Source organism: Microbacterium psychrotolerans (genome assembly GCF_031085295.1).
GTDB lineage: Bacteria > Actinomycetota > Actinomycetes > Actinomycetales > Microbacteriaceae > Microbacterium > Microbacterium psychrotolerans.
In genome coordinates, this window is the sequence record NZ_JAVFWO010000001.1 from 396,400 (window position 1) to 454,070 (window position 57,671).

The 57,671-nt window shown below is 71.1% G+C and carries 36 protein-coding genes and 1 pseudogene (1 of these 37 running past the window's edge); 17 read left to right on the forward strand and 20 right to left on the reverse strand.

Annotated elements, in window-relative coordinates; all coding sequences use genetic code 11:
* Positions 1-394 precede the first annotated feature (394 nt).
* Positions 395-1,111, forward strand: coding sequence for a CDP-alcohol phosphatidyltransferase family protein (locus Q9R08_RS01685; RefSeq protein WP_308866078.1), 717 nt, complete (start codon positions 395-397; stop codon positions 1,109-1,111).
* A 10-nt stretch (positions 1,112-1,121) separates the two neighbouring features.
* Here Q9R08_RS01685 and Q9R08_RS01690 read toward each other — a convergent pair whose 3' ends face one another.
* Together Q9R08_RS01690 and Q9R08_RS01695 are read right to left on the reverse strand one after the other, a co-directional pair.
* Positions 1,122-2,321: a hypothetical protein gene (locus tag Q9R08_RS01690; RefSeq protein WP_308866079.1), complete on the reverse strand. Its 1,200-nt coding sequence runs from the start codon at positions 2,319-2,321 to the stop codon at positions 1,122-1,124.
* Complete coding sequence (locus Q9R08_RS01695; RefSeq protein ID WP_308866080.1) at positions 2,318-3,460, reverse strand: glycosyltransferase family 4 protein; 1,143 nt, start codon at positions 3,458-3,460, stop codon at positions 2,318-2,320. Before Q9R08_RS01695 ends, Q9R08_RS01690 begins: the two co-directional genes overlap by 4 nt.
* Before the next feature lie 114 nt (positions 3,461-3,574).
* Between Q9R08_RS01695 and Q9R08_RS01700 the strand changes: the two genes are divergently transcribed.
* Positions 3,575-4,129: a DapH/DapD/GlmU-related protein gene (locus Q9R08_RS01700; RefSeq protein WP_308866081.1), complete on the forward strand. Its 555-nt coding sequence runs from the start codon at positions 3,575-3,577 to the stop codon at positions 4,127-4,129.
* A complete protein-coding gene (locus Q9R08_RS01705) occupies positions 4,126-5,229 on the forward strand; it encodes a glycosyltransferase (RefSeq protein ID WP_308866082.1) in 1,104 nt (367 codons plus the stop codon). Before Q9R08_RS01700 ends, Q9R08_RS01705 begins: the two co-directional genes overlap by 4 nt.
* Before the next feature lie 13 nt (positions 5,230-5,242).
* Here Q9R08_RS01705 and Q9R08_RS01710 read toward each other — a convergent pair whose 3' ends face one another.
* The gene (locus tag Q9R08_RS01710) at positions 5,243-6,826 is read right to left on the reverse strand and encodes a hypothetical protein (RefSeq protein ID WP_308866083.1); all 1,584 of its coding nucleotides are present in this window, start codon (positions 6,824-6,826) and stop codon (positions 5,243-5,245) included.
* 118 nt (positions 6,827-6,944) lie between these two features.
* Between Q9R08_RS01710 and Q9R08_RS01715 the strand changes: the two genes are divergently transcribed.
* Positions 6,945-8,558 (forward strand): tyrosine-protein kinase domain-containing protein, encoded by a 1,614-nt coding sequence (locus Q9R08_RS01715; protein ID WP_308866084.1) that lies wholly within the window; start codon positions 6,945-6,947, stop codon positions 8,556-8,558.
* A 4-nt stretch (positions 8,559-8,562) separates the two neighbouring features.
* The gene (locus Q9R08_RS01720) at positions 8,563-9,126 is read left to right on the forward strand and encodes an arsenate reductase/protein-tyrosine-phosphatase family protein (protein ID WP_308866085.1); all 564 of its coding nucleotides are present in this window, start codon (positions 8,563-8,565) and stop codon (positions 9,124-9,126) included.
* Positions 9,127-9,136: 10 nt separating this feature from the next.
* On the opposite strand, the gene Q9R08_RS01725 is transcribed toward Q9R08_RS01720, so the two are convergent.
* Positions 9,137-11,053 carry a glycoside hydrolase family 71 protein gene (locus Q9R08_RS01725; protein ID WP_308866086.1) on the reverse strand — a complete coding sequence of 639 codons (1,917 nt, stop codon included), beginning with the start codon at positions 11,051-11,053 and terminating at the stop codon, positions 9,137-9,139.
* 384 nt (positions 11,054-11,437) lie between these two features.
* On the opposite strand from Q9R08_RS01725, the gene Q9R08_RS01730 reads away from it, so the two are divergent.
* Together Q9R08_RS01730 and Q9R08_RS01735 are read left to right on the forward strand one after the other, a co-directional pair.
* Complete coding sequence (locus Q9R08_RS01730; RefSeq protein ID WP_308866087.1) at positions 11,438-12,145, forward strand: SGNH/GDSL hydrolase family protein; 708 nt, start codon at positions 11,438-11,440, stop codon at positions 12,143-12,145.
* Between the two features lie 129 nt (positions 12,146-12,274).
* A complete protein-coding gene (locus Q9R08_RS01735) occupies positions 12,275-12,748 on the forward strand; it encodes an FAD synthase family protein (protein ID WP_308866088.1) in 474 nt (157 codons plus the stop codon).
* Positions 12,749-12,790: 42 nt separating this feature from the next.
* Here the strand turns inward: Q9R08_RS01735 and Q9R08_RS01740 are convergent, their stop codons facing one another.
* On the reverse strand, positions 12,791-13,948 hold the full coding sequence (locus Q9R08_RS01740; protein ID WP_308866089.1) for a glycosyltransferase: 1,158 nt from the start codon (positions 13,946-13,948) through the stop codon (positions 12,791-12,793).
* 149 nt (positions 13,949-14,097) lie between these two features.
* On the opposite strand from Q9R08_RS01740, the gene Q9R08_RS01745 reads away from it, so the two are divergent.
* From Q9R08_RS01745 to Q9R08_RS01775, 7 genes are all read left to right on the forward strand, one after another.
* Positions 14,098-14,355, forward strand: a complete 258-nt coding sequence (locus tag Q9R08_RS01745; RefSeq protein ID WP_308866090.1) for a glutaredoxin domain-containing protein — start codon at positions 14,098-14,100, stop codon at positions 14,353-14,355.
* Positions 14,356-14,413: 58 nt separating this feature from the next.
* Positions 14,414-15,262 (forward strand): tryptophan 2,3-dioxygenase, encoded by an 849-nt coding sequence (kynA, locus tag Q9R08_RS01750; protein WP_308866091.1) that lies wholly within the window; start codon positions 14,414-14,416, stop codon positions 15,260-15,262.
* Positions 15,262-16,242 (forward strand): amidohydrolase family protein, encoded by a 981-nt coding sequence (locus tag Q9R08_RS01755; protein WP_308866092.1) that lies wholly within the window; start codon positions 15,262-15,264, stop codon positions 16,240-16,242. The genes kynA and Q9R08_RS01755 overlap by 1 nt, the downstream gene beginning before the upstream one ends.
* The gene (locus tag Q9R08_RS01760) at positions 16,229-17,491 is read left to right on the forward strand and encodes a kynureninase (RefSeq protein ID WP_308866093.1); all 1,263 of its coding nucleotides are present in this window, start codon (positions 16,229-16,231) and stop codon (positions 17,489-17,491) included. Before Q9R08_RS01755 ends, Q9R08_RS01760 begins: the two co-directional genes overlap by 14 nt.
* A gap of 220 nt (positions 17,492-17,711) precedes the next feature.
* Positions 17,712-19,208 (forward strand): MFS transporter, encoded by a 1,497-nt coding sequence (locus tag Q9R08_RS01765; RefSeq protein WP_308866095.1) that lies wholly within the window; start codon positions 17,712-17,714, stop codon positions 19,206-19,208.
* 249 nt (positions 19,209-19,457) lie between these two features.
* Positions 19,458-21,353, forward strand: a complete 1,896-nt coding sequence (locus Q9R08_RS01770; RefSeq protein WP_308866096.1) for an aldehyde dehydrogenase family protein — start codon at positions 19,458-19,460, stop codon at positions 21,351-21,353.
* On the forward strand, positions 21,350-23,140 hold the full coding sequence (locus Q9R08_RS01775; protein WP_308866097.1) for a GMC family oxidoreductase: 1,791 nt from the start codon (positions 21,350-21,352) through the stop codon (positions 23,138-23,140). Before Q9R08_RS01770 ends, Q9R08_RS01775 begins: the two co-directional genes overlap by 4 nt.
* Before the next feature lie 112 nt (positions 23,141-23,252).
* Here Q9R08_RS01775 and Q9R08_RS01780 read toward each other — a convergent pair whose 3' ends face one another.
* The 3 genes and pseudogenes from Q9R08_RS01780 to ypfJ form a co-directional block, all read right to left on the reverse strand.
* On the reverse strand, positions 23,253-24,854 hold the full coding sequence (locus tag Q9R08_RS01780; RefSeq protein ID WP_308866098.1) for a DEAD/DEAH box helicase: 1,602 nt from the start codon (positions 24,852-24,854) through the stop codon (positions 23,253-23,255).
* A 582-nt stretch (positions 24,855-25,436) separates the two neighbouring features.
* Positions 25,437-26,411: pseudogene (gene pip / locus Q9R08_RS01785) on the reverse strand (prolyl aminopeptidase); the annotation flags it as partial.
* On the reverse strand, positions 26,408-27,277 hold the full coding sequence (gene ypfJ / locus Q9R08_RS01790) for a KPN_02809 family neutral zinc metallopeptidase (RefSeq protein WP_308866099.1): 870 nt from the start codon (positions 27,275-27,277) through the stop codon (positions 26,408-26,410). The pseudogene pip and the gene ypfJ, both read right to left, overlap by 4 nt.
* Before the next feature lie 92 nt (positions 27,278-27,369).
* On the opposite strand from ypfJ, the gene Q9R08_RS01795 reads away from it, so the two are divergent.
* From Q9R08_RS01795 to Q9R08_RS01805, 3 genes are all read left to right on the forward strand, one after another.
* Entirely contained in the window at positions 27,370-28,392 is a 1,023-nt protein-coding gene (locus Q9R08_RS01795) for a malate dehydrogenase (protein ID WP_308866100.1), read from the forward strand.
* Between the two features lie 36 nt (positions 28,393-28,428).
* Positions 28,429-30,270 (forward strand): cation:proton antiporter, encoded by a 1,842-nt coding sequence (locus Q9R08_RS01800; protein ID WP_308866101.1) that lies wholly within the window; start codon positions 28,429-28,431, stop codon positions 30,268-30,270.
* Between the two features lie 73 nt (positions 30,271-30,343).
* The gene (locus Q9R08_RS01805) at positions 30,344-30,835 is read left to right on the forward strand and encodes a recombinase family protein (RefSeq protein ID WP_308866102.1); all 492 of its coding nucleotides are present in this window, start codon (positions 30,344-30,346) and stop codon (positions 30,833-30,835) included.
* Positions 30,836-30,880: 45 nt separating this feature from the next.
* Here Q9R08_RS01805 and Q9R08_RS01810 read toward each other — a convergent pair whose 3' ends face one another.
* The 12 genes from Q9R08_RS01810 to Q9R08_RS01865 all read right to left on the reverse strand — a co-directional run.
* Entirely contained in the window at positions 30,881-31,642 is a 762-nt protein-coding gene (locus Q9R08_RS01810; RefSeq protein ID WP_418001300.1) for a hypothetical protein, read from the reverse strand.
* Positions 31,630-33,330, reverse strand: a complete 1,701-nt coding sequence (locus Q9R08_RS01815; RefSeq protein WP_308866104.1) for a serine/threonine-protein kinase — start codon at positions 33,328-33,330, stop codon at positions 31,630-31,632. The genes Q9R08_RS01810 and Q9R08_RS01815 overlap by 13 nt, the downstream gene beginning before the upstream one ends.
* Positions 33,327-34,721 carry an FHA domain-containing protein gene (locus Q9R08_RS01820; protein WP_308866105.1) on the reverse strand — a complete coding sequence of 465 codons (1,395 nt, stop codon included), beginning with the start codon at positions 34,719-34,721 and terminating at the stop codon, positions 33,327-33,329. Before Q9R08_RS01820 ends, Q9R08_RS01815 begins: the two co-directional genes overlap by 4 nt.
* Positions 34,721-35,575 carry a PP2C family protein-serine/threonine phosphatase gene (locus Q9R08_RS01825; RefSeq protein WP_308866107.1) on the reverse strand — a complete coding sequence of 285 codons (855 nt, stop codon included), beginning with the start codon at positions 35,573-35,575 and terminating at the stop codon, positions 34,721-34,723. The genes Q9R08_RS01820 and Q9R08_RS01825 overlap by 1 nt, the downstream gene beginning before the upstream one ends.
* The gene (locus Q9R08_RS01830; RefSeq protein WP_308866108.1) at positions 35,575-36,915 is read right to left on the reverse strand and encodes an RDD family protein; all 1,341 of its coding nucleotides are present in this window, start codon (positions 36,913-36,915) and stop codon (positions 35,575-35,577) included. The genes Q9R08_RS01825 and Q9R08_RS01830 overlap by 1 nt, the downstream gene beginning before the upstream one ends.
* Positions 36,912-39,428: a transglutaminaseTgpA domain-containing protein gene (locus Q9R08_RS01835; RefSeq protein ID WP_308866109.1), complete on the reverse strand. Its 2,517-nt coding sequence runs from the start codon at positions 39,426-39,428 to the stop codon at positions 36,912-36,914. Before Q9R08_RS01835 ends, Q9R08_RS01830 begins: the two co-directional genes overlap by 4 nt.
* Positions 39,425-40,687, reverse strand: a complete 1,263-nt coding sequence (locus Q9R08_RS01840; RefSeq protein WP_308866110.1) for a DUF58 domain-containing protein — start codon at positions 40,685-40,687, stop codon at positions 39,425-39,427. The genes Q9R08_RS01835 and Q9R08_RS01840 overlap by 4 nt, the downstream gene beginning before the upstream one ends.
* A complete protein-coding gene (locus Q9R08_RS01845) occupies positions 40,687-41,658 on the reverse strand; it encodes an AAA family ATPase (RefSeq protein WP_308866111.1) in 972 nt (323 codons plus the stop codon). The genes Q9R08_RS01840 and Q9R08_RS01845 overlap by 1 nt, the downstream gene beginning before the upstream one ends.
* 41 nt (positions 41,659-41,699) lie before the next feature.
* The gene (locus Q9R08_RS01850; protein WP_308866112.1) at positions 41,700-47,768 is read right to left on the reverse strand and encodes an Ig-like domain-containing protein; all 6,069 of its coding nucleotides are present in this window, start codon (positions 47,766-47,768) and stop codon (positions 41,700-41,702) included.
* Between the two features lie 301 nt (positions 47,769-48,069).
* On the reverse strand, positions 48,070-54,138 hold the full coding sequence (locus Q9R08_RS01855; RefSeq protein ID WP_308866113.1) for an Ig-like domain-containing protein: 6,069 nt from the start codon (positions 54,136-54,138) through the stop codon (positions 48,070-48,072).
* Between the two features lie 226 nt (positions 54,139-54,364).
* Positions 54,365-56,740, reverse strand: a complete 2,376-nt coding sequence (locus tag Q9R08_RS01860; RefSeq protein ID WP_308866114.1) for an excinuclease ABC subunit UvrA — start codon at positions 56,738-56,740, stop codon at positions 54,365-54,367.
* Positions 56,741-56,953: 213 nt separating this feature from the next.
* On the reverse strand, positions 56,954-57,671 hold the 3' end of the coding sequence (locus Q9R08_RS01865) for an LLM class flavin-dependent oxidoreductase (protein WP_308866115.1). Its footprint extends 1,523 nt past the window's final position; the window shows 718 of its 2,241 coding nt (coding positions 1,524-2,241); its start codon lies beyond the right edge, outside the window; the stop codon is at positions 56,954-56,956.

Consider the following 57,671-nt stretch of genomic DNA (forward strand, 5'->3'; position numbering starts at 1 on the left):
ATCGCCACCTGCCAGACAACGCCGTTGGTCTGCCAGGTCGGCAGCGCATCCGCGCTGAAAGGCAGATCAGGCGAGAGGGCTTTCGCCTCTTCTGCGGGTGGTAAAGCGATCAATCCGATCGCGAGCGCCGCAACAGCGGCGAGGCTCGCGAAAAAGCGAGTACGCACGTCAACCCCGATTCCCAGAATTCGAGACCGGTGCCGCACCTCCCCAGTGGATCACCGGTCCGCCCACAGGCTCCCGTCCGCGGGCACACGTGCTGTCGCTGCGCTTTCGGCATCATCGTCGGGTGCAACTTGCCAGTACGCTTGACCGAGGAGTTTACACGACCAGGCGTCAGACGGCAGGGTGGATTCCGATACTCGTGCCAGAGTGTGCGGGGACAGTGGGGGACATGTCCGGCCTGACCTTTCGCGAAGCCATGGATTCCTTGTCGAGCTCGCAGAAGAGCCGAGTGGGCGTCTCGCTGTATTCGCGTTACATCAACCGTCCCGTAGGACGGGTCCTTGCGGCGGCAGCCGCCTCCACCGGGGTCTCCCCCAACGGCGTGACCGCCGTCTCGGCGCTCTGCACCGTGGTGGGTCTGGTCGTGCTGGTGATCAGCCCCGTCGGCTGGGTCACGGGTCTGGCCGTCGCGATCCTCCTGGTGCTCGGATTCGCCCTGGACTCCGCGGACGGCCAGGTCGCGCGACTGACCGGGCGCGGCAGCCTCGCAGGAGAATGGCTCGACCATGTCGTCGATTCCGGCAAGATGGTCGCCGTCCACGCCGCGGTGCTCGTCGCGGCAGCGACACAGGGGCTCCTGACGGGGGCGTGGCTGCTCATCCCGCTGGCCTACATGCTCGTCGCGGTCGTGCTCTTCTCCGGGATGACGATCTTCGAGCTGCTCCGCCGGACTCGGCCGCACCGGACCGACCCACCCAGGTCACCTTCGGCAGTCCGCGCGGTCGGCCTGCTCCCCGCCGACTACGGGATCCTCGCCCTCGCCTTCCTCCTGTGGGGGGCGTCGCAGGCCTTCTTCGTCGTCTATGCCGCTCTCGGGGGCTTGACCGCTCTCATCACGGTCGCTCTGCTGCTCAAGTGGTTCCGGGTTCTCAAGGGCACGAGCTGACCGACGGCGGCTACGGCGCCTCGCGTGTGTCGCGTCGGTAGTAGAACACCGCCACGGGGAGGAAGAGGAGAGGGGCCGAGATCGCGTTCGCGCCGAATCCGAGCACGAGACTCCACTCCTCCCCTCCGAGCGCGTAGCCGATGACGAACCCTGCTGTCGTGGCCACGGCGATGCCGATGCGGACCAGAGTCACCGCCGATTGGTGATCGAGCACGCGCAGCACGATGCCGTGGATGCCCGCCCATCCCGTCAGGATCGTCGACGCGCCGACCAGGACCAGCCCCAGCAGGAGGTCGGCGCGGTCGACACCCGCAGGAGCCCAGCCGCTGACCCAGACGAGGGCCACGAGGAACGCGACGCCCGCGGTCGCGAGGAGCCCGAGGCGGATGCTGGCGCGCCACCCGCGGGCGATGATCGCCGACGCCTGCCGGTAATCGACATGCGTGGCGCCGTCGGCGACGATGTTCGTCGTCGTCGCCGCGAAGGCCAGGTTCAGCGGTCCGAGCAGGGTCTGCGCGAGCCGGACACCGCCGATGAGATCGTTCGCACCGGAACCGGCGAGGACGAAGAGGGGCACCGAGACGATGAACTGCCCGACGGCGAAGTCGAGCGTCTGCCAGGCGGCGGACGACCTGTAGCGGCGGTACGGGTAGACCCCCACGCGGAGCGGGACCTGCGGGAGCACCACAGCGGCCGCGATCGTGCACGAGAAGCCGATCGCGAGCATGAACGACAGCGGCGTGGCGGCGAGAACCGGCAGCGCCGTCGCCGAGACGAGCGTCACGCGCACGGCGTCTCCGGCTGCGACGGCCCAGCGGCGACTCGAGCCGATGGCGCGATATCGGACCCAGTCGTAGAACACCGGAACGGCGCCGGCGACACCGATGATCGCAGCGTCGCCGGCGGCGACCCCGCCCGAGCTGATCGCGATCGCCCCCACCGCGAGAGCCGACAGCGAGGAGACGACGAGCATGTACCGCGCGGGCACAAGCGAATGCGCGTCGGTTCGCTGGAAGATCAGCGCGGGCTGGTAGAGCGCCGCTCGGGATCCCCCGACCGCGAGCGCACTGGCCAGCGTGATGATCGCGAACGAGGTGAACGCCGCCGGATCCATGCGGATCGCGGCGATCAGCATGGGCAGCGCCCCCGCGGCACTCGAGAGGATCTGTGCGACCGTCAGCGGACGGGGGAGCCGCGGACGGGGGCTCATCCTGCCGCCGCTCGGATCGCGGCTTCGAGATTGGCGCCGACCGCCTCGACACTGAAGCGACCCGGCGGCGCAGCCGCGATCTCCAGCTGCTCCGCGAGGTGCGCGTCGTCCTGCAGGAAGGCCGCAAGGGCCCCTGCCAGCGCTCGAGGCTCGACGGGATCGACGGCGACGGCGGCGGCCCCCGACTCGATGATCTCCTCGGCCGCTCCGTCTCGTGTCGACAGCACGACGGGACGCCGCGCGTTGACGGCCTCGAAGCCCGCGAGCGACCGGTAGTCGCCCTGCGTCGGACAGATCACGACGTGCGCGCGAGCGTAATCGGCAGCCACCTCGTCGTGCGGCCTACGCCCGTGGAAGCGGACCCTCTCGACGAGCCCCAGCTCGACGACCTGCCGTTCGAGCGCCGGGCGCTCAGGTCCGTCCCCGACGACATCCAGTGTCCACTCGCGTACGTGCTCGGGGAGGACGGCGAGCGCGGCGAGGAGGAGGTGCAGCCCCTTCCTGCGCTGAAGGCTGTTCAGGAACAGGAAGCGCACGGGGTCGCCGTCGTCGACGGCCGGCGGGGGGTCCTCCCCCGGCTGTGATGTGAGGTACGGCCCCACACGCAGCCGTTCCGCACGGATGCCGAGACGCTCCCGCGCGTAGCGCGCGGTCCGCTCGTTGCTCACCAGCACGATGTGCGACCGACGTGCGAAGATCCGCTTCACCGTGGTCGCGAGTCGACCCTCCGCGCCGCCGCGGAACGACGGCTCGGACTCGATCAGCTGCACCACCCGGCGCCGCCGGAGGTGCGCTGTGGCGGCCGAGACCAGTGCCGTCGGAGTGAACTCGACGACGATGACGACATCGGTGGGGCGCCGCAGCATCCGCCAGACCGCCCGGGGAGTCGGCACGCGGAGGTTGCCCGTATACGTGAACTCCCCCACCCGGCGGTCGCGTCGGCGCACCCAGAAGCGCAGGTCCGGAGCGAGCGGAAGCTCGGGGTACCGCTCGAGCGGATAGCCCTCTCTCACGAGGACGGCGGCCTCCGGGAACCTCCGGGCGAACTGCCCGAGCACCTCACGGAAGTAGGCCAGATCGTCGCCGAACCCGAAGGCGCCGCTCACCCACACCGCTCGCAGTCGATCGGACCCTGTCACCCCGGCCCTCCCTCGACGGTGTGATGACCGCGACAGCAGGGAGCGGTCCGCGAGGTGCGTGCGAGTGATCATATCGCTGACCCGCGGAAATCACGCGTGGCTAGGATGTCGCCCATGGGGGGACGACGCAGTCTTGCCGGTTTCACAGGCGCCGGCTACGACAAGGGGCGCGGCATCGCCTGGCAGGCGGCATGGCAGCTCGCCTCCAGCCTTCTCGTGATGCCCTGGTTCGTGCCGCCCAAAGTTCGCGTCAGGGTGCTGAGAGCATTCGGCGCCACGATCGGCCAGGGCGTGAACCTCCGCTCCGGCGTCCGCGTCCACTGGCCGTGGAAGCTCGTGATCGGCGACGACTCCTGGATCGGCGAGCGCGTCTGGATCCTCAACCTCGAGCCGGTGACGATCGGCAGTGACGTCTGCGTCTCACAGGGCGTCTTCCTCTGCACCGGGAGTCACGACCGACGCTCCGCGACGTTCGAGTTCGACAACGCGCCGATCACGATCGAGGACGGAGCGTGGATCGCGGCGCGGGCGACCGTCCTGCGCGGCGTGAAAGTCGGCCGTGATGCGGTCGTCGGTGCCACGGCGCTGGTCACATCGGACGTGGAGCCTGAGTCGATCGTCCTCGCCCCGCGCGCATCCGTTCGCGACCCGGCGGAGCCGGCCGCGTGAAGATCCTCGGAGTGGTGACGCTGCTCAGCCCATCGGGCGAGTACGGCGGACCGACTCGGGTCGCGGTCAATCAGCTCCGCGCGCTGCAGGACAGGGGACATCAGGTGGTGCTCGCCGGGACGCACCGCGGGTTCGGGGGCAACGTCCCGACCGAGATCGAAGGCGTACCGGCCAAACTCTTCCCGGCGCGGACACTCTTACCCCGGACCGGGTTCGCCGGGCTCGGCTCCCCCGACCTGTGGAGAGCCGTCCACCGCCACGCCCGGGAGTTCGACGTCGTCCACGTGCACGCCGCGCGCGACCTCGTGACGCTTCCCTCCGCGCTCATCGCGCTCCGCCGGGCGGTGCCGATCGTCGTTCAGACGCACGGCATGATCGACGAGACGAGCCATCCGCTCGCCGTTCCCCTCGACCTGGCGCTGACCCGGCCGGTGCTGCGCCGAGCGCGGATCGTCGCCTACCTGACCGCGCGGGAGCGCGCGTCGCTGGAGGTCGTCTCCCACGGCGAGGCTCGACTCGAAGAGCTGCCCAACGGGGTTCCGCCGGAAGCGGCGGCAACGGCAGCCGGCCCGGCGCGGGTGCTGTACCTTGCTCGCCTCGCGCCCCGCAAGCACCCGGTGGCGTTCGTCGAGGCCGCGGCGCGCGTCGCGTCCGAATTCCCCGACGCAACGTTCGCGCTCGTCGGACCGGATGAAGGCGAGCGCGCGTCGGTGTTGAGGACGATCGCCTCCTCCGGAGCGGCCGATCGCATCGCGTGGGAGGGTCCTGTCGGCATGAGCGGGGCGGCGGAGCGGATGCGGCAGGCCACTCTGTACGTCCTGCCGAGCGTCGACGAGCCCTACCCGATGGCGGTGCTGGAGGCGATGTCGGTCGGGCTGCCCGTCATCGTCACCGACACCTGCGGACTCGCTCCGTTCGTGCGTGAGCACGATGCGGGCATCGTGACGGACCACACCGTCGACCGCCTCGCCGACGCGGTGCGCACCCTGGTCGCGGATCCGGAGCGCGCCGCAGCGATGGGCATGCGAGGTCGGGATGCGGTGCGCGCGGAGCGCAGCATGGCGGTCATCGCCGAGCGTCTCGAGCAGTTCTACCGGTAGGACACCAGCGGCCTCACGGGGGCCCCGGCGCATTCCGGATCGATGCCGGCGGTGGGTCGGCAGCGGCCGCATCGGGGGCGGGCTGTGGCGGCGGACCCGGGTCGGGACCTGCCCCCTCCCGTTCCCGGGCACCGACTACGAGCAGGATGCAGAGGACGGTGAGGAACAGCGCCCCGGTCGCCTGCAGCAGCGATCCGCGCAAGAGGATCGTCATGAAGACGGGGAGGATGGCTCCGGCAATGGCCCAGACCCCGCCCACGCGCAGGGCCGGGACAATACGGCTGTCCATCGCCCGAAGCACGAGTCCGAGGAGCAGGAAGCCGATCACGACGGCGACGATGCCGCCGTTCACCAGCGCCTCGGCCCATGTCGGCGCCGACAGATTGTCGAAGGTGTATCCCCGGTACTCGGCCAGGAGGATGCCCGTGTCGGTGGGCTTGTTCGGCCAGAGGGCACGGGGGACCCAGAAGAGGGCGCTGCCGGCGAACTGGCTCATCGGCGCGACGAGACCGTCCACCCAGTAGGACAGCGCATTGGCGACCTGCCAGAACGCGTCGTAATCCGGATTGGACAGGTACTCGTCGAAGAACCCCGATCGGGTGCCCGACGCCGCGCCCACGCGGCGGAACGCGTCGGCGATCGGGAAGACGAACAGGAATCCGGCGATCGCCGCGAGCATCGTGATCCGCGCCCGTCTGCGCGTCCGCACGGCGCCGGCGTAGACCGCGAGAGCGAAGACGACGGTGCCGAAGGAATACCTCGCGCTCGTGATCGGATTGACGATGAGGAGAAGGATCACGGCTCCCGTGACGGCTGCCATCAGCGCCAGCCGACGACTCTGGGCACTGCTCGCGGTGCGACGCAGCTGGGCCATGGCGCCGACCGCGACCAGCATCGGGTAGATCCCGCTTGCATAGACGATGCTTCGGACCGCGGGGTCGGGCCATGCGGCGGCACGCGCCGCGGCCGCAGCATCCCGGCTTCCGAGCAGGGCGATCGCACCGAGCCTCCACAGGACGTAGCCGCTCAGGGCGAGGGAGACGACGAAGAGCGCGACGGCGCGCCAGCTGCTGACCGGACGCACGACAGCTCGCCGCCCGGCCGTCCGTCGACGTCCCTCGCGCAGCATGTACACCAGGCGTCCCACTTCGTAGCAGAACACGCCGAGCACGACCACCCCGGCCGTCGGCATGTCGAGCCCGGTGTCGACCCCGGGCGTCGTCGTCGACGTGAGTCCGGACAGGATCTGGGCGGTCGGAGCCATGCCCATGAAGATGTAGACGAACAGCCAGAAGAAGAAGTCGAACAGCCTCGGCGTTCCGCGCACCCACAGCAGCGAGAGACGGATGCCGGCCCAGACCAGGAGTACGAGTGTGACGGTCCAGGCGTCACTGCGTGGCAGATCCGCGACGTCGGCGATCAGGAACGCCGGGACCCCGGCCGACAGGACCGCCAGGGAGGTGACGAGCAGGAGGATGCGCAACCCTCGGCGCAGCTCGTCGTCCCCCGCGGGATCGGGAGCGCGATAGGCGACTCGCGTGCCGCCGGATCCCTCGCGGCGCGGCCCGGATTGCGACAGCTGATCGGTTCGCGTCATCGGCGCCGTCCACGAGGATTTCGGAAGAGCTGAGCGCTCAGTCCGAGAGATATAGCATTATAAGGGGATTGGGGAGAATTTCGGTTCGTTCTGCCCCTCGGCGTGATCGGACGAGGGTATGGAAACCAGGAGTCTGCTGCGGCTCATCCGCCACCACTGGGCGGTGGTCGTTTCGTGCATCCTGCTCGGCGTGCTCGCGGGCTGGCTGCTCGTCGTCTCCACTCCGCGCGAGTACACCGCGAGCGCGGACGTGTTCGTCACCGTCACGGGCGGAGCCAGCACCGGGGAGCTGGCGCAATCGTCGAACTTCTCGCAGTTGCAGGCTCGGAACTTCAGTGCGGTCGCAACCCGCGAGGTGGTGCTCGCCCCCGTCATCGACTCCCTCGATCTCGACGTCACGATCTCGCAGCTGCGCCGGCAGGTCACCACATCGGTGCCGTTGAACACGAGTGTCATCACCATCTCGGCAACCGACGAGTCCCCCGCCCGGGCGGCCGCGATCGCCAACTCGGTGTCGAAGTTCCTCGCCGAGGTCGTGCCATCGCTCACACCGCGCGTGGACGGCCAGTCGCCCGTCCGACTGCAGGTCATCGAGTCCGCCAAGCCCCCGACGGCACCATCCTCACCCAACATCCCCCTGCTGCTGCTGACCGGCCTGCTCGCCGGCCTCGTCGCCGCGACGGTGTTCGTCGTGCTCCGCGGCGTCGTCGACGCCCGCGTCCGCGACAAGGAGCAGATCACCGAGATCACCGGGCTGCCCGTGCTCGGAGTCGTCTCGTTCGACCGCCGCGCACAACGAGACCCCATCGCCGTCCTCAAGGCCGGCTCCCGGCGCGGCGAGGAATACCGGCAGCTGCGCGCCAACCTCCGATTCCTCCAGCCCGGCGAGGTCCACAAGGTCTTCTCGATCACCTCGTCCCGCCCCGGCGAGGGCAAGAGCGCGACAGCGGCCAACATCGCCGCCGCGCTGGCCGCGTCCGGCCTCGAGGTCTGCCTCGTGGAAGCCGACCTGCGCCGACCGACGCTGAGCGGCCTGCTCGATCTTCCCGAGTACTCCGGGTTCACCGACGTGCTCACCGGAGACATCGCACTGGAGGACGCGATCGTCAGCTGGGGCCCCGACGACCTCAAGGTCCTCCTCGCCGGCTCCCGACCCCCCAACCCCAGCGAACTGCTCGAGTCGACCGCGGCCAGCGCGGCACTCCAACGCATACGCGAACGCTTCGACGTGACCATCATCGACTGCCCACCCATCAACCCCGTACCGGACGGCGCCGTGGTGGCGCGAATGCTCGGCGGCGTCATCCTCGTCATCGGCGCCCGCGTGCTCCGCGTGCGCGAACTGCGGCGAGCACTGGACCGACTGACCTCCCTCGGGACGTCGGTCGAAGGGGCCGTATTCAACATGTCCCGCTCCCGAGAAGACGCCCGCTACGACTACGCCCCCGCCAAGGCCCCCACCCGCCCGACCGAGGACGACGTCGCGAACGCACCGTCGGAGGCAGGCCCGGGCGTCGGCGCCGCGGACGACGGCCCGACCATCGGCACGACGACGACACCGCCACCGCCACCGCAGGAGTCGGGCGTGCCGCATGCCGGCGAGCACGAGCCGGCGGTCAAGGGCGACTGGGCCGCGGACGAAAGGTCTGATCAGCGAGCGGGACGGCGCCGCCCGACGTCTCCCGCGCACTTCCCCCCGCTCAGCGCGGTCGAGTCGCAACGCGAGACGTGACGCCATGAGCGACGGGAAGGGTTCGATCCTCTTCGTCTGCACGGGTAACGTGTGCCGGTCACCGTACCTCGAGTGGGGGCTGCGGGCCGCGCTCGAGTCTGCGGGTGGTCCCGTGATCCGGCTGACGTCGGCGGGGGTCGCGCCGCTGCTGGGCCACCCCATGAGCAGCTACTTGCTCGAGCGCCTCCGGACCAGGGGAATCGACGCCTCGGAATTCACAGCGCGGGCGCTGACAGAGGGGATGGTGGCGCGGGCCGACGTCGTACTCACCGCTTCACGGGAGCATCGGGCACTCATCGTCCGGCAGATGCCGTCCGCGGCGACGCGGACGTTCACCGTCCTGCAGTTCGCGCGTCTCCTGCGCTACCGCCGTGCATCGGCGAGCGGTGCCGCAGACCTGCCCGCCCTGGTCACCCTCGCCCAGCAGGCGCGCGGCCTGGCGGGCGCTTCGACCGAGCACGACGATATCGAGGACCCTTGGATGCATTCCCGTCGGGTCTATTCGAGAAGCGCGGGAAAGATGGACGAGGTGCTCGAGGAGATCCTCGAGCACCTCGTCTCGCGATGAACCGCCGGTGCTACCAGCTGCTGACCGCGTAGTACTGCAGGTCCTGCACGTACGGCGTCGCCACGACCTGATACGGGGAGGTGACGGACTCCGCCGTCGCACCCGACCGGACGATCTTCGCCGACACGGTTCCCAGCTTCAGCGGCACCGTGTAGGCCGATACTCCGGCGGGCGCCGAGAAGCTGGTGGTCGTGCCACCGACCGTGATCTGCACCGTCGCTGCGGAAGGCAGCCACACCAGGGCCTCGACCGTGTCGCGAGCGGGCGTCGAGGTGCCGTCGAGCGCAGGCGCGCCCATCAGCGACTGGGAGTACGACGGCTTCGCATCCACGAACTGCGTGCGGTGGGTGAGCACGATGGCATCCGACGTGATCGCCGGCTGCGAGCCGGTGTGGAACCACGACGTGTAGTACCGCGTCAGATCCAGGAACGCCGAGCCGTGGTCCTGGGACGGGGCGACCTGAGTCGATTCGCTGTAGTCGTTCCAGGTCACGAGCTGGACGTAGTCGGCCTTCTGGGAGATCGCCCTGCTCCACTGCGCGCGGACGGACGCGGTGTTGTTCGCCTCAGCCCACGACTGCGAGTTGAAGCGGACGTCCTGCACCGCGACCGGCGCCATCCACGTCTTGCCGAGGGCATGGGCACGTGCCACGTTGTCGGGGCTGTTCAGCGTCGTGCGCTCCGTGCGCGTGCCCCAGTTGCCGAAGCCGTCGGCGATCGGAGCGTAGGCCTTGAAGTTGGCGTCGCTCGCGTTGTTGAAGACGGCCTGGAACGTGATGGGGAGCCCGTACTTGGTCTCCAGCAGGTTGATGACCTGGGTCCACCACGACACCGACGCGCCCTCCGCCTTGAAGCTGGACAGCACGTATTCGCCGTCCTCCTTGTAGGCCGGGCCGGACTTGTAGAGCTGGCTGAGCAGCGAGGCGGCCGTCTCGGGAGTGTTGGACGAGAAGCTCGACGACCCGTCGACCATGGGCACGACGGCGAACCCGCCGACCTGCGCGGCTGCCTTCATCAGGTTGACGGAGGCATCCCAGTTCTGGCCGCTCGCGCTCATCAGGTTGAGGGTGAAGCCGTCGATCCCCGCGGACTTGGCCTGCCGGACCTCGGTGGCGAAGTTGTCGACCCGCCAGGTCGTCGAGGTCGACACTCCGGGCGAGATCGGCCGGTCGCGCAGGAGGCCACCGACGGACGCGAACTTGCCGCCCTCACCATCCGGGCTGAGGTAGTTGCGGGTGTAGTAGTCGGTCGACTCGGTCTTGTTGTCGATCGACAGCGGGTACGGCACGAAGTAGTGCGCGAACACGAGCGGGCCGTCGGCGGGGGTCTCGGCAGGAGTCGTCGGCGAGGGCGCCGGCGTGGGCGTCGTGGACACCGGTGCCGTGCTCACCTCGATGCGAGGTACGTCGCTGTTGAAGCGCTCCATCCGAAGCTGAATGTATCGCTGGCTGTAGTTCAGTGCCAGGGCGAAGTCACCGGTCGTGGCGACCGAGCGGACGTCCAGCGGAATACGGAGCGTCTGCCCCTTCACCGCGGTCGCACTGGGCTGCGACACCGCGGATCCGGTCGTGCCCGGCTGGTTGTCGTGCGTCAGCGAGGTGGACTTCCACGAGGCGGACGTGGGGTAGGCGACGAGTCCGGGAGCGGTGGCGGTGGTGCTGTTCACCTTGACCACGAGCGTGGCCGACGTCACTTGGCGCCCGGCGAGTGCGTCGCCGTCGAACTTGAGGTACGTGCGGTCGGACGTCGCGGTCGCGCTCAGCAGACCGGACTGCGGCACCGTGGGCTGACGTGTCGTCGTCCACGCGGTGTCACTGGCGGTGAGGACGACCTGATCCGCAGCGTTGGCGGAGTCCGCGCCCGTGGTGAGCGGGATGATGGCGCCGGCCACCATCGCGGCGATGATGAACCCGCCCAGTGCTTTCACACGGCGCGTGAGACCGCGGGTCTCGCCCGTTGCGGGCTGGTTTCTGAGGCGGTGGCGTGGGGACGTTCGGAGATTCGGGGCATGGGGAGATGTCACGGGTGACTCTTGTCCTTCGTGGTTGATCGGGGCGGGCTGCGCCACGACCCCCATCGCGGCGCGATCCCCCAGACGAATACGTCACGTTAGCCGCGGGGCGCGTGCCGCTCCTAATCGAGAGCGCGTATATTAGGTGATTCTCAGAAACCGACGCGCCCGCGACACGGCAAATGCGGCCAAATCGTGACCGATTTTCGCTAGCATTTCCTCGTCGGCCGGTACCCGAAACCAGGCCGGGTCTGTCTGCGGGGGACGGCCATGCGAATGCTCGGTAGAGACGTCGGTGGTATGCCGCTGTGGGCGCTCACGCTCGTGATCGTCGCAGGCGTCGTCATCGCCGCGTTCTTGAGCAGCGGTGGCGCTTCACGCGGCAGGATTCCGCAGTACACGCCACCCGCCGATGCCGCCGTGCCGACGATCCCCGCGCCCATGCCGCTGGCCGTCTTCATCGGCGACTCCTACACGCAGGGAGCGGGAGGCGGCGGGGTACGGTGGCCGACCCTGGTCGGGGAAGCGCACGGATGGGACGTCGACAACCTCGGGCTCGGGGGGACCGGATACATCAGGACCTCTGACGCCAACAGCTGCGGGCGCGCGTACTGCGGGAGTTACGGCCAGACGATCGAGGAGATCATCGGCTCGCCGACGTACATCGTCGTCTCCGGAGGGCGCAACGACGTCGGCCTCCCGACGGCCGACGTCGCCGCGGCCGCCGACGCGCTGTTCGGCGAGCTCCGCGAGCGCTACCCGAACGCCATGATCTTCGTGATGGCCCCCTGGTTCGACGACGATCCGCCGCCGCCCTCCGCGGGCGAGTTCACGCAGGCGATCCAGGCGGCGGCGCTCGAGAATCAGCTCATCTACCTCGACTCCGGCCAGCCGTTGTTCGGCAGGCCGGACCTCATCTCCGAAGACGGGGTGCATCCCAACGCGGCCGGGTATCAGGCTCTCGCGGCGGCGGTCACGGGGGTTCTCGATCCTCAGCTGGCGCACTAGGCGGCCATCGCCCGATTCCGCTCGGCGCGCATCGCAGCGGCTCGGCCCTGTCGGTGCGGTCGGGTCTGCTGTAGGGTTCGGCGTACAGACCCGGCGTGTGGGACGCCGCGGGATTCACATGGGGGAATCATGGCTGTACGGATCGGCTATGCCGCTGGGGCATTCGACCTCTTTCACGTCGGACACCTCAACATCCTTCGACACGCCAAGGAGAACTGCGACTTCCTGATCGCGGGCGTCGTCAGCGACGAGATGCTCCGGCTCGTGAAGAAGGTCGAGCCGATCATCCCGACCGCCGAGCGGGTCGAGATCGTCCGGAGCATCACGTACGTCGACAGCGTCCACATCGAGGACGTGCCCGACAAGCTCGAGACGTGGCGCCAGCTGCACTTCACCCACTTCTTCAAGGGCGACGACTGGCGCGGCACCGAGAAGGGCGCCCAGCTGGAACGGGAGTTCGCTGCGGTGGGTGTCGAGGTCGTCTACTTCCCCTACACGGTGCACACATCCAGCAGCGCCCTGCGTCACGCGCTCGAGATCATGGCCGCATCGCACGCCCACGACGAGGTGCTCCCCGGGGGGCTCGCCGTCTCGCACGGCTGAGCAGGGCACGACCGGAGGGGCGGAGCCGCAGCATCCGGTCTCTTACAGCTCGCCGGGCTGCATGACCTCCTGGTCGATCTCCTCGACGAGACGACGCGCACGCGAGGGCTCGACACCGGGCTTGCGGGGCGCGTAGACGACCAGCGAGTGGAACAGGAAGCGCACGAAGAACGCCAGCACGAGGGTGATCGCCGTCGCCACGACGGCGGAGATGTGGCCGGTGGACACCATCACCGCCACGATCGGGATGCGCACGAGCGCTTCGGCGTTGTTGAACGTGAAGGACTTGGCGAACCTCAGCCACACGCCCGACGCGTTGTCGCGCATGTCGTCGAAGACGAAGCGCTCCTGCAGCAGGAAGTTGCCGACGATCGTCACCTCGGCGGCGACGATAGCGGCGAGGATGTAGTCCACGCCCAGCTGGGTGAGCGCCCACACGATCGCGACGTTCGCGACCGCGCCGAGGCCGCCGATCACCGCGAACAGCGACATCTTGCCGAAGCGCAGGGCGGTCAGCTGGGTGAGGAAGTGCAGCCCTTGCCGCACCGACGCCTTCGAGTCGCCGGCGTGCCGGTCGGCGAAGTCGAACGGCACCTCGGCGATGCGCATCGGCCGTCGGGCGAGGATCTCGAGCAGGATCTTGAACCCGCGCGGCCTGAGGAGCGCCTGGTCGACGCTGCGGCGGTCGATGAGGAAGAAGCCGGTCATCGGATCGGTGACCTCGCGCAGCCGGATCGGGAACATCGCGCGGGTCACCGCGGTGGACGACTTCGACACCATCACGCGCGTGCGATCGGCGAGGCCGTGCGCGGTGCCGCCGCCGGCGTAGCGGGAGGCGATCACCACGTCCACGTCGCCGTGCGAGAACCGTCGCCACAGCTCGGGGATCCTCTCCGGCGGATGCTGCAGATCGCCGTCGATGACCAGGCAGGCGTCCGCCGCGGCCGCCGCGAACCCCTCGAGCACCGCACCGCCGAGCCCGCCGACCGCCTTGTCGCGATGGATGAGGCGCACCGGCAGCGGGGCGTCGGCCGCCACAGCGCGGATCACCTCAGGGGTGGCATCCGTGCTGTCGTCCACGAACAGGATCTCGGCGTCGATGCCGCCCGGCACCGTGTCGAGCGCGGCGGTGACACGGCGAACGAGCTCCGCCACGTTGGGAGCCTCGTTGTACGTCGGGACGATGATCGACAGCTGCATTGCCGCATATCCTCCCATGCAGCACTGAACGGGGAGCAAACGGATGGGGGAAGGATGCCGCCGACCGCGCGGTGCCGGCGCACCCGCGCTGTCGCCGGCACCGCCCGGCGTCCGGCGCCTGCCCAGGATTGCCGGGTGAGAATGGAAGGATGACCTCCCCCTCGACCATCACCATGTTCGGCGCGGACTGGTGCCGCGACTGCATCCGCACCAAGAAGCAGCTCGACGAGCTCGGCGTCTCGTACACCTACGTGGACCTCGTGGCCGACCCCGCCGCCGCGGACGTCGCGCGCGACATCTCGGGCCGCACCAACATCCCCGTCGTCGTCTACCCTGACGCCTCGCACCACGTCGAGCCGTCGAACGCCGACGTGGAGATCAAGCTGCGCGAGCTCTCCCTCATCTGACGCCGGTCGCGCATGCGGACCCTGACGCCGCGGCATCCGTCGTCATTAGGCTGAGGCCGTGAGCGTCGAACGCAATACCCGAGCGATCGAGGGAACGGTCGTCACCGATTTCCAGGACCGCATGAGCTATGGCGGCTACCTCGATCTGCCCACGCTGCTGTCGGCCCAGCGCCCGCTCAGCGATCCCGAGCACCACGACGAGCTGCTGTTCATCGTGCAGCACCAGACCACCGAGCTGTGGCTGAAGCTCGTGCTGCACGAGCTCGGCGCCGCCTGCCGGCTGCTGCGCGAGGACCAGCTGGCGCCGGCGCTGAAGTGCATCGCCCGCGTGAAGCACATCCAGAAGACGCTGACCGAGCAGTGGTCGGTGCTCGCGACGCTGACGCCCGCCGAGTACGGGCAGTTCCGCGGCGTGCTGGGCAACGCCAGCGGCTTCCAGTCGGCGCAGTACCGTGCGGTCGAGTTCACGCTCGGGAACAAGAACGCCGGGATGCTGCGGGTGTTCGAGTCGGATCCCGCTGCGCATGCGCTGATTCAGGCGGCGCTCGAGGCGCCGAGCCTCTACGACGAGTTCCTCGGGCTGCTCGCACGGTCGGGGTATCCGATACTCGCGGCCGTGCTGGAGCGCGACGTGACGACGGCCTGGACCTACGCCCCCGAACTGGTCCCGGTGTTCACCGAGATCTACCGCGACCCTCAGACCCATTGGGCCGCGTACGAGACGTGCGAGGAGCTCGTCGACCTGGAGGACAACTTCCAGCTCTGGCGCTTCCGCCACCTCAAGACCGTCGAGCGCATCATCGGGTTCAAGACCGGCACGGGGGGCTCCAGCGGTGTGCCGTTCCTGCAGCGCGCGCTCGATCTGACGTTCTTCCCCGAGCTGTACGCGGTGCGGACGGAACTGTGATGGCCCACGACCCGGAGGCGCTGCGGGACCTGCTCGGCCCCGAGGCTGCGCTCTGTCACCGTGCGATCACGGGCGAGCAGGGCGTCTCGCTGCCGCCCCTCACCGACCACCATGTGCATCTGCATCTCATCGACGAGCGCGCGCTCGCCGCCGGTGGCATCGCAGGTGTCGTCGACCTGGGCGGCGACCCCGTCGCGCTCGCCCGCCGCGGCGACGACGGCATCCCGCGCGTGGCGTATGCCGGCGCCTTCCTCACCGCTGTCGGCGGCTACCCCGTCGGCCGTGCGTGGGCGCCGCCCGAGATCGCCCGCGAGATCGCCGACCCGTCGACCCACCCGGGCGTCCCCGACGGCGCGGCGACCGCGGTCGACGAGCAGGCGTCGTTCGGGGCATCGGTCATCAAGGCCTCGCTCAACAGCACCGCCGGGCCCGTGCTCGACCGCGGCACGCTGGCGGCCATCGTCGAGGTCGCGCGCGAGCGCCGGCTGCCGGTGGTCGCGCATGCGGAGGGCGACGGGATGCCGCAGCTCGCGCTCGACGCGGGCGTCGACGTCCTCGCGCACACCCCGTTCACCGAGTTCGTCGGGCGTGCGTTCACGGCCCACGCCGTGAAGGCGGGGCAGGTGTGGATCTCGACGCTCTCGATCCACGGCGACGATCCGGGGGCGGCCGAGTTCGCCCGCGTGAACCTCGCCGGGTTCGCCGCCGCGGGCGGCCGCGTGCTGTACGGCACCGACCTCGGCAACGGCGACCAGCGGGTCGGGGTGAACCCCGACGAGGTGGCGGCGCTCGACCGCGCCGGCATCCGTGGTGCGGCCCTCGTCGCGGCGATGGCGGATCCGTGGCCGTTCACCGATCCGCCGCCGGGCGTGTGCACGTTCGTGCCCGGCGCCCCGCCGTCAGGGCTCGAGGAGATCGCCGACTGGCTGCGCGGCGCGACCGTCGTCCCCACCGAGGAGCTCATCCATGACGACCACTGACACGGCCGGGACCACGACCTCCGATCTCGAGGCCGAAGCCGCGGCCCTCGACGCGGCCGATCCCCTGCGGACGCACCGCGAGGCGTTCGTCGGAGCCGAGACGTCGCTGGCCTACTTCGACGGCAACTCCCTCGGCCGGCCGCTGCGGGCGAGCGTCGAGCGGCTGACGGCGTTCGCGCGCGACGAGTGGGGCGGGCGCCTCATCCGCGGCTGGGAGGAGTCCTGGATGCAGCTGCCCTTCGACATCGGCGACGCCGTCGGCCGCGCCGCGATCGGCGCGGCACCGGGCCAGACCGTGATCGGGGACTCGACGACGGTGCTGCTCTACAAGCTCGTGCGAGCGGCCTTCGACGCCGCGGCCGCGGCCGACCCGGCCCGCGTCGAGATCGTCGTCGATCGCGACAACTTCCCCACCGACCGGTACCTCGTCGACGGCATCGCGGCGGAGCGCGGCGGGCGCGTCCGCTGGATCGACGTGGACCTGGCGGGCGGCGTCTCGGAGGAGGCACTCCGCGCGGCGGTCGGGCCCGAGACGGCGGTGGTGCTGCTCTCGCACGTCGCCTACCGATCGGGCTATCTCGCGGATGCCGCAGCGCTCACCCGGACCGCGCACGACGCCGGCGCACTCGTCGTGTGGGACCTCTGCCATTCCGCCGGCTCGGTGCCCGTCGAGGCCGACGCGTGGGACTTCGACCTCGCTGTCGGCTGTACGTACAAGTACCTCAACGGCGGGCCCGGCTCACCCGCGTTCGCCTACGTCGCGACACGTCTGCAGGACCGGCTCGCCCAGCCCATCCAGGGCTGGATGGGCACCGCCGACGTGTTCGCGATGGGCCCGGAGTACCGGCCGGCGGAGGGGATGCGCCGGTTCTTGTCGGGCACGCCGCCGATCGTCGGCATGCTCGCCATGCAGGACACCCTCGCCCTCATCGAGGACGTCGGCATCGCCGAGATCCGCACCAAGTCCATCGGCCTGACGGAGTTCGCCGTGCGCGTCGCCGACGAGCTGCTCGCGTCGCTCGGAGTCGTGATCGCCTCGCCGCGCGACCCCGCTGCGCGGGGCGGCCACGTGACGCTGTCGCACCCCGCGATGCGGAAGGTCACCGCGCGACTGTGGGCCCAGGACGTCATCCCCGACTACCGCGACCCCGGTGGCCTGCGCATCGGCCTCTCGCCCCTGTCGACGTCCTTCGCCGAGACGCTCGCCGGTCTGCGGGCGGTCGAGGCCGCTGTCCGCGCCGAGTCCTGAGGCGGCGAACCGGGCGCGGCGCGACCCGGACGGCATCCGTGTCCCAGAATCGGTCGCTACGCGCCGCAAGCGACCGAAGCGGGGACGCGATCGCGCGAATTCGGGACGCGATCGGGTCGATTCGGGACACGGACCATCACGCCGCGGGGTGCGGGAAGCACGGCCCTCGGTCGTCCACAGGGTGGACTCCGCGCGCGAGCCCCTCACCTACACTGGCGCGATGAGCAGTGACGCTCCCCGCGCACCCGAAGCCGTGGCATCCGTCTCCTCGGCGCGCCTGACGCGCGGCACCATCGCGCGCTACGCGACCGGATCGCTCGGGACGGGCGGCTTCTCGACGCTGCCCGGCCTGGTGCTGACGTACTACCTGACCGACTCCCTCGGGGTGGCGGCGCTCGCCGCCGGCGCGGTCATCACGGTCGCGAAGGTCTGGGACGTCGTCATCGACCCCGTCATCGGCGCCCTCACCGACCGCGACCTCGCGCGCCACGGCAGCCGGCGACGGCTGATGCTGATCGGCGCCATCGCGCTGCCGCTGCTGTTCGCGCTGACCTTCGCCGTGCCGCCGTCGCTCGGACCCGTGGTCGCGGGCATCTGGGTGCTGCTCGCGTTCACCTTCACCGCGACGGCGTTCAGCCTGTTCCAGGTGCCCTACATCGCGCTCCCCGCCGAACTGACGCCGAGCTACGACGAGCGCACACGCCTGCTCACCTGGCGCGTCGTGGTGCTGACGTTCGCGATCCTGCTGTTCGGCGCCGGCGGGCCGGCGCTCCGCCGCGTCTCGGACGACCCGTTCATCCAATACCTCGTGATGGGGGTCGTCTGCGGCCTCGTGATCGGGATCGGGATGCTGGTGGCCACCGGGGTCGCACGGCGCACCGCCGCGGCACCCGGTGAGACCGCATCCGACGTCTCACCGGAAGAGGGAGGCAGGAGCGCGGAGACGACGGGGATCCGCGAGCACTACGTGTCCGGCATCCGTGCCCTCCGCCGGAGCCGGCCCTTCCGCCTGCTGCTGTCGACGTTCGTGCTGCAGGCGCTCGCGACCGGGCTCATGCTGGCCGGTGCCCAGTACGTCGCGATGTGGGTGCTGCACTCGCAGGCGGCGGTCGAGCTGCTGTTCGTCGCCCTCATCGCCCCGGCTCTGCTGGCCGCACCGGCCTGGGGCGTCGTCGCGCGGAGGCTCGGCAAGGAGCGTACCTTCGCGATCGCGAGCACCGTTTTCGCCGTCGCGGCGCTGTCGATACTCGGCATGCTGTGGGCGCCCGGCGACTGGATCTACGTGCCCGTCGGCGTCGCGGGCATCGCGTACGCGGGCATGCAGTCGCTGCCCATGGCGATGCTGCCCGATGTGATCTCGCACGACGCGCGCACCGTGCCGATCCCCACGGCCCCTTCACCCGCCGCCGGCGCGCCGGTCGGAGCCTCCGGCGTCGGCCCAGCCGGGGTGGGCGGCGGCGGCCGAGCCGGGTCGTTCAGCGGCGTGTGGACGGCGGGCGAGACGGTCGGCTTCGCGCTCGGCGCGACGACCCTGGCGCTCATCCTCGCCATGACCGGCTACATCTCGTCGACGGGAGGTCAGGTGGTGGAGCAGCCGGATGCCGCCATCACCGGCATCGTCGTCAGCTTCAGCCTCGCCCCCGCCGTGCTCATCGGCCTGAGCCTGGTCACGCTCGCGCGGTACCCGCTTCGTCGGGCCGACATCGAGTCGCGCTGACGCGCACGACGCCGCCGGCGGAAAGGTGCGCGGCGAGGCCGGCACAGAGTCGGATGATCTCGCCGCCACGCCGCGCCGCGGAGTCGCAGCCCGGCGGGTCGCGCAGAGCCTCCGGTTTCGTCCGCGCACCGCGGGACCGCGTCGCAGGCACCGTGACACTGCGTGCCTCGGCGCTCACGCGGTGACGTAGGATCCCCCTGACGGACTCACCGCGCGCGAGTTCCGCGGCGCGAGTTCGAAGGAGAACCCATGTCCCCCACGTCCTCGACCACTCCCGCGAAGCCCCAGAAGACCGCGGCCAAGCGGCCCGCGGCCCGCGGCGGAGCCTCCGACCCTGCACTCCCCGACGACGAGCGGGCGGCGCTCGACGAGGCGATCACGCGGCTCGACGAGGGCGCGCGCGTGTGGGTCGCGCTGACGCTCGACCAGCGGGCGCGGCTGCTCGGCCGGGTGCGCGACGCCGTGGGCGCTGTCGCACAGGAGTGGGCCGACGCCGCGACGATGTCGAAGGGCCTCGAGCCCGGGCATCCGCTCTCCGGGGAGGAATGGCTCGGCGGCCCCTACGCCGTGATCGGGCTGCTCGACGCGCTGCGCAAGACCCTCGAGGACCTCGCGAAGGGCCGGAGCCCGCTCGACGGCGTCACCATCGACGCGGCACCGGGCGGTCGCCTGCGCGCGCACACGTTCCCGCTGAACGGCACCGAGAAGTTCCTGCTCTCGGGCTTCACCGGCGAGGTCTGGTTCGAGCCCGGCGTCACCGCCGACCAGGCCCGTCGCGACGCCGGGCTCGCGCAGCTGACGCCCACGGAGTCGGGCGGCGTGGGGCTCGTGCTCGGCGCCGGCAACGTCACCTCGATCCCGGTCGCCGATGTGCTGTACGAGCTCTTCGCGCACAACCGCGTCACGCTCCTCAAGGTCAATCCGACGCAGGACGCGATGGTGCCGGTGTTCGAGCGCGCACTGGCGCCGCTCATCGAACCGGGCTTCGTGCGCATCGTGCGCGGCGGCGCCGCGACCGGTGGGTACCTCACGTCGCACCCGCGCATCGCGCACGTGCACATCACCGGCTCGGCCGCCACGTTCGACGCCATCGTGTGGGGCGCTTCGACAGGCTCAGCAACCGGCGGCGGCGAAGCGACCGGCGGCGGCGAAGCGACCGGCGGCGGCGAAGCGGGCGGTGCCGGCGAAGGGGGCGGTGAGGGCGCGGCGACCGAGCGGGAGCCCAAGCTCAAGGTGCCGATCACGGCCGAGCTGGGCGGCGTCTCGCCGATCATCGTGGTGCCGGGTCGCTGGTCGGCCGCCGACCTGAAGTACCAGGCCGAGCACGTCGCGACGATGCGGCTCGTGAACGCCGGGCACAACTGCATCGCCGGCCAGGTCGTGATCGTCAGCTCCGACTGGCCGCAGCGGGCCGAGTTCCTGCGCGAGCTGCATACCGCGTACGCGGCCGCGCCCGAACGGCCGGTCTGGTACCCCCGCAGCGACGAGCGGCTCGAGGCCGCGGCATCCGCCTATCCCGACGCCGTCTGGTGCGCGGACCGCACCCGCGCGATCGTGGAAGTGCGCGGCGCCGCAGGCGGCGATCCCGTCGAGACCGTGGAGTACTTCGCCCCCGTCCTCGGTGTGGTCGAGGTCGGCGGCACCGGCCAGGAGTTCCTTGACGCGGCGGTGGCGCACGCGAACGAGAAGCTGACCGGCACCCTCGGCGCGAACATCCTGATCGACCCCGCCACCGAGGAGGCGCTGGGCGCGGGCTTCGAGCGCGCCGTCGCCGACCTCCGCTACGGCGACATCGCGATCAACACCTGGACCGCCTTCAACTTCCTCACCGCCCGCCTGACCTGGGGGGGGTTCCCCGGCGCGACCCTCGCCGACGTGTCGAGCGGCATCGGCGTCGTGCACAACGCGCTGCTGCTCGACCGCGTCGAGCGGTCGGTGGCGCGCGGGCCGTTCCGCCCGTTCCCGCGATCGGCGGCCGACACCCTCCGGCGCCGCGGCCTGTCGAGGGCCACCATCCTGCCCACCCCGCCGTGGTTCGTGAGCTCCCGCACCGGCGCCGAGGTGAGCGCCGGGCTCACCCGCTACCTCGTCGACGGCAAGGTACCCGGCCTGGTCAAGACGCTCACCAAGGCGATGCAGGCGTGAGGCGCGGCCGGCCCGCCGACCGCAGCGGCGGCTTCGGCGCCGACGGGCTGGAGGCCGACTACGTCGTCGTCGGCGCGGGGTCTTCGGGTGCGGCCCTGGCCGCGCGGCTCAGCGAGGACCCCGCCGTCTCGGTGCTTCTCCTCGAGGCCGGCGGACCCGACAAGGCGATCGAACTGCACGTGCCTGCCGCGTTCTCCAAGCTCTTCCGCGGCCCGTACGACTGGAACTACGACACCGTCCCCCAGCCTCAGCTCGAAGGCCGCACGGTGTACTGGCCGCGCGGCAAGACGCTGGGCGGGTCGTCGTCGCTCAACGCCATGATGTGGGTGCGGGGCTTCGCCGCCGACTACGACGAGTGGGCGGATGCCGCCGGGCCGACATGGTCGTGGGACGCACTGGTCCCCTACTTCCAGCGGGTGGAGCGCACCGCGGACCCCGCCGACGGCTCCCAGGGCACCCATGGCCCCCAGCCCGTCGAGCACCAGCGCGACCCGCGCACGCATACGGCGGCGTTCCTGGCCGCGGCGCAGGAGGCGGGGCATCCCGTCACCGCACCGAACCTGCCGACCGGCCAGGGCTTCTCGCAGACGATGGTGAGCGAGAACCGCGGTGCGCGCGCCTCGACCGCCGACGTGTACCTGCGCCCCGCGAAGCGGCGCTCGAACCTCCGGATCGTGACGGGCGCGCACGTCCGGCGCGTGACTTTCGAGGCCGACGCCGGCGATGACGTGACGGAGGGAGGGGATGTGAGCAGCGGAGGACCCGCGGCCGCGGATGCCTCCTCCGCTCGTCCCATCTCCTCCGCCCGTGACGAGTCCGGTGCGCGCCTGCCGCGTGCGACCGGCGTGTACGTCGACATCGACGGGATCACCCGCCACGTGCGTGCGCGGCGCGAGGTCGTCCTCTCGGGCGGCGCCGTCAACACGCCGCAGCTGCTCATGCTCAGCGGCGTCGGCCCGGCCGAGCACCTCGCCGAGCACGGCATCCACGTCGTCGTCGACGCCCCGGGCGTGGGCGCCAACCTGCAGGACCACCTCGTCGCGGGGCTCGCGCCCGCCGCACCGAGCGGCGGCACGCTGTACGACGCCGATAAGCCGGCCGAGCTCGTGAGGTACCTGGCGACGCGGAAGGGGATGCTGACCTCCAACGTCGCCGAGGCCTACGGCTTCGTGCGGACGGAGGTCGCCGACCGCGCGGGCGCGCCAGAGGGGCTCCCCGACATCGAGATCATCTTCGCCCCGGTGCCGTACGTCGGCGAGGGGCTGATCCCGACGCCCGCGCACGGCCTCACCGTCGGCGCGATCCTGCTGCGCCCGCGCAGCCGCGGGACGATCCGGCTCGCATCCGCCGATCCGGCCGTGCCGCCGCTCATCGACCCCTCGTACCTCTCCGACCCCGAGGGCGTCGACACGGCGACGATGCTCGCCGGGCTCGCCGAGTGCGAGCGTCTCATCGACACCGAGGCGCTGCGCGCGCTCACGACGGGTGACAGCGGACAGCCCATGGGGTGGGTGCAGCCCGAGGGCGGCGACCGCATGACGCCGGTCGAGCGCGCCGAGGTGTCGCTGCGCCGCTACTCGCACACGCTCTACCACCCCGTCGGCACGGCCCGGATGGGAACGGATGCCGCCTCCGTCGTCGACCCCGAGCTCCGTGTCCGCGGGGTCACGGGCCTGCGGGTGGCCGACGCCTCGGTGATGCCCACCGTGATCCGCGGCCACACGAACGCGCCCGCGATCGTGATCGGCGAGGTGGCCGCAGACCTCATCCTCGGCCGCCGCGTCTGACCCGCCCCTTCGTCTCACCGCTGGCGCTCATCGCCGACTCGCAGCCCGCGACGGTCACCGGAAACGACGAACCCCTCCTGCTCCGGGAGCAGAAGGGGTTCGAGGGAGTGTCTCAGCGACCGCTGCGGCGGTTCGTGCCGTTCGGGCGGACGACCGAGCCGACCATCAGCTTGCCGGTGCCCGTCGACGAGGCGCGACGCCCCTGCGTGCGCGGGTTGCCCGCCGGCTGAGCCGACCGGGTGTGGCCGGCGCTCTGGTCGTGACGCTGGTGCGAGCCCTTGTCGTACGCGCCGGCCGCGTCGCGACGCTGACCGCCGGAGGCCTGCTGACGCGTCGCGCCCTGCGCGGCCTGGCCGGAGCCGCCCTGACCGGAGCCACGGCGGCGACCGCCGCCGGCGCCCGAGCCGGATCGACCCGAACCGGAGCGACCCGATGCCTCAGCACCTTGGCGGTCGTCGCGCGCGGCGCGCTTGCGCTGGGCGTTCGCACCCTGGCTCGTGCCGCGCGGCGTCTCGGCGACCGGAACCGGCGTGACGTACGGGGCGACCTGGCCGACCAGTGCGGTGACCTCGGGCGAGGCATCCGTCACGGCCACCGGCTCGACAGAGATCGACGCCTTGCGCAGGAGCTGCGAGACGTCGCGCTTCTGCTCGGGCAGCACGAGGGTGACGACCGCACCCTCGGCACCGGCACGAGCGGTGCGGCCCGAGCGGTGCAGGTACGCCTTGTGCTCCATCGGCGGGTCGACGTGGATCACGAGCTCGACGTCATCGACGTGCACACCGCGCGCCGCGACATCCGTGGCCACCAGCACCTTGACGCCGCCCGACGAGAACGCCGCCAGGTTGCGGTCACGCGCCGCCTGCGAGAGGTTGCCGTGCAGGTCGACGGCGGGGATGCCCTGGCCGGTGAGCTGCTTCGCGAGCTTCTTGGCCTGGTGCTTGGTGCGCATGAACAGGATGCGGCGACCGGTGCCCGACGCGAGAGCCTTGACGACGTCCTTCTTGGCGTCGGCGTCGGCGAGCGTGAAGACGTGGTGCGTCATCGCGGCGACGGGCGAGTGCGCCTCGTCGACGGAGTGCAGCACCTCGTTCTGCAGGAAGCGGTTGACGAGCTTGTCGACCCCGTTGTCGAGGGTCGCGCTGAACAGCAGTCGCTGGCCACCGGCCGGGGTCGCGTTCAGGATGCGGGTGACACCCGGCAGGAAGCCGAGGTCGGCCATGTGGTCGGCCTCGTCGATGACGGTGATCTCCACCGCGTCGAGGCGCACGAAGCCCTGCTTCATGAGGTCCTCGAGGCGGCCGGGGCACGCCACGACGATGTCGACGCCGGCGTTCAGCGCCTGCACCTGACGGTTCTGGTTCACGCCGCCGAAGATGGTGGTGGTGGTGAGGCCGTAGGCCTTGGCGAGCGGGGCGAGCACCGCATCGATCTGCGTCGCGAGCTCGCGCGTCGGGGCCAGCACGAGGCCGAGCGGGCGGCCCTTGCGACGCGGGCCGCCGGCGAGCTTGCCGCCGAGGCGTGCGGCCATCGGGATCGAGAAGGCGAGCGTCTTGCCCGAGCCGGTCTTGCCGCGGCCCAGCACGTCGCGGCCGGCGAGCGTGTCGGGGAGCGTGTCGACCTGGATCGGGAACGCGGTGGTCTTGCCGTCCGCGGCGAGCGCGTCGACGAGCGGCTGCGGCACGCCGAGCGCGCCGAAAGTGGTTTCAGTCATGAAGGATCTCCGGGCATTCGAGTGCCCTGTCGGTGGCCGGGGCGTATTTCGCCCGCGGGTCGCCGTACGAAAGTCATCACCGGCATCGCGCGGTCGAACCGGGCGGCGGCGGGAGGGGAAGCGTTCTACGACGCAAGAAGCGCGAGAAGCGCTGCAAGACTACCCACCCTAGCAGTGCTCACCTGGGCGTTCTCCGGCGCCGCACTCGCCGACCCGTTGGCCGAACGCGCGCTAACGGGACGAAGCGTCCTCCGCGTGAGCATGCTCTCCGGCCTCGAGCTCGGACCCGGGCTCGGTGGCCCCCTCGGCGTCGTGAGGCGAAGCGGGCTCTTCGGCCTCGTCGGGGTCCCCGACCTCGGCTCCCTCGGGATCCTCAGCGTCGGGCGCAGCGGCCTCCCCGGCCACGGGCTCCGCGGCCTCACCGGACTCGGGGACAGCGGCGTCCCCGGCCACGGGCTCCGCGTCTTCAGCCCCGGACTCGGGGGCTGCGTCCTCGGAGTGCTCGGCCTCTCCGCCGTTCGCATCCTCGCCGTCCTCACGCTGCTCCACCTCATCGGACGGAACGACCTCGTCCTCCGCTCCGGCGGCCGCTGCGAAGCGATCGGTCGCGGCGCGCAGCGCGGCGGCGATGCCCGGCTCGGAGGCCGCGTGCGCGGCATCCGGGATCATCGTGAAGTCCGCCTCGGGCCACGCCCGGTGCAGATCCCAGGCGGTCATCGCCGGCGTGCACACGTCGTAGCGGCCCTGCACGATGACGGCGGGGATGTGCCGGATGCGGTCGACCCCGTTGATGAGCTGATCCGGCGCGAACCAGCCGCCGTGCAGGAAGTAGTGGTTCTCGATGCGCGCGAACGCCACGGCGGCGCGGGGCTCGGACATCGCCTCGACCAGCTCGGGGTCGGGCAGCAGGGTGAGGTTCGCCGCCTCCCATCGCGACCAGGCGACGGCCGCCGGCACGTGCACGGCGGGGTCGGGGTCGGTGAGGCGGCGGTGGTAGGCCTGCATGAGCTGCGAGCGCTCGAGGATCGGGATGGGGGCGATGAAGTCCTCCCAGAGGTCGGGGACGACGGATGCCGCACCGCCCTCGTAGAACCACTCCAGCTCGTGGCGGCGCAGCGTGAAGACGCCGCGCAGCACGATCTCGGTCACCGCCTGCGGGTGCGCCTCGGCGTAGGCGAGAGCCAGGGCGCTCCCCCACGATCCGCCGAACACCTGCCACCGCTCGATGCCGAGGTTCTTCCGCAGCAGCTCGATGTCGGCGACGAGGTGCCACGTGGTGTTGTGGCGGAGGTCGGCGTCCGGGTCGCTCGCGTGCGGGGTGGAGCGCCCGCAGCCGCGCTGGTCCAGCAGGATGATGCGGTACCGCTCGGGGTCGAAGAACCGGCGGTGCCAGGGCGACGTGCCGGCGCCCGGACCTCCGTGCAGGAACACCACCGGCTTGCCCTCGGGGTTGCCGCTCTGTTCGTACGCGATGCGATTGCCTTCGCCGGCGATGAGCATGCCGGTGTCGTAGGGCTCGAGAGGCGGATAGAGGATGTCGTCGAGGTGTTCGTTCACAGGCTGCTTCCCGACACGCTGAAGGTGTCGCAGGCAGACACGCCGCCCTGGTATCCGGCCTCGAACCAGCGCTGACGCTGCTCGCTGGAGCCGTGCGTCCAGGATTCGGGGTTCACCACGCCCCCGGATTCCTGCTGGATGTGGTCGTCGCCGACGGTGCCGGCCGCGTTGAGCGCGTCGGTGATCTGCTGCGGGGTCGGCTCCTGCAGGTACGGCACGCCGTTGTCGTCGACCTCCTCGGTCATGCCGCCGACCCAGGCGCCGGCGAAACAGTCCGCCTGCAGCTCGGTGCGCACGCCGTTGCTGTCGGGGCCTGTGCCGTTGTTCGGGTATTCCTCCATGATCCCGGCGAGGTGCTGCACGTGGTGCCCGTACTCGTGCGCGAGCACGTACAGCTGGGCCAGCTCGCCCGCGGAGGCGTCGAACTGCTGCCGCAGCAGGCCGAAGAACGTCGGGTCGATGTAGACGGTCTCTTCGGGCGGGCAGTAGAACGGGCCGGTCTGATTGGATGCCGTGCCGCACTGGGTCGGGGTCTGCACGTCGACGATCACGAGCTGGGGAGCGCGGTACCCCTGCATCTGCGAGGTCCAGTACTCGTCGAGCACCACGCTGCCGGCGGCGAGGCGGCACGCGTCGTTGCGGTTCGCATCGGCGCCGGTCTCGCACTGCTGGATCTCGGACTCCTCGCCTGCGCCGGCCTGCGGTGTCCCGGGAAGGATGCTCGACAGGTCCTGTCCGGTGAACAGCTGGAACAGCAGTACGGCGATCGCGCCGATGCCGGCGATGCCACCGCCCGCCACCGCCGCGCCCGCTCCTCGACGCCGCGCCGTGTTCCCCCCGACGTTGGCGTTCTCATTGAACGTCATGCCTGTCACGGTACCGCGATCGCCTGATCGCACACAGGAACGCCACAGAATCGAGCGGATTGCGTACAATGCCGCGGGCATAGGCTCGAGGCATGGCGAGCGAACCCACGACCGTGACCATCACCGGCGGCGGCGGCCAGATCGGTTACGCGCTGATGTTCCGCATCGCGGCCGGCGACATGCTCGGAGCCGATCGTCCGGTTCGGCTGCGGCTGCTCGAGATCCCGCAGGGCATGCGGGCCGCCGAGGGCGCGGCGCTGGAGCTGCAGGACTGCGCGTTCCCGCTGCTGGTCGACGTCGACGTGACCGACGATCCGCTGACGGCCTTCAACGGCACCCGCATCGCGCTGCTCGTCGGCGCCCGCCCCCGCACCGCCGGCATGGAGCGCGGCGACCTCCTGGCGGCGAACGCCGGCATCTTCGGTCCGCAGGGCAAGGCGATCGGCGCCGTAGCCGACGAGGACGTGCGCGTGGTCGTGGTGGGCAACCCCGCGAACACGAACGCGCTCATCGCCGCGGCATCCGCTGCACCCGATGTGCCGGCCGACCGCTTCAGCGCCCTCACCCGCCTCGACCACAACCGCGCCGTCGGCCAGCTCGCCGAGACGCTGCAGGTCGCGGCGGACGAGATCGCCGACCTCGTCGTGTGGGGCAACCATTCCGCGACGCAGTTCCCGGACGTCTCGCACGCGATCCTCGCAGACGGGATGCCGGTGCCCGACGCACTGGCCGAGCGCCTGGGTGGACGCGAGCAGGCGACGGCGTGGCTAGACGACGTGTTCATCCCCCGGGTCGCGAAGCGCGGCGCCGAGATCATCGAGGTGCGCGGCTCGTCGTCGGTCGCGTCGGCGGCGAACGCGGCGATCGACCACGTCCGCGACGAGCAGCTGGGGTCGGGGCGCGGACTGACGTCGGCGGCCGTCCTCTCTCGCGGCGAGTACGGCGTGCCCGAGGGCCTCGTGTGCTCGTTCCCCGTGACCTCGCGCGGCGACCGCGCCGGCTACCGCATCGTCGAAGGGCTCGACCTCGACGATCGTGCGCGCGGGCGCATCGACGCCTCGGTGGCCGAGCTGGTGGCCGAGCGCGACGCCGTGCGAGACCTCGGAGTGCTCTGACCTCTGCGAAATGAGCCCGGCAATAGGCTCTGAGTCGTGGAAGTGCTGATCGTCGTCATCATCGCGATCGTCGTCATCGCGCTCGCGACGGCGGTCGCCCCGAAGCTCGGCATCGCGGGGCCGCTGATCCTGCTGCTCATCGGAGGCGCAGTCAGCCTGCTGCCGTTCGTCGAGGTCCCCGAGATCAATCCGGAGTGGATCCTGGTCGGCGTGCTGCCGCCGCTGCTCTACTCGGCCGCGGTCGCCCTGCCGGCGATCGAGTTCCGGCGCGACTTCGGGCCGATCGCGGGACTGTCGTTCCTCCTCGTCATCCTGAGCTCCCTCGTGCTGGGCGTCTTCTTCATCGCCGTGATCCCCGGCATCCATCCGGCCATCGCCGTGGCCCTGGGCGCGATCCTGAGCCCCACGGATGCCGTGGCCACCTCCATCGTCAAGCGGCTCGGCGTCTCGCGGCGCGTGGTGACGATGCTCGAGGGCGAGAGCCTGCTCAACGACGCCACCGCGCTCGTGCTGCTGCGCACCATGATCGCCTCGGTCGCGGTCGCCACCACGGTCGCCGGCGACACCACCGTCGGCGTGGGGTTCCTGCCGGCCTTCGCGTGGGGCGTCCTTGTCGCCGTCGTCGTCGGCGCGATCATCGGCTTCCTCAACCTGCGGCTGCGGGCCCTCATCAAGAACTCCGCCGCCAACACCGCGGTCGGCTTCGTCGTGCCCTTCATCGCCTACATCCCCACCGAGGAGCTCGGCGGGTCGGGGCTCGTGGCCGCCGTCGTCGCCGGCATCGTCACCGGGCAGGGCGCGGCGCGGTGGTTCACCCCCGAGCAGCGCCGCTCGGACGAGCACAACTGGCAGACCATCGAGCTCGTGCTCGAGGGCGCCGTCTTCCTGGTGATGGGGCTCGAGCTGAGCGACATCGTCACGCAGAACGTGCAGGACCACAACGGCCTCGGCACCGGCCTCGGCATCGCGGCGGGTGCGCTCGCGATCATCATCGCGGTGCGCGCGGGCTACGTGTCGCTCCTCGTCTGGCTGCAGAGCCGGCGCGCCCGCGGTCGCCAGCGAAGCCGGCTCGAGGCGATGTCGGCCCGGATCGACGAGATCGCCGCCGGCGGCGCGGTGCGCTCCGGCGCCGCGGCGGAACGGGGAACGGATGCCGCCGCCTCGCGAGACGATGCGGCCCGGCCGACGGCATCCCGTCGCCGCCGTCGCAACCGGCGCAACGAGGTGAGCCTGGACACCCCCCGGGCCCAGCGGCGGCTCTCGTCGATGCGCGAGCGGGTGTCGCGCGCGATGAGCGACCTTGACTACTACCAGGCGTCGCCGCTCGGCTGGAAGCACGGCGCCATCATCGTGTGGGCGGGCATGCGGGGTGTCGTGACGCTGGCCGCTGCGCAGACGCTGCCGCGCGACGACACCTCCGACCGCGCACTGCTGGTCTTCATCGCCTTCGCGGTCGCGGTCGGCAGCCTGATGCTGCAGGGCTTCACGCTGCCGTGGCTCGTCAGCGTGCTGCGGCTCGAGCGGTCGGGCGACGACAGCCTCGACAGGGCTGAGCAGTCGGCCCTCGACGACGAGCTGCGCGACGCGGCCGTGGCCGCGCTGTCGAGTCCGGCCCTGCGCCGCCGCGACGGCACGGAGTTCTCCGACGATCTCGTCGAGGTCGTCGGCAGCCGCATGGTCGACCCGCCCGATGAGACCGACACCCTTCCGACGCGCGACCTGCTGGAGCTCCGACTCGCGATGATCGAGGCGATGCGCACGCGGCTCAACCAGCTCTCGTCCGGCGGCGGCTACAGCACGCCGGCGCTGCGCCACGCGCTCGCCGAGCTCGACGCCGACCAGCTGAGCCTCGAGCTGCGGCTCGACGACGAGGACTGAGCGGCTGATCGTCGGCCTGGCGCGGCGGGAGCCTCTGCTGGTGAGACAATGGCATCGAGCGAGGGGGCCTCACATGAGCGAGACGACGAAGACGCCGGACGCCGCGCATACGCACGCGGCTCCCGTCACCGGGTCGACCGCGGCCGACACCGCGCCGCTGCACCTGCCGCACCCGGCTGCGGACTGCCCGAAGTGCTTCACCGAGCTGCAGCAGAACCGCGACTGGTGGCAGGCCCGGCCCGCGGGCTCACGGCTGGTCGGACTCGTGATCGCGCGCGACGACATGCCCTCCGTCGTCGAGCAGCGCAATGACCTCACGCGCTTCGGGGTGTCGATCGACGGGTTCCGGCATCCGGCCCCCGAGACACTCGAGTCGTGGGAGGAGCGGCTCGTGCGCCTCTTCGGCACGCTGCGACGCGGAGACGTGCTGGTCGTCGCGAACGTGCACGCCCTCGGCCGCGACATCGACGAGGAGGCGCGCACCGTCGCCGAGCTGCACCGGCGCGGCGTCGTCGTGAAGGTGGTCAGCCACGGCGGCCGCCACCTCTACGACGCCGGACGCTGATCAGGCCGGTCGGCGGTCGGCAGCGCCGGCGCGCTCACCCGGCGCTCAGGCGTCGTCGTCGCCGCGGGAGTCGCGCGCGCCGCTGAGCGCGTTCGCGCGCTCCTCGTCGAGGAGCGGCAGATCGTCGCGCGTGACCAGGCGCGCCGCGAGCGCGTGCTCGACGAGCCGCACCCGCCGGTTGGTGGCATACGAGCGGACACCGCCGCGCATGCCCGGGACCCCGATGCGGTCGAGCTTGTCGCACACGTTGTCGAGCTTGCGGTTGAATCGCGTGAGCGTCCAGCCCAGCCGCTCGGCGGCCTGCGCCGAGGTCGGCAGCTCGCTCATGCCGGTTCCCTCGCGGCGCAGCACCGGCTCGGCGAGCGCGAGGATCATGACGCGCTGGCTGTGGGTGAGCGGCACGTCGCCGATCGTGCTCAGCCCGTCGTCGTCCGGCGGCTGCTGCGTGTCGCGGAACGTCGGCTCAGCGGCGTGGATCGTGAGCTCGTAGGTCGTCGGTCCTGCGCTGAAGATCACGGATGTCGCGGCGAACACCAGCGGCAGGCGCGCACCCGGGGCGAGCCACGCCTGGACACGACCACCGGTGTCGGTCACGGTCGCCGACAGGCGCGAGCCCACGTTGGACAGCAGCCAGAGTCCTTCGACGTTCTGGATCGTGAGGAAGTTGCGATGCAGGAACAGGTTGTCGTCGATGGCGAGGTCGCCTTCGCGGCCCACCGTGAACACGGTGTCGGGCGCGACCGAGAACTCCTCGCCCGCGAACTCCACTCTCAGCGTGTCGGCAACGGCAGCGGTCACGGCGCGCACCCCCGGCTCGGCGTCTGCTGGGCTCGGCCGTTTCCACGCACGAGGGTGACGTCGATGCACGTCGGCCCCGACGTCACGGCGGGCACGACGACCTCGGCGGAGTCGACGGACTGGGACTCGGTGGTGGGGTCGCTCGCCGAGACCGGTTCGACGATGTAGCTGTCGCCGTCCTGCGGATCGGGATTCGTCCACGTGAAGCGCACACCCCCGTCGACGACCGCACCGGCCACGTCCTCCACCGGGGGCACGACCATCGAGATCGGATCCTGCGGCCTCGACGAGCCGGAGGGCGTCGGCGGGTCCTGAGACGTGCCCGACAGCAGGCCGGGAAGCGACACTCCGATGATCACCGCGACGATCACCAGGGCACCGGCGCCGAGCCCGATCCACAGCCCGGTGCGCCGGCGCGGCGCGATCTCGTCGGGGTCGGATGCGGCGACCTCTTCGCCGCCGGGGGCGAACATCCCCGGGATGGGCGGCGCAGCCCCGTGCTCGCGGAGGGTGCCGCGAGACACGGTCGTGGCATCGGTCGTCGCGGATCCCGTGGTCGCCGGGGCGCGCAGCACCGTCTCGTCGAGAGACACCGGCAGGGCCGCAGGGCTGCGGAGCTGCGTCTGCTCGTACGCCGACGGCGGAGTCATCGACCTCGCGACCGTCTCGTCGACCGGCGCCGGCTCGAACCGCGACGCCGCCGGCGCGGTGACCGCCGACGGACGCGTCATTCCGGCCGCGGGAGTCGTCTCGGGGTTGATGCTGACGACGCCGCGCACGCGTGTGAGCCCGTCGTCCTCGTTCTCCTCGATGTCGTCCGGAAGCTGATCGTCGAGGATGTCGATCGGCGTCACGGAGTGCGACAGCTCGATCTGCACGGTCTGCAGCGCACGCGCGAACGCCAGCGCGCTCTCGTAGCGATCGGCGGGCGACTTCGCCATCGCCCGCTCGAGCGCCCGCTGCAGCGACAACGGCACGTCGGCGCGGCCGAGAGACGGCAGTGCGAGCGTCTCGATGCGGTGGATGAGCTCGGCGGCCGTGTTGCGCTGACCGGGCAGCTCGAACGGCGACCGGCCGGCGAGGAGGGTGTAGACGGTGGCCCCGAGCGCCCACACGTCGGAGCGCGGGTCGCTGCGGGGGACGTCGGCGAACGACTCCGGCGGCGACCAGGGGATCGACAGACCCGCCGACTCGGCAGCTGCATTCGTCGTCGACGCGATGCCGAAGTCGGTGAGCGCCGGACGGTTGTACTCGGTGACGAGGATGTTCGCCGGCTTGATGTCGCGGTGGAGCACTCCGGCGCGGTGGGCGGTCTCGACGGCGGCGGCGACCTGCACGCCGACCCGGAGCGACTCGGCGATCGAGAAGGGCTCGCGGCGATAGCGCACCTGCAGGTTCGGGCGCGGGCAGTACTCCATCACCAGGTACGGGCGGCCGTCCTGCGCGACGCCGGCCTGGTAGATCGTGACGATCGCCGGGTGAGTCGACAGCATCGCCATGACGTTGGCCTCGGCGGTGAACTCCTCGACCGAGCCGCTCGACATGCGCTCCGTGAGCAGCACCTTGACGGCTACGCGCCGCTTTGGCAGCTGCTGCTCGTACAGGTACACGTCGGCGAAGCCGCCGGACCCGAGCAGGTCGACATAGGTGAAGCCCGGCAGATCGGGCGGTGCCATCGGCGCGCGCTTGGGACTCACGACATCCCCTCGATCGCGACCGTGATGCCGTCGCCGAGATCCAGCACATCGCCCGGGACGACGACCGTGCCCTCACCGGGGTGCAGCCGTACGGGGTCGGTGCCCGGACGCAGCAGCGTCGTGCCGTTGGTGGTGCGGAGATCCGTGGCGACGATGCTCTCGCCTTCGGCCCGCAGCTCCACGTGGCTGCGCGAGATGTCCTGCTGCGGGCTGTCCACTGCGACGAGGTGCGGCAGGTCGGTGCCGCTCACGCGTGTGGAACGCGGGCGGCGCCCGATCACGACGGTGCGGTCGAGCGGGATCACCTGCCCCGTCGACATCCGCACGCGCCCGGGTGCGGGCGGCCGCGGTGGAGCCAGCGGGTCGAGGGGAGCCTCCGCGGGGGAAGGCGCCGGGTTCGCACCTTCGGCACCGGACGCCGCCGCACGCAACGCGCGCGCCTGGACGAGCGAGATGGTCGCGCCGTCGTGATCGCCGGCGACGGCCGGGCCGGGCGCCGGAGCCGGTGCCGGTGCCTCCTGCGGTTCGGCGTCGTCGGCGGAGCGGATCACTGTGGCGCCGATCAGCTCGTCGAAGCCGGCCGCGCCGGCGGCGGCATCCTCGTCGTCCTCGTCCATCAGCCAGGCATCGAGCCCGCTCCGCGCCGGCGCGACGTCGTCCGGGGAGAGCGCCGAGTCCGACGGCAGGAGCGTCTCGGCATCGGCGAGCGACGGCACGGAGTCGATGAGGCCGCCGGCCGGCACGGCGATCGCCGGCGGAGGGGACGCAGCGGCGCGCGGAATCTCGGGAGCGGCGGCGGTCGCCTCGGCGCCGGTGGCCTCAGCAGGGACCTTGGAGGGGACCTCGGCGGCATCCTCGGCCGCAGCCGCGGGCTCCGGCTCGGGGGCGGCCACCTGGGCGGAGGCGGGTTCCGGGCGCTTCGCCAGCGCGGGTGCCGCCGACGGGCGCGGGGCCGCGGCATCCCACACGATTCCGCCGGCCAGCACGACGCCGTCGGTGATCTCCCACTCCGCGGGCGACGATGCGTCCGGCTCGGACGTCGTCAGCGCCACGCGCACGACCGCAGGGATCACCCGCTCGGTCCACGTCGTGACGCCGGTGCCCGTGACGCGCTCGGGCGTCGCCGCGTCGACCTCGAAGGCGAAATCGCCGCGCACGGCGATGCGGATGCCGTCACCCTCGGGGAGCGCCACCGCGAAGGCGGGGATCGCCGTCAGCGATGCGCCGTAGGCGCCCGTGAGCGCCTCGATGACGCCGCCCAGACCGCGGCCGTCGGCGACGAGGGTGCGGATGCGCCCGAGGAGCGGCGCCGAGGTTCCCGGTTCGAGCACCGCGAAACCGCGCGGCGTCACCGCGATCGGCGTGGTTCCCGGGGCGTACAGCGTCGGCATCAGAATCCTCCAGTGGCGACCGCACGCGGCAGCGTGTCGCCGTCGATGTCGGCGGCCGGACCCGCGGGGGCGCTCACCGGCACCGTATCGCGTTCCCACGTCCGGTTCGTACGGGTGCGCACCGAGAGCGCGTCGACGACCAGCGCCGTGATGTTGTCGCGGCCGCCGCGCACCATCGCCTCGTGCACCAGCCGCGTCGCCGCCGCCTGCGGATCCGTCTCGGTGAGCAGGATGGCGTGGAGCGCGTCGCGATCGAGCTCGCCGGAGAGGCCGTCCGAGCACACGAGGATGCGGTCGCCTTCCTCTGCCGGGAGCAGCCAGTAGTCCGGTTCGGAGTCGCTTCCGGCACCGATCGCCCGCGTGATGACATTGCGGCGCGAGTCCCGCTCGGCCGCATCGGCGGCGAGCTGCCCGCTGTCGACGAGCTCCTGCACGACCGAGTGGTCGACGCTCACCTGCTCGAACCGCCCTTCGCTGAGGCGGTAGGTGCGCGAGTCGCCGAGGTTGATGGCCAGCCAGTAGCCCTCGCCGTCCACATCGGCGATCACGACACCGGCCAGGGTGGTGCCGGCTCCCGCACCGGCGCCCGGCGGCAGCATCGCGACGCGGCGGCGCGAGGCGGTCACGGCCGTCTGCACCTCGTCGATGGTCAGGCTCTCGCGGCCGGCGAGCGTCGCGAATTCGGCGATGACCGCCGCGCTGGCGATCTCGCCCGCATTGTGACCGCCCATGCCGTCGGCCACGAGGAACAGCGGCGACGCGGCGATGTAGGAGTCCTCGTTGATGCGGCGCCGCAGCCCCGCATCGGTCGCAGCTCCGCACGCGACCGCGATCGGCGCCGTCGGAGAGGTCATCACGCGGCGCTCACGGCGACGCGCCGGTCGCCGAACTCGAAGGTGTCGCCGGCGCGCACGTTGGTGCGCACGCCGGGCATCAACGGGATCCGCGCACCGTCGCGCACGAGCGTGGTGCCGTTGGTCGAGTGGCGGTCGACGATCCACGCGCCGGTGGAGTCGCCGCCGATCTCGAAGTGCGTCTTCGAGAGCGACAGCGTCTCGTCTCGCACGGGGATGGAGACGGCGCCGTGCTCGTTCGCCGGGTTGCGCCCGTAGAGCGTGCGGCCGTACACCGCCATCCGCGTGCCGTCGTCCCAGGTGAGGACGGCGAGGACCGGCGCCTCGTCGTACAGCGCGGCGCGCTGCGCAGGCGGCGGCACGACCATTCGCGTCTCGTCGAGGTCGTCCGTCGACGACGGGAAGGCCACCGATGCCGGGGCCACGACCGACGCCAGGGGACGTGCGGGTGCGGCCGGAGGAGCGACGATCGACGCGACGGAGGCGAACGGCCGGGCAGGTGCCGCGACCGGAGCCGGAGCGGCGGGGGTGCCCGTACCGAACAGGGCGGCGAGAGGCTCGGTGGTGGTCGCGGCCGGGAACGGCATGGTCATGCTCGGGAACTCATCGGCGTGCACCGCGCGCGTGACCAGCGCGTCGCCGGTCACCCACGGCACGCCGTCGATCACCCCCGGGCGGATGGGCGCGATGGGGCGCGTGGCCGGAGCCGGACCCGCCAGTGCCGGTGGCGCGTCTGCCGGCGCCGGTGCCGCCGCGGCCGGGAAGTCGGGCACCGGCGCCCCGTACAGCGGCTGCGGGGCATGCGGGCGCACGGCCGCCAGGTAGGGATTCTCGGCCAGGAGCCCGGTCGCGTCGGGCTGAGACGTCGCCTGGTCGGCCCGGATGTCGAGGACCATCGATCGCGATGCCATGTCGTGCCACCCCTGGCGGCGACCGCTGGAGTCGAACAGCGGGGAGAAGTAGCCGATGACGATCGACCCCGCGAGCCCGAAGACGATGTTGCGCCAGACCGCGCGCCAGAATCCGATCCGATCGCGCGAGTCGATGTCCTGCAGCTGGAGTCCCAGGGCGCGCTGTCCGATCGAACCGCGCCCGCCCTGCATGGCCGAGTACACCAGCCACCAGGCCAGCAGCGCGCCGCCGACGACGAGGTAGGCGAGGACGACCGCGACGGCGAGGCTCCCCGAGTCCCCCGTGGCGCCGACGCCGAAGACGACGGGCACGGCGACGCCGACCAGCACGGCCGCGATGCCGTAGGCGACCCCGAGGTCGATCGCGAACGCCCCCACACGGCGTCCGATGGTCGCCGCGGGGGCGGCGACGTGCGGGCTGGCGGTCATTCGGTCTCCTGCGGGGGATCGACGGGTTCCGCGGCGCGGCTCCTGCGTGTGCGACGGGGCGCGCGCTTCGACGGCGCGGCGTCGGGCGCGTCCTGGTCGGCCGCCGTGGCCTTCGTCGCAGGCTTCGCGGCACGGGGCGGGGGCGTGAGACGTGCCGGCAGAGCGAAGCGGGTGCCCTCGAGGAGCGATCGGATGCTGAGCCGCGCGCGCAGCCGCTGCCACAGCGACCGCTCCTTGCCCATGCCGCCGACGATCTCGTCGACCTGCGTCCAGAACGCCTCGATGTCATCGGGCGTCGGCTCGGTCGGACCGAACACCTCGAGATCGGCCCGGGTCGCCAGCGTCGCGACGCGCGGCTCGGCGAGCGCCGCGGTGAGCACGCCCGCCTCCTCCTGACGCGTCGCGCCGGGACGAACCGGCGCACCGTAGTCCGTGGCGCGGTCGACGAGCTCGTCCCAGCCGCCGCTGATGCGGTCGGACGCGCGCTCCGCGTCGCGACGCTGACGCCGCCGGGTGGCCTTGAGCGCCCCGATCACGATGAACGGCGCGAGCAGCACCGCGACCAGACCCAGTACGCCGACGCCGATCGACACGATGGTCCACAGCAGGCCCAGGTCGAGACCGTCCTCATCCTCCGACCCGCGGTCGTCCGCGACGGTCGGCGGCAGGTCGACGGGCTCGGCCGGCGGGGGCGGCGGCTGCAGCACCTGCGGCTTGGGGTCGGCCTTGGGCTTCGTCGTCTGATCGCTCGGGACCTGGTCGTCGGGGGGCGTCGGGTCGAACGGCACCCAGCCGGCGTCGTCGAAGGCGACCTCGACCCACGCGTGCAGGTTGTCGCCGGTCGCGGTGAAGACCGGCGCGTCGGCGGCGTCCTCGTCGGGGTAGAAGCCCATGACCACTCGGGCGGGGATGCCCACCTGTGCGGCGAGGAGCGCCATCGCGGTGGCGTACTGCTCGTCGTCGCCCACCATCTGCTGCGAGCCGAGCAGCGTCGCGATCCGCTCGGCGCCGTGGCCGGCGCGCGAGAGCGGCTGGCCGGCGAGGCCGTGGCTGAAGTAGCCGCCCTCCGACAGCATCAGCTGCAGAGCGCGCACCTGCTCGACGGGGGTCGTCGCCTCGGCGACGGTCTTCGATGCGATCTCGGCGAGGCTCTCGGGCACGCCCTCCTGCTTCGGCATCTTCAGCGGCGCGAACGCCTGGTCGGCGAGCTGCTCGTCGCTCGGGACGTCCGGGATCACCGCGTCGATCGTGTAGGCGTCGCCCTTCTCGAGGCCGGCCGTCACCACGCCCGTCTCCGTCGCCTCGTTGTAGTGCGCGGTGCGTCGCAGATCGTCGGCCCGGTCACCGTCGAACGTGACGCTGCGGGCGGCGCCGGCATCCGGCATCCACACGCTCTCCAGGGCGCCGATCTCGACGTGCACCTGCGCTTCGGTGCCCTCGGCATCCGCGGACATGTTGGTGCGGGCGGGCGAGAACGCGCTGGAGGATCCACTGCCCTCGTCCGAGACGTTGTAGACGGTTCCGTTGTAGGCGTCCATGGTGGCCAGGCGCACGCGCGCGCCTTCGGGCAGGCCGCTGACCGTGAAGAGCGCATCCTCCGGGTGGTCGCGCACGTAGGCGCGGAACGACTGCAGCGGGCTGGCGAACTCGCGGATGTCGAACGGTGGGATGACGACGTCGCGCAACACGTAGCGGGGCGACGTCGGTGCCGCGAAGCCGCTCGTGGCGATGCCGACGACGGCGGCGATGGCGACGACCGCCGCCCCCGACAGCACCCGGCGGATGCCCGCGCCCGAGCTCGCCGAGCCCTCGCCGACCGAGATCGCCGCCGCCTGCGGCTGCCAGGCCTGGCGCAGAGCCAGCCAGATCACGGCGACGAGCCCGAACCCGACGCCCTGGACGACCGGCACGAACGGCTCGGCGGTGCCCAGCGCGATCTCGATCGCGAGGAACGCGGCCGCGGGGATGAGCGACCACGCCGCGTTTCGCAGCCGCAGCGCGAGGGACGTCGTCAGCACGGCCGCGACCAGCGCGAGGATGAACGGAACGATCAGGTGGCCGTCGTCGGTCGCCACCGGCGCGATCGTGGTGAGCAGCTGCTTCCACGACATGAAGGTGCCGAGGGCGAGGAGGCGCAGCGTCTCGAGCGTCGGCACCACGCCGGCGACCGTCGTGTTCGGCAGCGCGAGAGCGCCGCCGAACAGGAAGTAGGCGATGACGGTGGCCCCCGTCAGGAGGAGGATGCCCCACCGGAACAGCGTGCCCAGCACGCCGAGCGCCATGCCGAGCACGAGCCCGCCGAGGGCCGCGACCAGATAGCGTGCGCCGTCGAAGGTCGGCCAGAAGCCCACGATGGGGATGAGCAGCAGCAGCGTCACGGCGGCGAGATCGAGGATCCACCGGCGCAGCGGGAGCGACTCCCCCGCGGCACGCGCCGCGGCGACCCGCGGTGCGGCGGCACGCGTCCTCGGAGCGGACCCGGCACGCGACAGCGGGGTGACGGGGGCGGTCATGCGAGGCCCTTCCGCAGCGCGTTGGGCAGCTGCTCGAGCGCGCCGAGCGTGACGACATCCGCCTCGCCGATGCGGCGCAGCGACGGCGCGGCCTCGCCGGGCGACGCGACCACCGCGAGGACTCGCGCGCCGAACGGAAGGCGGCTGCAGGCGCTGCGCAGGTCGTTGGCGTCGACCCTGCTGCCGCACACGAGCACCACGACGCTCGCGAGGGGAAGGGTCGCTGCGACCACGCCGGCGAGGTCGACGACCGTGCCCGAGCGCGGCTTGGACTGACCGAGCGCCGACAGGGAGTCGAGGAACTGCTTGCCCGTGCCGGACGGGAGGGCGCGCTCCTGCACCCGCACCTCGACGCGGTGCGAGTCGCGCAGGGCGCGCAGGCCCAGCGAGCCGGCGGCGGATATCGCGAGCTCGAACTCCGCGTCGTCCCGATAATCGGCAGGGCTCGTCGAGAGGCCGATGACAAAGTGCGAGCGGCGCGTCTCTTCGTATTGACGCACCATCATGTGGCCGGTCCGCGCGGTCGACTTCCAGTGCACGTGGCGCAGGTCGTCGCCCGGCTGATACTCGCGCAGGGCGTGGAACGACACGTCGTCGGGCGAGAGGTCGGTGGCGGGAAGGCCCTCGAGGTCGCGCAGGAATCCGAGCGACTGGCCGTCGAACAGCACGGTGCGCGGGTGGACGAACAGGTCGACCGGCTCGTCACGACGGTGTACGCGCTCGAATAGACCGAGCGGATCGCCGCGCACGACGCTGACCGGCCCGACCTTGACGACGGCGCGGCGCGACGTGGGGATGGCGAACAGCTCCTCCGCGGATTCGCCGGCCGCCAGCCGCTGCACGTCGAAGACGCCGCGTCCGCTGCCGACCGGCAGCAGGACGCGGGACGGCAGGATGGCGCGCGAGCTGGTGTTGGAGAGGGTCAGCGCGCCGATGGCGCGCTCGCCCACGACGACGCGCGTGCGGTTGAGGTCGAGCGAGACATCGTAGGCGGTGCGCCCGATGAGGAACAGCAGGCACAGCAGCAGCACGACGGCGATGGAGACGGCCGCGACGGTCAGCTCCCACCAGCCGAGCGACCGCCCGGCGATCCACAGCACGACGGCGCCGGCGAGAAGCACCCAGGCGGCGGGGCGCACGACCGCGAACACGCGTCCGAGCACGCCGCCGACGCGACGCAGCGCGTCCAGCGCCAGCTGCCCGTACCAGGCGCGACGGTCCTCCGTGGCCGCCCCCTGCCCGAGTGCCTCCGTCGTCATCAGGCCGCGGACCTCGCCTGCGGTGCGGCGATCGACTCGAGGACGCGCGCGACGACGGTCTCGGCCGACGTGCCCGCGAACTCCGCCTCGGGGTCGAGCACGATGCGGTGGGTCCACACCGGCGCGACGAGCGCCTTGATGTCGTCGGGCAGCACGAAGTGGCGCCCCTGCGCGGCGGCGTACACCTTCGCGATGCGGATCATCGCGAGCGATCCGCGCACCGAGACGCCGACGCGCGTGGCCTGGTCGTCACGGGTCGCCTCGGCGAGCTGCGCCGTGTAGCGCAGCACGGCGGGGTCGACGTGCACGGTGCCGGCGAGGTCGGCCATGTCGGCGACGGCGCCCGTCGTGATGATGGCGGGAAGGTGCGCCGACGGGTTGCGGTCGGCGGCGCCGGCGAGGATGCGCTCGGCCACTGCGAGGTCGGGGTAGCCGATCGAGGTCTTGACCAGGAACCGGTCGAGCTGAGCCTCGGGCAGCTTGTACGTACCCGCCTGCTCGATGGGGTTCTGGGTGGCGATGACGAGGAACGGACGGCCGACGTCGTGGGTGACGCCGTCGACCGTGATCCGCGACTCCTCCATGACCTCAAGCAGCGCCGACTGGGTCTTGGGCGAGGCGCGGTTGATCTCGTCGGCGAGGACGATCGAGGCGAACACGGGGCCACGGTGGAACTCGAAGCGGTGCGACGCCTGGTCGTAGATCGTCACGCCGGTCACGTCGGACGGCAGCAGGTCGGGCGTGAACTGGATGCGGCTGCTGGTGCCCTGCACCGTCGCCGCGAGCGCCTTGGCCAGGCTCGTCTTGCCCGTGCCAGGGGCGTCCTCCAGCAGCACGTGGCCTTCCGCGAGCATGGCCGACAGCACGAGCGCCACGACCTCGCGCTTGCCCATGAGCGCCTGGTCGACGTTGTCGACCAGTCGTGCGAATGTGCCCTGGAACCAGGCCGCCTGTTCGGGGGTCATCGTCATCGTGATTCGTTCCTTTTCATGAGTCGTCTTCGCAGCTCTCGCTACTGCCAGGTTCGCCGCTCGCTGTCGCCCCAGCCGCCGATCGAGACCCAGACCTGCTCGCCGTCGTCGCCGAAGTAGCAGCCCAGCTGCACGGTCCCGTCGCGGGGCAGGTGCCTCGTCGAGCCGCCGGCGAAGGGCGTGCCGCCCCAGGGGCCGGTGGCGTTGCAGGAGACGGAGTAGTCGCCCGCGGGGAAGTTCTCGGTGTGCACCAGGAAGTACGCGCACTGCGCGGTGCTGCAGCCCGGCTGCCCCTGCGCGGAGCTTCCCTTCGTGACCCACACCTTCGGCTGAGGTGCGGCCACCGTGGTCGCGGCGTCCGAGGCGATCCCGCTCCACTGACCGGCGGCATCCTGGGCGCGCGCCTCGATCGTGTGGCGTTCGCTGTAGCCGTAGTTGTTGGTGCGCGAGTTGCTCAGTGCCACGTCCTGCCACGAGCCGCCGTCGATGCGGATCTGCATCGCCGTGATGGCACGCCCGTTCTCGGTGGGCGGGCTCCACCGGAACGTGATGCTCGTTCCGCTCGCGGTCGCGCTCACCGTCGGATTCCGGACAGGCCCGTACGGCACGACCGCGTTGGAGGGGGCGGACTCAGCGCCGGGCTCACTGACGCCGTTCACGGTGGCGACGGCCCGCACCTTCACCGTGTAGCTCGTCCCGTTCGCCAGTCCGCCGATGACGCCGTTGCCGGCCAGCGCCTGCCAGCCGCCGTTGTTCACGGATGCCTGGTAACTCAGCTCACCGGGGTTCGCCCCGTTGGACGCACCGGGCTGGAAGGTCACCGTGAGCGAACGATCTCCCTCTCGCGCGGTCACGTTCGTCGGAGCCCCGGGCGGCGTGAACGCGCGCTGCGGCGCAGAGGTCGCGCTGAACTGACCCCAGCCGGCCTTGTTCTGGGCGCGCACCCGGAACGTGTAGTCGGTGGTCGACGTGTCCACGACGACGGCCTGGCTCGTCTGCCCCGCCGCGACGGGGATCGAGTTGACCAGCGACGATCCGCGGAGGACGTCGAGCTGGTAGCCCGAGACCGCATCGCCGTTGTCGGCGGGCGCGTTCCAGGTCACCTGCATCTGGGCCTGCGATCCCACGGGCTGGAGCCGCGCCGTCGTCGGTGCGGCCGGCGCGTCGGGCGCCCGGGCCGGGATCTCGCTGACCGACCACGGGCTCCAGCTGGATGGCTCGGGCGCGCGGTTGAGGGCCTGCACGCGCACCTGGTAGGCGACGCCGTTCTGCAGCCCGTCCCATACCGTCGAGTTGCCCGTGACATCGGTCTTCTGGCTGATGCCCGAGGGCGGCGCCGGCGAGATCTCGAGGTTGTACTTCTCGACCGGGGAGCCCGGCGTCGTCGGGGTGACCCACGACACGGAGAGGCTGCGGTCGCCGAAGACCAGCGACGGTGCGGCCGGCGTGTCCGGACGCGCGTCGGGACGCGCGGTCTCGGACGGCGCCGACGGGTCGGACGGGCCGACGCGGTTCTCGGCCACGACGGTGAAGTTGTACTCGACGTTGTTCGTCAGGCCGTCGAGCGTGCAGGTGGTGGCGAGGCATTCCTTCTCGTAGGTGCCTGCGGTGGAGGAGACGAGGTAGCGCTCGATCTCGGCGCCGTTGTTGGCCGGCGGCGTCCACGACAGAACGACCGTGCGGTCCTGGACGCTCGAGACGGTCGGCGTACCGGGTGCGTCGGGCTTGCCCTGCACCGTCAGCCGGATGCGTCCCTCGACCTCCCGGTCGGGATCGCCGGTGGCATCCTGCACGCGATAGCGCACCACCATCGTGCCGAAGAACTTCGCGTCGGGCGTGACCTGCACCTGGTCGCCGGCCACGTCTACGTCACCCTGTCCGGTCTCGAGGACGGCGGTGGTCACCTTCAGCGGTTTGTCGGGGAACGGGTTCACGTCGTTGTCCAGCACGGGAACGGAGATCGTCTTGCCCTGGTGGGCCTCGTCGATCACATCGTCGTTGGCCGTGGGCAGTTCGCGCGTCGACGCGATCACACGGATCGTCACCGTGCCCTCGACGGGGTCGGTGGTCCCATCGGTGATGCGCAGGCGAAGCGTCTCCGCGGTGCCCTTCTTCGTCTCCGCCGCGGCGCTGACGCGCAGCTCGTCGTCGTCGATCGATGCGGTCATGCCGTCCGGCGATCCGCCGACGATCTCGAACTCGAGGCGGTCCGCGTCTTCGGGGTCGGGGTCGGTGGTGAGCCCGCCCAGGTCGAGGGTGGCCGGGTCCTCGCCGGGGGCGACATCCATCTGCCCGTTGACGAAGACGGGCTGCTGGTTCTCGGGCGGCAGCACTGTGATCGGCAGGGTCAGGGTGGCCTTTCGGCCCTCCGGGTCGTCGGGGCCGGTGCCGTCGGTGACCTCGAAGGTGATGGCATCGGGGCCGAAGTACCCGCCGGCCGAGGTGTAGACGAGCGTGGTCTGGTCCTTGATCAGCGACGATCCGTCGTTGTGCGCCGCGGTGACCTTGGCTGCTTCCGTGATGACGACCTTGCCGCCGTCGGCGGACCGCACGTGCTCGGAGAGCGGCAGCTCGACGGTCTCGCCGCTCTCGACCTCGATCGGCTCGGTGGAGACCAGCGTCGGCGGCAGCGACGAGAGCGCGGGGATGTGGATGAAGGCGGATGCCGCGTTCCCGTCGCGGTCGGTGATCGTGTAGGTGGCGAGGCGGTCGGCGTCGCCGAGGGTGATCCGCACCTTGCCGTCCGAGAGCACACGCGAGTCGGGGTCGGCGACCTTCAGCTCGAGGTCATCGACGGTGCCGTCCGGGTCCTCGTCGTTGGCGAGCACCTCGAGGTCGACGACCCCGTCCTCCACATCGGCCGCGCGCACGTAGTCGTCACGCGCGATCGGGCGCTGGAGCGGAACGTCTTCGGCCACGGTGATCTGCAGCACGGCCTTCGCCTCGGCGCCGCGCGCGTCGCGGATCGTGTACTGCAGCGACGTCTCGACCGGCTCCGACGGAGAGGTCACGACGACGCGGTTGCCGTCGACCTTCGCTTCGAGCCCTGCGACATCGGGCAGGATGAGCCCGTTCTTGACGATGCCGTACTCGTCGCCGTCGGGGTCGGAGTCGTTGGCGAGCACGGGCACGGCGACCGAGCGATCGGGTCGCATGATGACCGAGTCCTTGACCGCGTACGGCGCCTGGTTCACGCCCTCGGCCGGGGCGATCCCGACCCGGATGCTCGCCGTGGCCTCCGCACCGAGCCGGTCGCGCACGCGGTACGTGAAGGTATCGACGCCGGCGGTGTCGTCGAAGGCCTCGTAGACGAGATAGTCGGAGCCGGTCTCGGTGATGCGGCCCTTGCTCGGCGATGATGCCAGGCCGACGAGCTCGACCGAGTCGCCGTCGGCGTCGATGCCGTCCAGCGGCACCGCGATGCGGACGCGAGTGCCGCCGAGCACGCGGGCGGTGAGGTCGCGCGGGCGGGGAGCGGCATTGGTCTCTTCGTTGACCGGCAGCACCTGGATGGTGATGTAGCCGGCGTCCTTCTGGCCGGTGCTGTCGACGACCTCGTAGGTCGCGTAGACGGTGCCGGGCTCGTCCGATGCGCGGAAGCGCACGGTGTCCTGCGAGACGAAGACCTCGCCGTCCTCGGGCTCGATCAGCGGGGGCACGAGGTCGGGGGCGACATGAATGGCGTCGCCGTTGGGGTGGTAATCGTTGTCGAGCACCGGGATTGTCACGACGTCGCCGGCCCGCACCACGACCTGGTCGTCGTTCGCCACCGGCGGCCGCAACTGCGCGGGCGCCGGGATCGGGATGACGATGACGTCACCCTCAGCCGACTGCGAGCCGTTCGAGATGCGGTACGTGATGCGCACCTGCTCCGACAGCGCCGCCTGGTCGCTGATGCGGAGCGTCTCGTGGTTGAGCACCGCGACCGCGATGCCGGAGTTCGGCTCCACGGTGACGGACTGCACCACCAGGATGCCGCCGGACGGATCCGAGTCGTTGGTCAGCACGTTGACCAGCACCTCGCCGCCGCTGGGGAGGAGCGCGACGTCGCGCACCGCCACCGGCGGCAGGTCGGTCTCGCCTTCGGGGATGACGTCCACCCGCACGATGCCCGGCACACCTGCGGCGCCCGCGGCCACCATGTACTGCACGTAGTACGTGCCGGGGGTCGCGGAGCGGAAGGTGAACGTCTTGTTGGCGTAGTCCGGCACGATGTCGGCGCCCGAGACGGGATCGACGCGGGCGAGGCGCAGCGGCTCGCGACCGGCGCCCACATCGTTGACGAGCGGGGACACGGTCGCCGTCTGCCCGGTGCGGACCGCGATGTAGTCGGCGTTGGTCACCGGGTCGATCGAGCCTACAGGACGCACGTCGAAGCGGATCGTGCCGACCGTGACGTCGGTGCCGTCGGAGACGGAGATCTCGACATCCTTGCGGCCCTGCGTCCCGCCCACCGCGCGGTAGGTGATGCGCCCGTCCGACGTGTAGTCGGCCTCGTCACCCTCCGCAGGTGTCACCGCGCCGAGGAAGACGTCGTCGCCGTCGGGGTCGATCCAGTCGGGCAGCACGTTGTACGTGATGGTGCCGCCGGCTTCGATGGCGACGGTCGTCACGCGTTTCTGGGTCGGCGGCGCGTTGACGTCCCAGCCGTGCACGGCCAGCGACACCTTCGCCGTGTCGGTGCCGCCGCGCCCGTCGGAGACCTCGTAGCTGAAGGATGCCGTGCCCGAGGCGTCCTCGGGGACCGCGATCTGCAGCGCACGGCCGTTGTCGATCGACTGGACGTCGCCGATCGACGGGCCGCCCTCGAGCACCCGCGTGGTCAGCACGTCGCCATCGGGATCGCTGTCGTTGTCGAGCAGAGGGAGGATCGTGGTGCGGCCCGGACGGACACCGAGGTCGTCGTCGTTGGCGTCGGGCGGCGTGTTGATCTCGGACCGCTCCGGCAGGACCGTCTCGGTCGTCTCCTCGGTGGTCTGCTCGTCCTCTTCCGTCTCGCCCTCCGGCGGGGTCAGCTCGTCCCAGTTGTCGACGCGCTGCAGATCTTCGGCCGCCATCCACGTGGCACCGCCCACGATGTCGTTGAGCACCACGACGTCACGGTTGACGCGGAACTGCAGCACCGAGGTCGGCTCGACGCCGTCGATGTCGGCATCCAGATCGCCGGCATCACCCGCGCAGTCGCGCACGAAGCGGCCGGAGCCGCTCCAGGCGGCATAGGCACAGCCATCCAGCCACACCGGATACGCCGGCGCGCCCTCGCCGCCGGCCTTCACCGTCGTGGGCTCGGAACCATCGAAGGGCACGCGCACCAGGGCGGACGCGGTCGACACCGAGACCGCGTCGGCAGCAGCGGAGGGCTGCTGCAGCACGGCATCGCGCCCACCGTCGATCTCGGTCTCCCGACCGTCCGCGATGACGGTGCCGTCGGAGGTGTCGAGCACCACGGCCTTGTCGCCGACCGAAGTGATCGACAGCTTGGACTTCTCGTCGACGCCGGGCAGGGCGGCGCGCGCCGCCTCCTCGGGGGCGTCGTCGGCGCCCATCCGGATCGTGACCAGTTCCGCGGTCTCGACGGACGTGCCGTGGACGATGCCGTCGACGCCGATCGCGACATCCGCCCCCTCGCCGAGGTTCGTCGTGGGATCGACACCCTCGATCTGGAACGACCCGATGCTCTCGGCGGGAAGCACCCACAGATCGCCCGACGCGCGGTCGAGGATGGCGGCGGTCGTGCCACCCAGCACGACCTTCGCGTCGCCGGGCAGGCTGGCAGCCCCCGATAGCGCGACCATCCCCGGGTCGATCACGCTGACGGCGGAGCCGGCGTTGTCCACCAGGAGAACCGTGGCCCCCGACTGAAGGATGTCGTAGTCGTCGCTCGTGGTGCGCAGACCTCCGTCGAGGACCTGCGACTCGTGGTTGAAGTGGCCGACCATGAGGCTCGACTGCTTGGTGACCCACACACCGCCGTCATGGAGGTCGACCTCGGTCGTAGGGACACCCTGGTAGACGAAGGCCAGCGTCGTGAGCGTGACGGCAGCGGCCGTGACCGCACCCGCGGATGCGAGCGCACGCGGACGAGCGCGCAGCCATGCGGAAGACCTCATCGAACCTCGGCCTCCTCCGGGGTGTCGTGCGTCTCTACGTGGCGCCGAGACCGGACGTGGGGCGTCCGGCGCTCACCGAAGACATCAGGGACCGGTCCAGCCTAACCCGACACACGGAACGCGATTGGACGGGAAGTGTCAACTACGAAGATGGTAATCCGCCTGGTCAGAGCCGATCGATGGGGACAAACACCCATCGATCGGCCCTCCGGAATCCGTCCACCGTACCTGCCGGCGCCACGGGTGTCCCGCGTGCGGATCCGGATAGCTCTCTCACCGCCTCCGCGGCTCCACCCGGCCGCTACCAGGCCGTGGACGCGGCATCGCCGGATCCACCTGGCCCGCTGTAGCTCACCCACTTCGCCCCGGCGTAGCCCGAGTAGCAACTCAGCTGCACGCTGTCGTTCGCCCCGACGTAGTACGAGTTGCTGCTCCATCGGCCTTCGGCGTCGTTGCAGCTCAGGGTGTAGGTGCCCGCCACCCAGTTCTCGACGTTGAACACGAAGTAGGAGCACGATGCCGAATCGCAGCCGGGCATGCCCGCCGCGCTGGAGCCGCGGCTCGTCCACGCGCGCGGCTGCGGCGGCGCGACGGTCGTGGCGGAGGCAGATGCCACCGACGAGACCTGGCCTGCGGCATCCGTCACCCTCGCCTGGATCGTCCGGTTCGCGCTGTAGCCGAACCCGTGGGTCTCCGAGCCGCTGAGCGACACCGGGTGCCAGCCGCTGACGCCTTCGATCGCGATCTCCATCTTCACGATGTCACGGCCGTTCGCTGCGGGCGGTGACCAGTTGAAGGTGATCGACGTGCCGCTCGCGCTCGCAGAAACGTTCGGGGCGCGAACCGGCCCGTAGGGAACGGCGCCGTTCGACTGCGCGGAGGGCTCGCCGGTGTAGCGGACGCCGTCCATCGAGGTGTACGCCCGGACGCGGATCGTGTACGTCGTGCCGTTCGAAAGACTGCCGATCGTGTTGTTCGCCGGCATCGCCGCCCAGTTGCCGCCGTTCAGCGAGTACTCGTACTTGACCTCGGCCGCGGTCGCGCCGTTGCCGGGAGCAGCGCCGTACGCGACGAGGACCGCGCTGTTGTTGTTCGGCGTCGACAGCGACACGCCCGTGGGCGTCCCCGGCACGCCGAACGCGCGACGCGGTGCGGACGCTGCGCCCCAAGCGCTCCACCCCGCCTTGTTCGAGGCGCGCACCCGGAACGCGTAGTCGCTCGTCGACGTCGTCACGTTGAGCGCCTGGCGCAGCTGCGAGCCGGGGATGCCGGTGACCGTGCGCACGACGGACGAGCCCTGCATCACCTGCAGTTCGTATCCCGAGATAGCGTCGCCGTTGTCGACTGGCGCGCCCCACACCACTTCGAGCTGCGCCTGGTCGCCCACCGGGTCGAGGCGGTTCACCGACGGGGCGGCGGGCGCCTCAGGCGCCCGGGCCGGGATCTCGCTCACGGACCACGGGCTCCAGCTCGACGGCTCGGGGGCGAGGTTGTGCGCCTGCACGCGCACCTGGTAGGCGACGCCGTTCTGCAGGCCGTCCCACGTGAGCGAGTTGCCGGTGACCTCCGTCTTCTGGCCGATGCCCGACGGGGGCGCCGGCGAGATCTCGAGCGTGTACTTCTGCACCGGCGAACCGGGCGTCGTCGGGGTCACCCACGTGACCGCGAGGCTCTTGTCGCCGAACGCCAGCGTCGGCGCCGCGGGAGTGTCGGGCCGCGCGTCAGGACGCGCCTCTTCGGAGGGCGCGGACGGGTCGGAGGGGCCGACGCGGTTCTCGGCGACCACGGTGAAGTTGTACTTCACGTTGTTCGTCAGCCCGTCGAGCGTGCAGGTCGTCGCGAGGCATTCCTTCTCGTAGTCACCCGCGATGGAGGAGACGAGGTAGCGCTCGATCTCGGCGCCGTTGTTCGCCGGCGGCGTCCACGAGAGCACGACCGTGCGGTCCTGCACGCTCGAGACCGTCGGTGTTCCCGGCGCATCGGGTTTGCCCTGCACCGTCAGCCGGATGCGGCCCTCGACCTCGCGATCGGGATCGCCCGTGGCATCCTGCACCCGATATCGCACCACCATCGTGCCGAAGAACTTCGCGTCGGGTGTCACCGCGACCTCGTCGCCGGAAACCTTCACATCGCCCTGCCCCGTCTCGAGGATGGCCGTCGTGACCTTCAGCGGCTTGTCGGGGAACGGGCTGACGTCGTTGCTCAGCACGGGCACGGTGACGGTCTTGCCCTGGTGCGCCTCGGGGACGATGTCGTCGTTCGCCGTCGGCAGTTCGCGGGTCGAGGCGATGACGCGGACGTTGACCACGCCCTCGATGGGTTCGGTCGTGCCGTCGTCGATGCGCAGGCGGATGGTGGCCGCGGTGCCCTTCTTGGTCTCGGCCGCCGCGCTGACGCGCAGCTCGTCGCCCTCGATCGACGCGGTCATGCCCTCCGGCGACCCGCCGACGATCGCGAACTCGAGACGATCGGCGTCCTCGGGGTCGGGGTCGGTGGTGAGTCCGCCGAGGTCGAGCGACGTGGCGTCCTCGCCGGGTGCGACATCCATCTGCCCGTTGACGAAGGTCGGCTGCTGGTTCTCGGGCGGCAGCACTGTGATCGCCAGTGTCAGGGTCGCCTTCCGGCCCTCGGGATCGTCGGGGCCGGTGCCGTCGGTGACTTCGAAGGTGATGGCGTCAGGGCCGAAGTACCCGGCTGCCGACGTATACACGAGCGTCGCCTGGTCCTTGATCAGCGACGATCCGTCGGCGTGCGCGGCGGTGACCTTCGCCGCCTCCGTGATGATGACCTTGCCGCCGCCAGCGGACCGGACATGGTCGGAGAGGGGCAGCTCGATGGTCTCGCCGCTCTTGACCTCGATCGGCTCGGTCGAGACGAGCGTCGGCGGCAGCGATGAGAGCGCGGGGATGTGGATGAAGGCGGATGCCGCGTTCCCGTCGCGGTCGGTGATCGTGTAGGTGGCGAGGCGGTCGGCGTCGCCCAGCGTCACGCGGACCTTGCCGTCGGCCAGCACACGCGAATCCGCATCGGCGACCTTCAGTTCCAGGTCGTCCACCGTGCCGTCCGGATCCTCGTCGTTGGCGAGCACCTCGAGATCGACGACCCCGTCCTCGACGTCGGCGGCGCGGACATAGTCATCGCGCGCGACGGGCTTCTGCAGCGGAACGTCCTCGGCCACCGTGATCTGCAGCACGGCCTTCGCCTCTGCGCCGCGCGCGTCACGGATCGTGTACTGCAGCGACGTCTCTATCGGTTCCGACGGAGAGGTCACGACGACGCGGTTGCCTTCGACCTCGGCCTTCACCGCCGTCCCGCTGGGAAGGATGATGCCGTCCTCGACGATGCCGAACCTGTCGCCGTCGGGGTCGGAGTCGTTCGCGAGCACCGGCACGGCGACCGAGCGCCCGGGCCGCATCAGCACGGAGTCCTTGACCGCATACGGCGCCTGGTTCACACCCTCGGCCGGTGCGACGCCGACCCGGATGCTCGCCGTGGCCTCGGCGCCCAGACGGTCGCGCACGCGGTACGTGAAGGCGTCCACGCCGGCGGTGTCGTCGAACGCCTCGTACACGAGGTAGTCGGGGCCCGTCTCCACAACGCGGCCCTTGCCGGGCGAGGATGCCAGGCCGACCAGCTCGACCGAGTCGCCATCGGCGTCGATGCCGTCCAGTGGCACCGCGATGCGCACACGGCTGCCGCCGAGCACGCGGGCGGTGAGGTCGCGCGGGCGGGGAGCGGCGTTCGTCTCCGCGTTCACGGGGAGCACCTGGATGGTGATGTAGCCGGCGTCCTTCTGCCCCGTGCTGTCGACGACCTCATATGTCGCGTACACGGTGCCGGGCTTCTCGGACGCCCGGAAGCGCACAGTGTCCTGCGAGACGAAGACCTCGCCGTCCTCGGGCTCGATCAGCGGGGGCACGAGGTCGGGGGCGACATGAATGGCGTCGCCGTTGGGGTGGTAATCGTTCTCCAGCACCGGGATGGTCACGACGTCGCCGGCGCGCACCACGACCTGGTCGTCGTTCGCCACCGGCGGCCGCAGCTGCGCGGGCGCCGGGATCGGGATGACGATGACGTCACCTTCGGCGGACTGCGAGCCGTTCGAGATGCGGTACGAGACGCGCACCTGCTCCGACAGCGCCGCCTGGTCGCTGATGCGGAGCGTCTCGTGGTTCAGCACCGCGACCGCGATGCCGGAGTTCGGCTCGACCGTGACGGACTGCACCACCAGGATGCCGCCGGACGGATCCGAGTCGTTGGTCAGCACGTTGACCAGCACCTCGCCACCGCTCGGCAAGAGGGCGACGTCGCGCACCGCCACCGGCGGCAGGTCCGTCTCCCCCTCGGGGATCACGTCGACCCGCACGATGCCGGGGATGCCGGCGGCACCCGCCGCGACCAGGTACTGCACGTAGTACGTGCCGGGGGTCGCGGAGCGGAAGGTGAACGTCTTGTTCGCGTAGTCGGGCACCGTGTCGGCCCCCGCCACCGGGTCGACCCGCGCCAGTCGCAGCGGTTCGCGCCCCGCGCCGACGTCGTTGGCCAGCGGCGAGACCGTGGCGGTCTGTCCCGCGCGCACTGCGACGTAGTCGGCGTTCGTGACCGGGTCGATCGAGCCGACCGGCCGCACGTCGAAGCGAACCGTGCCTGCGGTCGCATCGGAGCCGTCGGAGACCGAGATCTCGACATCCTTGCGGCCCTGCGTCCCACCCACCGCGCGGTAGGTGATGCGCCCGTCCGAGGTGAAGTCGGCCTCGTCGCCCTGCGCCGGCGCGACCGAGCTCAGGAACACGTCGTCGCCGTCGGGGTCGATCCAGTCGGGCAGCACGTTGTACGTGATGGTGCCGCCGGCCTCGACCGCGACGGTCGTCACGCGTTTCTGAGTCGGCGGCGCGTTGACGTCCCAGCCGTGCACGGCCAGCGACACCTTCGCCGTGTCGGTGCCGCCGCGCCCGTCGGAGACCTCGTAGCTGAAGGATGCCGTGCCCGAGGCGTCCTCGGGGACCGCGATCTGCAGCGCACGGCCGTTGTCGATCGACTGCACCTCCCCGACGGACGGGCCTCCGTCGAGCACCCGCGTCGTGAGCACATCCCCGTCGGGATCGCTGTCGTTGTCCAGGAGGGGAAGGATCGTGGTGCGGCCCGGACGAACACCGAGGTCGTCGTCGTTGGCGTCGGGCGGCGTGTTGATCTCCGAGCGCTCCGGCAGGACCGTCTCCGTCGTCTCCTCGGTGGTCTGCTCGTCGTCCTCGGTCTCGCCCTCAGGAGGGGTGATCTCGTCCCAGTTGTCGACGCGCTGCAGATCTTCGACGGCCATCCACGTGGCGCCGCCGACGATGTCGTTGAGCACCACGACGTCGCGGTTGACGCGGAACTTCAGGAGCGAGGTCGGCTCGATGCCGTCGATCTCGACCGCAAGGTCGTCGCCGTCGCCCGCGCAGTCGCGCACGAAGCGGCCCGACCCGGTCCAGGCCGCGTAGCCGCAGCCGTCGAGCCACACCGGCTCTGCCGGCGCCCCCTCGCCGCCGGCCTTCACCGTCGTGAGCTCGGAACCATCGAACGGCACGCGCACGAACGTCGACGCCGTCGAGAGCGACACCGCATCCGTTGCCGCGGAGGGCTGCTGCAGGACCGCGTTGCGGCCGCCCTCGACGACCGTCGCGCGGCCGTCCGCGACGACGGTGCCGGTGGCGGCGTCGAGCACGACCGGCTTGTCGCCCACCGCGGTGACCGACAGCTCCGCCTTGTCGTCGAGACCCGGCAGCCCGCTGCGGATCGGCTCCTCAGGCGTGTCGTCGGCCGCGAGCCGCACGGTGACGAGCTCGGCGGTGTCGGACGAGACCGCGTGGACAACGCCGTCGACGCCGACCGCGACATCCGCGCCCTTTCCGACGTTGACGACCGGGTCGACGCCCTCGATCTGGAAGGTTCCGGCGCTCTCGGCGGGCAGCACCCACAGATCCCCGGACGCGCGGTCGAGGATCGCGACGGTCGAGGCAGCGAGCGCCACTTCCGCATCGCCGGGGATGCTCGCCGCGCCGGCGAGCGCGACCATTCCGGGGTCGATCACGCTGACCGTGGAGCCGCCGTTGTCGACGAGGAGGACGGTTCCGCCCGACTGGAGGATGTCGTAATCGTCGCTGGTCGTACGCAGACCGCCGTCGAGGACCTGCGACTCGTGGTTGAAGTGACCGACCATGAGGCTCGACTGCTTGGTGACCCAGACGCCGCCGTCGTGGAGGTCGACCTCGGTGGTGGGCACACCCTGGTACATGAAGGCCAGCGTCGTGAGCGTGACGGCAGCGGCCGTGACCGCACCCGCCGATGCGAGGGCACGCGGACGCGCGCGCAACCATGCGGAAGACCTCATCGAACCTCGGCCTCCTGCGGGGTGTCGTGTCTCTACGCGGCGTCGAGACCGGATGTGGGGCGTCCGGACCTCACCGAAGACGTGTGGGGGATCGGTTCAGCCTAACCCGGCCCCTCCGTGCGATGAGACGGGTAGTGCCAACAGCGGGAATCGTATCCACCCGGCTGGAGACGATCGATGGGGACAAACACCCATCGACCGCTCCGGCTGCCGCTCTCTCGGCGCGTCAGGAGGCCGCCACACCCTGCAGAGCGCCGACATACTCGCGCAGGTGCTGCGCGGTGAGCGTGTCGGAGCTTGCGACGAGGTCGGCCGGGGTGCCCTCGAAGACGATCGCGCCGCCGTCGTGACCGGCACCGGGACCGATGTCGATGATCCAGTCGGCGTGCGCCATGACCGCCTGGTGGTGCTCGATCACGATCACGCTGTTGCCGGCTTCGACCAGGCGATCGAGGAGTGCGAGCAGGTTGTCGACGTCGGCGAGGTGCAGACCCGTCGTCGGCTCGTCAAGTACGTAGATCGCCCCTTTCTTCGCCATCGAGATCGCGAGCTTGAGGCGCTGACGCTCGCCGCCCGACAGGGTGTTGAGCGCCTGGCCCAGCGTGAGGTAGCCCAGCCCCACGTCGATCAGGCGCACGAGCGTGGTGTGCGCGGGGCCCTTGGCGAAGAACGCCGCCGCGTCGGAGGCGGACATCGCGAGCACCTCGGCGATGTTCTTGCCGTCGAGCGTGTACTCCAGCACCTCGTCGCTGAAGCCGGATCCCTCACACAGCTCGCACAGCGTCTCGACGGTCTGCGTGAAGCCGAGGTTGGTGATGATCACGCCGAGCCCGCGGCAGGCCGGGCAGGCACCTTCCGAGTTGGCGCTGAACAGCGCCGGCTTCACCCCGTTGGCCTTGGCGAACGCCGAGCGGACGGTGTCGAGGATGCCGGTGTACGTGGCGGGACTCGAGCGCCGGTTTCCCTTGATCGGCGACTGGTCCACCACGACGACATCGTCGAAGGCCGGCACGTTGCCGTGGATCAGCGACGACTTGCCCGAGCCGGCGACGCCGGTCACGACGGTGAGGATGCCGAGCGGCACGTCCACGTCGACGTTCTTGAGGTTGTGCTGGGTCGCTCCGCGGATCTCGAGCGCGCCCTTCGCCGACCGGGTCGACGGCTTCAGCCGCGCGCGGTCGTCGAGGTGACGGCCGGTGATGGTGCCGGACGCGCGCAGGCCCGCGACATCCCCCTCGTACTGCACCTCGCCGCCCGCGCGACCTGCTCCCGGCCCCAGGTCGACGACGTGGTCGGCGATCTCGATCACCTCCGGCTTGTGCTCCACCACGAGCACGGTGTTGCCCTTGTCGCGCAGTAGCTTGAGCAGCCGGTTCATCCGAGCGATGTCGTGCGGGTGCAGACCGGCGGTCGGCTCGTCGAAGACGTAGCTGATGTCGGTCAGCGGCGAGCCGAGGTGACGGATCATCTTCGTGCGCTGCGCCTCACCGCCCGAGAGCGTGCCCGACGATCGGTCGAGCGACAGGTAGCCGAGGCCGATGTCGATGAACGACGCGATCGTCTGACGCAGACCGGCCATGAGCGGCGCGACGGACGGGTCGTTCACGGTGTCGAGCCACGCCGCGAGATCCGTGATCTGCATGGCGGCGGCATCCGCGATGCTGAGCCCCAGGATCTTGGACGACCGCGCCCCCTCGTTGAGCCGCGAGCCGCCGCAGTCCGGGCACGGCATGAACTTCACCGCCCGGTCGACGAACGCGCGGACATGCGGCTGGAGCGAGTCGCGGTCCTTCTGCAGGAACGACTTGGTGATCTTCGGCACGAGACCCTCGTAGGTCATGTTGATGCCGTTGATCTTGACCTTCGTCGGCTCCTTGTAGAGGAAGTCCTCGCGCTCCTGCTCGGTGTAGTCCTGGATCGCCTTGTTCGGGTCGACGAAGCCGGACTCGGTGAACCCCTTCACCATCCAGCCGTCGACGTTGTAGCCCGGCACCGTCATCGCACCCTCGGCGAGCGACTTGGTCTTGTCGTAGAGCTCGTCGAGGTCGACGTCGCTCACCTCGCCGAGGCCCTCGCAGCGCGGGCACATGCCGCCGGTGATCTCGAACGAGCGGCGCTCCTTGACCTTCTTGCCGCCCTTCTCCATCGTCACCGCACCTGCGCCCGAGACCGAGGGGATGTTGAACGAGAACGCCTGCGGCGAGCCGACGTGCGGCTGACCCAGGCGGCTGAACAGCAGCCGCAGCATCGCGTGCGCGTCGGTCGCGGTGCCCACGGTCGACCGCGCGTTCGAGCCCATGCGCTCCTGATCGACGATGATCGCGGGGCTGACGTTCTCGAGCGCGTCCACATCGGGGCGGCTGAGCTGCCCCATGAACTGCTGCACGAACGTCGGATACGTCTCGTTGATGAGCCGCTGCGACTCGTTCGCGATGGTGCCGAACACCAGCGACGACTTGCCCGAGCCGCTCACCCCCGTGAAGACCGTGAGCCGGCGCTTCGGGATCTCGACCGACACGTTCTTCAGGTTGTTCTCGCGCGCACCCACGACGCGGATGACCTCGTGCGAATCGGCGACGTGCGAAGGGGGGTTCTCTGCCATGCCCACAGTCTGCCCGGCGATGCGGACACCGCGCTTCCTGAATCCTGCTCGATCCTGGTTCTGCCCCGGTCCCGTTCCCGGGTCTGGGGCGCACCGCGAACGTTCGGGGCGCGCGGCGTGCGCCCCGACCGCACGGCGTGCGCCCCAAACCCGGAGACCCGAGGACGGAAGCCGCGGCCCAGGCGGCCGACGGCATGGCCCGCGTGCGACGGGTCAGGCGGCGTCGGCGGCGGGCTCGATCGCGAAGTTGTCGCGGAAGACGCAGGCCGGGTCGTACTCCGCCTTGATCATCCGCAGCCGGGCCAGCGTCGCGGGCGGGAAGGCCTCGGCGATCCGCTCCGGCCGCTCGGAGGAGTCGAAGCTCAGGTACATGCCGTCGACGTGCGCGGCGAGCGTCCGCCACTGAGCGTCGAGCCGGTCCGGATGCGATCCGAGCGCCGCCACCGAGAAGTTCGCCGAGCGGTGCGCGTAGGCGGTCGCGTCCTCGGCGACGTCGGCCACGGCGCCGCCGACCGCGCGCAGCTGGAAGAACGGCACGGCGCCGGATTCCAGCATCCGTGCCGCCGCCGCGGCGAAGGCGGGCGTGACGTGCTCGATGAGGCCCGACCTCGAGTGCGGCTCACCGGCGCCGTGCTGCGGGCCGAGGTCGGCGTTCGCCATGATCTGCGCGTACGTCGTCAGCTGCACCGACTGCTGCACGAGCGGCGCGAGCTCGGCGAACGGCTGGAGGCGGGCGATGATCGTGTCGGGATCGTCGGAGTCGACGACGCCGTACAGCTGCACCACCTGCGGCTGTCCCGGGCGCGGGCCGCCGGTCAGCAGGAACAGCGTGAGATCGCGCGGCGACGACTCCACGATGCGGCCGTAGCCCTCGAGGAACGCCGCGACGTCGTCGACCTGGAACGCGAGCTGCGCGTAGCCGACCTGACCG

Coding starts and splice junctions, on each gene's coding strand:
- Q9R08_RS01685 (WP_308866078.1), top strand. CDS start 395: ATGTCCGGCCTGACCTTTCGCGAAGCCATGGATTCCTTGTCGAGCTCG.
- Q9R08_RS01690 (WP_308866079.1), bottom strand. CDS start 2,321: ATGAGCCCCCGTCCGCGGCTCCCCCGTCCGCTGACGGTCGCACAGATC.
- Q9R08_RS01700 (WP_308866081.1), top strand. CDS start 3,575: ATGGGGGGACGACGCAGTCTTGCCGGTTTCACAGGCGCCGGCTACGAC.
- Q9R08_RS01710 (WP_308866083.1), bottom strand. CDS start 6,826: ATGACGCGAACCGATCAGCTGTCGCAATCCGGGCCGCGCCGCGAGGGA.
- Q9R08_RS01715 (WP_308866084.1), top strand. CDS start 6,945: ATGGAAACCAGGAGTCTGCTGCGGCTCATCCGCCACCACTGGGCGGTG.
- Q9R08_RS01720 (WP_308866085.1), top strand. CDS start 8,563: ATGAGCGACGGGAAGGGTTCGATCCTCTTCGTCTGCACGGGTAACGTG.
- Q9R08_RS01730 (WP_308866087.1), top strand. CDS start 11,438: ATGCCGCTGTGGGCGCTCACGCTCGTGATCGTCGCAGGCGTCGTCATC.
- Q9R08_RS01735 (WP_308866088.1), top strand. CDS start 12,275: ATGGCTGTACGGATCGGCTATGCCGCTGGGGCATTCGACCTCTTTCAC.
- Q9R08_RS01740 (WP_308866089.1), bottom strand. CDS start 13,948: ATGCAGCTGTCGATCATCGTCCCGACGTACAACGAGGCTCCCAACGTG.
- Q9R08_RS01745 (WP_308866090.1), top strand. CDS start 14,098: ATGACCTCCCCCTCGACCATCACCATGTTCGGCGCGGACTGGTGCCGC.
- Q9R08_RS01755 (WP_308866092.1), top strand. CDS start 15,262: ATGGCCCACGACCCGGAGGCGCTGCGGGACCTGCTCGGCCCCGAGGCT.
- Q9R08_RS01760 (WP_308866093.1), top strand. CDS start 16,229: ATGACGACCACTGACACGGCCGGGACCACGACCTCCGATCTCGAGGCC.
- Q9R08_RS01765 (WP_308866095.1), top strand. CDS start 17,712: ATGAGCAGTGACGCTCCCCGCGCACCCGAAGCCGTGGCATCCGTCTCC.
- Q9R08_RS01770 (WP_308866096.1), top strand. CDS start 19,458: ATGTCCCCCACGTCCTCGACCACTCCCGCGAAGCCCCAGAAGACCGCG.
- Q9R08_RS01780 (WP_308866098.1), bottom strand. CDS start 24,854: ATGACTGAAACCACTTTCGGCGCGCTCGGCGTGCCGCAGCCGCTCGTC.
- ypfJ (WP_308866099.1), bottom strand. CDS start 27,277: ATGACGTTCAATGAGAACGCCAACGTCGGGGGGAACACGGCGCGGCGT.
- Q9R08_RS01795 (WP_308866100.1), top strand. CDS start 27,370: ATGGCGAGCGAACCCACGACCGTGACCATCACCGGCGGCGGCGGCCAG.
- Q9R08_RS01805 (WP_308866102.1), top strand. CDS start 30,344: ATGAGCGAGACGACGAAGACGCCGGACGCCGCGCATACGCACGCGGCT.
- Q9R08_RS01820 (WP_308866105.1), bottom strand. CDS start 34,721: ATGCCGACGCTGTACGCCCCGGGAACCACGCCGATCGCGGTGACGCCG.
- Q9R08_RS01825 (WP_308866107.1), bottom strand. CDS start 35,575: ATGACCTCTCCGACGGCGCCGATCGCGGTCGCGTGCGGAGCTGCGACC.
- Q9R08_RS01830 (WP_308866108.1), bottom strand. CDS start 36,915: ATGACCGCCAGCCCGCACGTCGCCGCCCCCGCGGCGACCATCGGACGC.
- Q9R08_RS01835 (WP_308866109.1), bottom strand. CDS start 39,428: ATGACCGCCCCCGTCACCCCGCTGTCGCGTGCCGGGTCCGCTCCGAGG.
- Q9R08_RS01840 (WP_308866110.1), bottom strand. CDS start 40,687: ATGACGACGGAGGCACTCGGGCAGGGGGCGGCCACGGAGGACCGTCGC.
- Q9R08_RS01845 (WP_308866111.1), bottom strand. CDS start 41,658: ATGACGATGACCCCCGAACAGGCGGCCTGGTTCCAGGGCACATTCGCA.
- Q9R08_RS01850 (WP_308866112.1), bottom strand. CDS start 47,768: ATGAGGTCTTCCGCATGGCTGCGCGCTCGTCCGCGTGCGCTCGCATCC.
- Q9R08_RS01855 (WP_308866113.1), bottom strand. CDS start 54,138: ATGAGGTCTTCCGCATGGTTGCGCGCGCGTCCGCGTGCCCTCGCATCG.
- Q9R08_RS01860 (WP_308866114.1), bottom strand. CDS start 56,740: ATGGCAGAGAACCCCCCTTCGCACGTCGCCGATTCGCACGAGGTCATC.